This window comes from Pseudomonas sp. B12(2026) (genome assembly GCF_057767015.1).
In genome coordinates this window covers 55,178-110,768 of record NZ_CM173430.1, presented here as the reverse complement: position 1 = coordinate 110,768, position 55,591 = coordinate 55,178, and the positions used below count along the sequence as shown (strand labels likewise).

General features: G+C 66.7%; 55 protein-coding genes (2 of these 55 cut by a window edge). 34 read left to right on the top strand and 21 right to left on the bottom strand.

What is annotated here, in order from left to right:
• Positions 1-445, bottom strand: partial view of a hypothetical protein gene (locus AC3B6A_RS00520; protein WP_488400378.1) — the 5' portion only. The gene continues 194 nt to the left of window position 1, outside the view; 445 of the gene's 639 nt are visible here — the first part of the coding sequence; its start codon is at positions 443-445; the stop codon falls past the left edge of the window.
• A gap of 420 nt (positions 446-865) precedes the next feature.
• On the opposite strand from AC3B6A_RS00520, the gene coxB reads away from it, so the two are divergent.
• From coxB to AC3B6A_RS00500, 4 genes are all read left to right on the top strand, one after another.
• A complete protein-coding gene (gene coxB / locus AC3B6A_RS00515; RefSeq protein WP_488400377.1) occupies positions 866-1,990 on the top strand; it encodes a cytochrome c oxidase subunit II in 1,125 nt (374 codons plus the stop codon).
• A 10-nt stretch (positions 1,991-2,000) separates the two neighbouring features.
• Positions 2,001-3,596: a cytochrome c oxidase subunit I gene (gene ctaD / locus AC3B6A_RS00510; protein ID WP_488400376.1), complete on the top strand. Its 1,596-nt coding sequence runs from the start codon at positions 2,001-2,003 to the stop codon at positions 3,594-3,596.
• 104 nt (positions 3,597-3,700) lie between these two features.
• On the top strand, positions 3,701-4,258 hold the full coding sequence (locus tag AC3B6A_RS00505; protein ID WP_488400375.1) for a cytochrome c oxidase assembly protein: 558 nt from the start codon (positions 3,701-3,703) through the stop codon (positions 4,256-4,258).
• 16 nt (positions 4,259-4,274) lie between these two features.
• On the top strand, positions 4,275-5,162 hold the full coding sequence (locus tag AC3B6A_RS00500) for a cytochrome c oxidase subunit 3 (RefSeq protein WP_488400374.1): 888 nt from the start codon (positions 4,275-4,277) through the stop codon (positions 5,160-5,162).
• A gap of 41 nt (positions 5,163-5,203) precedes the next feature.
• Here the strand turns inward: AC3B6A_RS00500 and AC3B6A_RS00495 are convergent, their stop codons facing one another.
• Entirely contained in the window at positions 5,204-5,413 is a 210-nt protein-coding gene (locus AC3B6A_RS00495; protein ID WP_488400373.1) for a twin transmembrane helix small protein, read from the bottom strand.
• Between the two features lie 99 nt (positions 5,414-5,512).
• On the opposite strand from AC3B6A_RS00495, the gene AC3B6A_RS00490 reads away from it, so the two are divergent.
• The 10 genes from AC3B6A_RS00490 to AC3B6A_RS00445 all read left to right on the top strand — a co-directional run bounded on the left by AC3B6A_RS00490 (position 5,513) and on the right by AC3B6A_RS00445 (position 15,548).
• Positions 5,513-6,277 carry an SURF1 family protein gene (locus AC3B6A_RS00490; RefSeq protein ID WP_488400371.1) on the top strand — a complete coding sequence of 255 codons (765 nt, stop codon included), beginning with the start codon at positions 5,513-5,515 and terminating at the stop codon, positions 6,275-6,277.
• Entirely contained in the window at positions 6,255-6,818 is a 564-nt protein-coding gene (locus tag AC3B6A_RS00485; protein ID WP_488400370.1) for a PA_0111/PP_0108 family redox-active disulfide protein, read from the top strand. Before AC3B6A_RS00490 ends, AC3B6A_RS00485 begins: the two co-directional genes overlap by 23 nt.
• A 55-nt stretch (positions 6,819-6,873) precedes the next feature.
• On the top strand, positions 6,874-7,947 hold the full coding sequence (locus AC3B6A_RS00480) for a COX15/CtaA family protein (RefSeq protein WP_488400369.1): 1,074 nt from the start codon (positions 6,874-6,876) through the stop codon (positions 7,945-7,947).
• An 83-nt stretch (positions 7,948-8,030) separates the two neighbouring features.
• On the top strand, positions 8,031-8,933 hold the full coding sequence (cyoE, locus tag AC3B6A_RS00475; RefSeq protein WP_488400368.1) for a heme o synthase: 903 nt from the start codon (positions 8,031-8,033) through the stop codon (positions 8,931-8,933).
• A gap of 156 nt (positions 8,934-9,089) precedes the next feature.
• Positions 9,090-9,725, top strand: coding sequence for an SCO family protein (locus tag AC3B6A_RS00470; protein WP_488400367.1), 636 nt, complete (start codon positions 9,090-9,092; stop codon positions 9,723-9,725).
• 632 nt (positions 9,726-10,357) lie between these two features.
• Positions 10,358-11,476 (top strand): Re/Si-specific NAD(P)(+) transhydrogenase subunit alpha, encoded by a 1,119-nt coding sequence (locus AC3B6A_RS00465; RefSeq protein ID WP_488400366.1) that lies wholly within the window; start codon positions 10,358-10,360, stop codon positions 11,474-11,476.
• Between the two features lie 70 nt (positions 11,477-11,546).
• The gene (locus tag AC3B6A_RS00460; protein ID WP_488400365.1) at positions 11,547-11,861 is read left to right on the top strand and encodes an NAD(P) transhydrogenase subunit alpha part 2; all 315 of its coding nucleotides are present in this window, start codon (positions 11,547-11,549) and stop codon (positions 11,859-11,861) included.
• A 1-nt stretch (position 11,862) separates the two neighbouring features.
• Positions 11,863-13,299 carry an NAD(P)(+) transhydrogenase (Re/Si-specific) subunit beta gene (locus AC3B6A_RS00455; RefSeq protein WP_488400364.1) on the top strand — a complete coding sequence of 479 codons (1,437 nt, stop codon included), beginning with the start codon at positions 11,863-11,865 and terminating at the stop codon, positions 13,297-13,299.
• A gap of 188 nt (positions 13,300-13,487) precedes the next feature.
• Positions 13,488-14,984 (top strand): succinyl-CoA:acetate CoA-transferase ScpC, encoded by a 1,497-nt coding sequence (scpC, locus tag AC3B6A_RS00450; RefSeq protein WP_488400363.1) that lies wholly within the window; start codon positions 13,488-13,490, stop codon positions 14,982-14,984.
• Between the two features lie 357 nt (positions 14,985-15,341).
• On the top strand, positions 15,342-15,548 hold the full coding sequence (locus tag AC3B6A_RS00445; protein ID WP_488400362.1) for a DUF1127 domain-containing protein: 207 nt from the start codon (positions 15,342-15,344) through the stop codon (positions 15,546-15,548).
• A 68-nt stretch (positions 15,549-15,616) separates the two neighbouring features.
• On the opposite strand, the gene AC3B6A_RS00440 is transcribed toward AC3B6A_RS00445, so the two are convergent.
• Genes AC3B6A_RS00440 through AC3B6A_RS00405 form a run of 8 tightly spaced genes read right to left on the bottom strand, consistent with a single transcriptional unit; the run spans position 15,617 to position 24,656 of the window.
• Positions 15,617-16,774 (bottom strand): glycosyltransferase family 4 protein, encoded by a 1,158-nt coding sequence (locus AC3B6A_RS00440; protein ID WP_488400361.1) that lies wholly within the window; start codon positions 16,772-16,774, stop codon positions 15,617-15,619.
• Positions 16,775-17,908, bottom strand: coding sequence for a glycosyltransferase family 4 protein (locus tag AC3B6A_RS00435; RefSeq protein WP_488400360.1), 1,134 nt, complete (start codon positions 17,906-17,908; stop codon positions 16,775-16,777).
• Position 17,909: 1 nt separating this feature from the next.
• Positions 17,910-19,280 carry a glycosyltransferase family 4 protein gene (locus AC3B6A_RS00430; protein ID WP_488403742.1) on the bottom strand — a complete coding sequence of 457 codons (1,371 nt, stop codon included), beginning with the start codon at positions 19,278-19,280 and terminating at the stop codon, positions 17,910-17,912.
• Positions 19,277-20,536 (bottom strand): ABC transporter ATP-binding protein, encoded by a 1,260-nt coding sequence (locus tag AC3B6A_RS00425; protein ID WP_488400359.1) that lies wholly within the window; start codon positions 20,534-20,536, stop codon positions 19,277-19,279. The genes AC3B6A_RS00430 and AC3B6A_RS00425 overlap by 4 nt, the downstream gene beginning before the upstream one ends.
• Positions 20,536-21,333: an ABC transporter permease gene (locus tag AC3B6A_RS00420; protein ID WP_488400358.1), complete on the bottom strand. Its 798-nt coding sequence runs from the start codon at positions 21,331-21,333 to the stop codon at positions 20,536-20,538. Before AC3B6A_RS00420 ends, AC3B6A_RS00425 begins: the two co-directional genes overlap by 1 nt.
• Entirely contained in the window at positions 21,334-22,770 is a 1,437-nt protein-coding gene (locus tag AC3B6A_RS00415) for a mannose-1-phosphate guanylyltransferase/mannose-6-phosphate isomerase (RefSeq protein WP_488400357.1), read from the bottom strand.
• A gap of 3 nt (positions 22,771-22,773) precedes the next feature.
• On the bottom strand, positions 22,774-23,745 hold the full coding sequence (locus AC3B6A_RS00410; protein ID WP_488400355.1) for a GDP-mannose 4,6-dehydratase: 972 nt from the start codon (positions 23,743-23,745) through the stop codon (positions 22,774-22,776).
• Positions 23,742-24,656, bottom strand: coding sequence for a GDP-mannose 4,6-dehydratase (locus AC3B6A_RS00405; RefSeq protein WP_488400354.1), 915 nt, complete (start codon positions 24,654-24,656; stop codon positions 23,742-23,744). Before AC3B6A_RS00405 ends, AC3B6A_RS00410 begins: the two co-directional genes overlap by 4 nt.
• 405 nt (positions 24,657-25,061) lie before the next feature.
• On the opposite strand from AC3B6A_RS00405, the gene AC3B6A_RS00400 reads away from it, so the two are divergent.
• The 9 genes from AC3B6A_RS00400 to AC3B6A_RS00360 all read left to right on the top strand — a co-directional run bounded on the left by AC3B6A_RS00400 (position 25,062) and on the right by AC3B6A_RS00360 (position 34,197).
• Entirely contained in the window at positions 25,062-26,612 is a 1,551-nt protein-coding gene (locus AC3B6A_RS00400; RefSeq protein WP_488400353.1) for a glycosyltransferase, read from the top strand.
• On the top strand, positions 26,612-27,928 hold the full coding sequence (locus AC3B6A_RS00395; protein WP_488400352.1) for a glycosyltransferase: 1,317 nt from the start codon (positions 26,612-26,614) through the stop codon (positions 27,926-27,928). The genes AC3B6A_RS00400 and AC3B6A_RS00395 overlap by 1 nt, the downstream gene beginning before the upstream one ends.
• Positions 27,913-28,782, top strand: a complete 870-nt coding sequence (locus tag AC3B6A_RS00390) for a class I SAM-dependent methyltransferase (RefSeq protein WP_488400351.1) — start codon at positions 27,913-27,915, stop codon at positions 28,780-28,782. The genes AC3B6A_RS00395 and AC3B6A_RS00390 overlap by 16 nt, the downstream gene beginning before the upstream one ends.
• A complete protein-coding gene (locus AC3B6A_RS00385; RefSeq protein WP_488400350.1) occupies positions 28,779-29,930 on the top strand; it encodes an acyltransferase family protein in 1,152 nt (383 codons plus the stop codon). The genes AC3B6A_RS00390 and AC3B6A_RS00385 overlap by 4 nt, the downstream gene beginning before the upstream one ends.
• 93 nt (positions 29,931-30,023) lie before the next feature.
• A complete protein-coding gene (locus tag AC3B6A_RS00380) occupies positions 30,024-30,854 on the top strand; it encodes a class I SAM-dependent methyltransferase (RefSeq protein WP_488400349.1) in 831 nt (276 codons plus the stop codon).
• A gap of 287 nt (positions 30,855-31,141) precedes the next feature.
• Positions 31,142-31,462, top strand: a complete 321-nt coding sequence (locus AC3B6A_RS00375; RefSeq protein WP_488400348.1) for a DUF2388 domain-containing protein — start codon at positions 31,142-31,144, stop codon at positions 31,460-31,462.
• A 114-nt stretch (positions 31,463-31,576) separates the two neighbouring features.
• The gene (locus tag AC3B6A_RS00370) at positions 31,577-31,870 is read left to right on the top strand and encodes a DUF2388 domain-containing protein (protein ID WP_488400347.1); all 294 of its coding nucleotides are present in this window, start codon (positions 31,577-31,579) and stop codon (positions 31,868-31,870) included.
• 36 nt (positions 31,871-31,906) lie between these two features.
• A complete protein-coding gene (locus AC3B6A_RS00365) occupies positions 31,907-32,242 on the top strand; it encodes a DUF2388 domain-containing protein (protein WP_488400346.1) in 336 nt (111 codons plus the stop codon).
• A complete protein-coding gene (locus AC3B6A_RS00360) occupies positions 32,239-34,197 on the top strand; it encodes a DUF7844 domain-containing protein (RefSeq protein ID WP_488400345.1) in 1,959 nt (652 codons plus the stop codon). The genes AC3B6A_RS00365 and AC3B6A_RS00360 overlap by 4 nt, the downstream gene beginning before the upstream one ends.
• Before the next feature lie 209 nt (positions 34,198-34,406).
• On the opposite strand, the gene AC3B6A_RS00355 is transcribed toward AC3B6A_RS00360, so the two are convergent.
• The 5 genes from AC3B6A_RS00355 to AC3B6A_RS00335 all read right to left on the bottom strand — a co-directional run bounded on the left by AC3B6A_RS00355 (position 34,407) and on the right by AC3B6A_RS00335 (position 38,923).
• On the bottom strand, positions 34,407-34,808 hold the full coding sequence (locus tag AC3B6A_RS00355) for a GFA family protein (RefSeq protein WP_488400344.1): 402 nt from the start codon (positions 34,806-34,808) through the stop codon (positions 34,407-34,409).
• A gap of 15 nt (positions 34,809-34,823) precedes the next feature.
• On the bottom strand, positions 34,824-35,555 hold the full coding sequence (locus tag AC3B6A_RS00350; RefSeq protein ID WP_488400343.1) for a phytanoyl-CoA dioxygenase family protein: 732 nt from the start codon (positions 35,553-35,555) through the stop codon (positions 34,824-34,826).
• Positions 35,552-36,478, bottom strand: a complete 927-nt coding sequence (locus AC3B6A_RS00345) for a LysR family transcriptional regulator (RefSeq protein ID WP_488400342.1) — start codon at positions 36,476-36,478, stop codon at positions 35,552-35,554. The genes AC3B6A_RS00350 and AC3B6A_RS00345 overlap by 4 nt, the downstream gene beginning before the upstream one ends.
• A gap of 75 nt (positions 36,479-36,553) precedes the next feature.
• On the bottom strand, positions 36,554-37,510 hold the full coding sequence (speB, locus tag AC3B6A_RS00340; RefSeq protein ID WP_488400341.1) for an agmatinase: 957 nt from the start codon (positions 37,508-37,510) through the stop codon (positions 36,554-36,556).
• Positions 37,511-37,537: 27 nt separating this feature from the next.
• On the bottom strand, positions 37,538-38,923 hold the full coding sequence (locus AC3B6A_RS00335; protein WP_488400340.1) for a sodium:solute symporter family protein: 1,386 nt from the start codon (positions 38,921-38,923) through the stop codon (positions 37,538-37,540).
• Positions 38,924-39,185: 262 nt separating this feature from the next.
• Here AC3B6A_RS00335 and AC3B6A_RS00330 point away from each other — a divergent pair, with 262 nt between their 5' ends.
• The 3 genes from AC3B6A_RS00330 (at position 39,186) to AC3B6A_RS00320 (ending at position 40,521) form a co-directional block, all read left to right on the top strand.
• On the top strand, positions 39,186-39,413 hold the full coding sequence (locus tag AC3B6A_RS00330; protein ID WP_488400339.1) for a CopG family ribbon-helix-helix protein: 228 nt from the start codon (positions 39,186-39,188) through the stop codon (positions 39,411-39,413).
• Entirely contained in the window at positions 39,410-39,691 is a 282-nt protein-coding gene (locus AC3B6A_RS00325) for a type II toxin-antitoxin system RelE/ParE family toxin (RefSeq protein WP_488400338.1), read from the top strand. The genes AC3B6A_RS00330 and AC3B6A_RS00325 overlap by 4 nt, the downstream gene beginning before the upstream one ends.
• A 374-nt stretch (positions 39,692-40,065) precedes the next feature.
• On the top strand, positions 40,066-40,521 hold the full coding sequence (locus AC3B6A_RS00320) for a GNAT family N-acetyltransferase (protein WP_488400337.1): 456 nt from the start codon (positions 40,066-40,068) through the stop codon (positions 40,519-40,521).
• 2 nt (positions 40,522-40,523) lie between these two features.
• Here AC3B6A_RS00320 and AC3B6A_RS00315 read toward each other — a convergent pair whose 3' ends face one another.
• Positions 40,524-41,474, bottom strand: coding sequence for an alpha/beta fold hydrolase (locus tag AC3B6A_RS00315; RefSeq protein ID WP_488400336.1), 951 nt, complete (start codon positions 41,472-41,474; stop codon positions 40,524-40,526).
• Between the two features lie 287 nt (positions 41,475-41,761).
• Here AC3B6A_RS00315 and AC3B6A_RS00310 point away from each other — a divergent pair, with 287 nt between their 5' ends.
• From AC3B6A_RS00310 to AC3B6A_RS00300, 3 genes are read left to right on the top strand one after another with little or no spacing between them, the layout of a single operon-like run.
• Positions 41,762-43,855, top strand: coding sequence for a 3-hydroxyacyl-CoA dehydrogenase NAD-binding domain-containing protein (locus AC3B6A_RS00310; RefSeq protein WP_488400335.1), 2,094 nt, complete (start codon positions 41,762-41,764; stop codon positions 43,853-43,855).
• A 9-nt stretch (positions 43,856-43,864) separates the two neighbouring features.
• A complete protein-coding gene (locus tag AC3B6A_RS00305) occupies positions 43,865-45,055 on the top strand; it encodes an acyl-CoA dehydrogenase family protein (protein ID WP_488400333.1) in 1,191 nt (396 codons plus the stop codon).
• Positions 45,056-45,065: 10 nt separating this feature from the next.
• Entirely contained in the window at positions 45,066-46,196 is a 1,131-nt protein-coding gene (locus AC3B6A_RS00300; RefSeq protein WP_488400332.1) for an acyl-CoA dehydrogenase family protein, read from the top strand.
• Positions 46,197-46,717: 521 nt separating this feature from the next.
• Here the strand turns inward: AC3B6A_RS00300 and AC3B6A_RS00295 are convergent.
• Positions 46,718-47,503, bottom strand: a complete 786-nt coding sequence (locus AC3B6A_RS00295) for an IclR family transcriptional regulator (RefSeq protein WP_488400331.1) — start codon at positions 47,501-47,503, stop codon at positions 46,718-46,720.
• A 197-nt stretch (positions 47,504-47,700) separates the two neighbouring features.
• Here AC3B6A_RS00295 and AC3B6A_RS00290 point away from each other — a divergent pair, with 197 nt between their 5' ends.
• Both AC3B6A_RS00290 and AC3B6A_RS00285 read left to right on the top strand, forming a co-directional pair.
• Positions 47,701-49,332, top strand: coding sequence for an AMP-binding protein (locus AC3B6A_RS00290; RefSeq protein WP_488400330.1), 1,632 nt, complete (start codon positions 47,701-47,703; stop codon positions 49,330-49,332).
• 47 nt (positions 49,333-49,379) lie between these two features.
• The gene (locus AC3B6A_RS00285) at positions 49,380-50,903 is read left to right on the top strand and encodes a 3-hydroxyacyl-CoA dehydrogenase (protein WP_488403740.1); all 1,524 of its coding nucleotides are present in this window, start codon (positions 49,380-49,382) and stop codon (positions 50,901-50,903) included.
• Between the two features lie 256 nt (positions 50,904-51,159).
• Here the strand turns inward: AC3B6A_RS00285 and AC3B6A_RS00280 are convergent, their stop codons facing one another.
• Positions 51,160-52,248, bottom strand: a complete 1,089-nt coding sequence (locus AC3B6A_RS00280) for an aminopeptidase (protein WP_488400328.1) — start codon at positions 52,246-52,248, stop codon at positions 51,160-51,162.
• Positions 52,249-52,316: 68 nt separating this feature from the next.
• Here AC3B6A_RS00280 and AC3B6A_RS00275 point away from each other — a divergent pair, with 68 nt between their 5' ends.
• Entirely contained in the window at positions 52,317-52,733 is a 417-nt protein-coding gene (locus AC3B6A_RS00275; protein ID WP_488400327.1) for a PA0061/PA0062 family lipoprotein, read from the top strand.
• 59 nt (positions 52,734-52,792) lie between these two features.
• On the top strand, positions 52,793-53,221 hold the full coding sequence (locus AC3B6A_RS00270; RefSeq protein ID WP_488400326.1) for a PA0061/PA0062 family lipoprotein: 429 nt from the start codon (positions 52,793-52,795) through the stop codon (positions 53,219-53,221).
• Between the two features lie 486 nt (positions 53,222-53,707).
• Here the strand turns inward: AC3B6A_RS00270 and AC3B6A_RS00265 are convergent, their stop codons facing one another.
• The 3 genes from AC3B6A_RS00265 to AC3B6A_RS00255 all read right to left on the bottom strand — a co-directional run bounded on the left by AC3B6A_RS00265 (position 53,708) and on the right by AC3B6A_RS00255 (position 55,291).
• Entirely contained in the window at positions 53,708-53,902 is a 195-nt protein-coding gene (locus AC3B6A_RS00265; protein WP_488403738.1) for a DUF1161 domain-containing protein, read from the bottom strand.
• A 186-nt stretch (positions 53,903-54,088) separates the two neighbouring features.
• Complete coding sequence (locus AC3B6A_RS00260) at positions 54,089-54,304, bottom strand: dodecin (RefSeq protein WP_488400325.1); 216 nt, start codon at positions 54,302-54,304, stop codon at positions 54,089-54,091.
• A gap of 96 nt (positions 54,305-54,400) precedes the next feature.
• Positions 54,401-55,291 carry a LysR family transcriptional regulator gene (locus tag AC3B6A_RS00255; RefSeq protein ID WP_488400324.1) on the bottom strand — a complete coding sequence of 297 codons (891 nt, stop codon included), beginning with the start codon at positions 55,289-55,291 and terminating at the stop codon, positions 54,401-54,403.
• A gap of 158 nt (positions 55,292-55,449) precedes the next feature.
• On the opposite strand from AC3B6A_RS00255, the gene trpB reads away from it, so the two are divergent.
• Positions 55,450-55,591, top strand: the 5' end (the start) of a protein-coding gene (gene trpB, locus AC3B6A_RS00250) for a tryptophan synthase subunit beta (RefSeq protein WP_488400323.1). It continues 1,067 nt past the right edge of the window; only the first 142 of its 1,209 coding nucleotides appear in the window; the start codon lies at positions 55,450-55,452; its stop codon lies beyond the right edge, outside the window.

Here is a 55,591-nt window from a genome sequence, read left to right as displayed (position 1 = left end):
TCAGCTGGTGCGCCACCAGGTTGGCCACCGTGGTGTCCAGCGGGACCAGCGGCTGGTTGAAGTGGGCGATGTAGCGGTCGTTCACTTCTTCCACCAGGCGGTGGGCGAGGTAGGCCTCGTCCAACAGGGCGTCGAGGCCGTCGTGGCCGTCGAGCAGGGCCGGCGGGGTGAGGAAGAATTCTTCGGCGAGCCCCAGCACCGGCTTGATGCCGTCCTCGATACCGGCGTCGCGGGCCACCGCGTTGGCGGCGTCGAGGAAATCCGGCACCTGCTCTATATAGGCATGCACGAAGCGTGTCAGGGTGCCGCTGGCATCCTCTCCGGCTACGCTGATGCTCGGGTGCAGCCCTTCGAGACGGGACTGGATCAGCCGGGACAGGTGGCCATGGCGGGATTCGAGAAGATGGGCGCTCTGGATCAGCTCACGCAGTGCAGCGGTATTCATGACAACTCCAAGACAGCAGGTTTTGGAAAGTGAAGAAAGACCTTAGCCGGAGTCCGGCTGCAGCTAAGACGCGATTGTCATAATCGTGAAGTGTTTATGCCGTAGCGGCATATCACACCGCCATCATGGTACTCCAAAGCCGCGCCAGTCGTGGCTTTGAGATCACACTTCGGTCTTTTAACGCAGTTTTTTACTCTGCGTTGTTATGTCGCAACCCCTGTCTATACTCCGATTCGACACACGAAAAACCGATGGACCCGGCCTGCCCTGCGTGCTGCCGAGGTAAGACGGTCAAAGTCAGTTGTCTTGGCGGTCGCTCCCTTGGCCGTTGGCGAGTTCAGGCGCGCAACCCCTCTGGAATGGGGGAAGCCGCGAGAGCGCAATGCCGGCGGGATAAAAACAACGATAAGGGGAACCCGAATGCTGCGACATCCACGAGTCTGGATGGGCTTCCTTTTGCTCTTGGCTTTCAGTCAGGCAAACGCCGCCTGGACGGTCAACATGGCCCCCGGTGCGACGGAAGTCAGCCGTAACGTCTTCAACCTGCACATGACCATCTTCTGGATCTGCGTGGTCATCGGCATCATCGTGTTCAGCGCGATGTTCTGGTCGATGATCGTCCACCGCCGGTCCACCGGGCAGGAGCCCGCGCATTTCCACGAGAGCACCACGGTGGAAATCCTCTGGACGGTCATTCCCTTCCTGATCCTGGTCGCGATGGCCGTCCCGGCCACCCGGACGCTGATCCACATGTACGACACCTCCGAGCCGGAGCTGGACGTGCAGGTCACCGGCTACCAGTGGAAGTGGCACTACAAGTACCTGGGCCAGGACGTGGAGTTCTTCAGCAACCTGGCCACCCCGCCGGAGCAGATCCACAACCAGTCCGACAAGGACGAGCACTACCTGCTGGAGGTGGACAACCCGCTGGTGCTGCCGGCCGGCTACAAGGTGCGCTTCCTGGTGACCTCCAGCGACGTGATCCACTCCTGGTGGGTGCCGGCCTTCGCGGTCAAGCGCGACGCCATCCCCGGCTTCGTCAACGAGGCCTGGACCAAGGTCGACAAGCCCGGCGTCTACCGCGGCCAGTGCGCCGAGTTGTGCGGCAAGGACCACGGCTTCATGCCCATCGTGGTCGACGTGAAGTCCAAGCCCGACTTCGACAAGTGGCTGGCCGAGCGCAAGGTGGAAGCCAGCAAGCTCAAGGAGCTGACCACCAAGGAGTGGACCAAGGACGAGCTGATCGCCCGCGGCGACAAGGTCTACCACACCATCTGCGCGGCCTGTCACCAGCCCGAGGGCGAGGGCATGCCGCCGATGTTCCCGGCGCTCAAGGGTTCGAAGATCGTCACCGGTCCCAAGGAGAAACACCTGGAGACCGTGTTCAACGGCGTCAAGGACACGGCCATGGCGGCCTTCGGCAAGCAGCTCTCGGAGGTCGACATCGCTGCGGTGATCACCTACGAGCGCAACAGCTGGGGCAACGACGATGGCGACATGATCACCCCGCAAGAGGTGGTCGCCTACAAGCAGAAGCAACAATAAGGAGGCCGCGATGAGTGCCGTGATCGATCACCCCGACCATTCTCACGCCGGCGACCACCACCACGGTCCCGCCAAGGGGCTGATGCGCTGGGTCCTGACCACCAACCACAAGGACATCGGGACCCTGTACCTGTGGTTCGCCTTCTGTGCCTTCCTGCTCGGCGGCTCCTTCGCCATGGTGATCCGCGCCGAGCTGTTCCAGCCGGGCCTGCAGATCGTCGAGCCGGCGTTCTTCAACCAGATGACCACCATGCATGGCCTGGTGATGGTCTTCGGTGCGGTGATGCCGGCCTTCGTCGGCCTGGCCAACTGGATGGTGCCGCTGATGATCGGCGCGCCGGACATGGCCCTGCCACGGATGAACAACTTCAGCTTCTGGCTGCTGCCGGCGGCCTTCACCCTGCTGGTGAGCACCCTGTTCATGCCCGGCGGCGGCCCGAACTTCGGCTGGACCTTCTACGCGCCGCTGTCGACCACCTTCGCGCCGCACAGCGTGACCTTCTTCATCTTCGCCATCCACCTGATGGGCATGAGTTCGATCATGGGCGCGATCAACGTGATCGCCACCATCCTCAACCTGCGCGCCCCGGGCATGACCCTGATGAAGATGCCGCTGTTCGTCTGGACCTGGCTGATCACCGCCTTCCTGCTGATCGCGGTGATGCCGGTGCTGGCGGGCTGCGTGACCATGATGCTGATGGACATCCACTTCGGCACCAGCTTCTTCAGCGCGGCCGGCGGCGGCGACCCGGTGCTGTTCCAGCACGTGTTCTGGTTCTTCGGCCACCCCGAGGTGTACATCATGATCCTGCCGGCGTTCGGCGCGGTCAGCTCGATCATCCCGGCGTTCAGCCGCAAGCCGCTGTTCGGCTACACCTCGATGGTCTACGCCACCGCCTCGATCGCCTTCCTCTCGTTCATCGTCTGGGCGCACCACATGTTCGTGGTCGGCATCCCGCTGGTGGGTGAGCTGTTCTTCATGTACGCGACCATGCTGATCGCCGTGCCCACCGGGGTGAAGGTGTTCAACTGGGCGTCGACCATGTGGCAGGGCTCGATGACCTTCGAGGCGCCGATGCTGTTCGCCGTGGCCTTCGTCATCCTGTTCACCATCGGCGGCTTCTCCGGCCTGATGCTGGCCATCGCCCCGGCGGACTTCCAGTACCAGGACACCTACTTCGTGGTGGCGCACTTCCACTACGTGCTGGTGCCCGGCGCGATCTTCGGCATCTTCGCCTCGGTGTACTACTGGATTCCCAAGTGGACCGGGCACATGTACGACGAGACGCTGGCCAAGCTGCACTTCTGGATGAGCTTCATCGGCATGAACCTGGCGTTCTTCCCGATGCACTTCGTGGGCCTGGCGGGCATGCCGCGGCGGATCCCGGACTACAACCTGCAGTTCGCCGACTTCAACATGGTCTCGTCCATCGGCGCCTTCATGTTCGGCACCACGCAGCTGCTGTTCCTGTTCATCGTCATCAAGTGCATCCGCGGCGGCAAGCCGGCCCCGGCCAAGCCGTGGGACGGCGCGGAAGGGCTGGAATGGACCATTCCGTCGCCGGCGCCGTACCACACCTTCACCACCCCGCCGGAAGTGAAGTAAGGACTTGCCTGTAGGAGCGAGCTTGCTCGCGAACGCTTTTCCCTGACGTCTCGGTGTCAGGCGGTTCGCGAGCAGGCTCGCTCCTGCGGGTGGAGGATAACCCCATGAGCGACGGCAACATCGAAACGCGCAAGCTGGTGACCCGGCTGGTCATCGCCGTAGTCGCCATGTTCGCCTTCGGCTTCGCCCTGGTGCCGCTGTACGACGTGATGTGCAAGGCCCTGGGCATCAACGGCAAGACCTCCGGCAGCGCCTACCAGGGCGACGGCCAGGTGGTGGATGAGTCGCGCGCCGTGAAGATCCAGTTCGTCGCCAACAACAACATCGACATGGTCTGGGAATTCCATCCCGAGCAGGACCAGCTGGTGGTGCATCCGGGCGCGGTGAACCAGATGCTGTTCGTCGCCCGCAACCCCACCGACAGGCCGATGACCGCCCAGGCGATCCCGAGCATCGCGCCGTCGGTGGCGGCCACCTACTTCCACAAGACCGAATGCTTCTGCTTCACCCAGCAGGTGCTGCAGCCGGGCGAGCGCATCGAAATGCCGGTGCGCTTCATCGTCGACCGCGACCTGCCCAAGGATGTGCGTCACCTGACGCTGGCTTACACGCTGTTCGACATCACTGCCCGCAAGCCCCCCGTGGCCAGCAACGAGCGTTGAAAGGAGAACAAGAACAATGACCACCCACGATCCCTATTACGTCCCCGCGCAGAGCAAGTGGCCGATCATCGCCACCATCGGCATGCTGGTGACGATGTTCGGCGTCGGCACCTGGATGAACGACGCGAGTGCCGGCAAGGACTCGTCCCACGGCCCGTGGATCTTCTTCGCCGGCGCGCTGATCCTGGCCTACATGCTGTTCGGCTGGTTCGGCAACGTCATCAAGGAGAGCCGCGGCGGCCTCTACAGCGCGCAGATGGACCGCTCGTTCCGCTGGGGCATGAGCTGGTTCATCTTCTCCGAGGTGATGTTCTTCGCCGCCTTCTTCGGCGCGCTGTTCTACGTGCGCCACTTCGTCAATCCCTGGCTCGGCGGCGAGGGCCACCACGCCATCTCGCACATGCTCTGGCCGGAGTTCGAGAGCGGCTGGCCGCAGCTGAGCAACCCGGACAACAAGCTGTTCCCGCCGCCGAAGGAAATCATCGATCCGTGGCGGCTGCCGCTGGTCAACACCCTGCTGCTGGTCAGCTCCAGCTTCACCGTGACCTTCGCCCACCACGCGCTGAAGAAAAACCACCGCGGCCCGCTGAAGGCGTGGCTGGCGCTGACCGTGGCGCTGGGCGTGACCTTCCTGGTCCTGCAGGCCTACGAATACCACGAGGCCTACAGCGAGCTGGGCCTGACCCCGGGCTCGGGCATCTACGGCGCGACCTTCTTCATGCTCACCGGCTTCCACGGCGCCCACGTGACCATCGGCGCGATCATGCTGAGCATCATGCTGATCCGCATCCTGCGCGGGCATTTCGACGCCGAGAACCACTTCGGCTTCGAGGCGGCCAGCTGGTACTGGCACTTCGTCGACGTGGTGTGGATCGGCCTGTTCACCTTCGTCTACGTGCTGTGAGGCGGGACGGCGCGGGCCGCGGCCCGCGCCCGTTTGACGGATCAGTAATGCCAGGGAGCGGAGCTGCCGAGCTGGCCGCTGTAGAAGCCCCAGGCGATGAGGGCGAGGGTCAGGGCGGCGAGGACGACACGGACGGTGAGGGCGTTGACCACGCGCGTGCCGTGCCCCTCGTCCTTGACCAGGAAGAACAGGCCACTGAACAGACTGACGACGGTCGCCAGCAACAACAGGACGATCGCAGCTTTGAGCATTACCGGCCTCCTGTCCGCGGGGGGACTGGGTTACGAGAGGGTTCCAACGCAGGCCGGGCAAACGCAGGCAGCCATGGGGCCCTCTCTAAGGGGGATGTCTTGCAGTATAGCCAGCACGCTACCCAGCACCGCCCAGGCCGTGCAGCGCGCGCCTTCCGGCCGGGCCTTGCGCCGACGCTGGTGGTGCTCGCGCTGCTGCCGGTGCTGATCGGCCTGGGCGGCTGGCAACTCTCCCGCGCCGCCGAGAAGCGCAGCCTGCTCGCCGCCGCCGAAACCCAGCGCCAGCAGGACCCGGTCTCCGTCGCCGAACTCCAGCGCCTGCCGCCACGCAGCTACCTGCGCGTGCGCCTGCAGGGCCAGCTCGACGCCGAACACACCGCCCTGCTGGACAACCGCACCCGCAACGGCCAGGCCGGCGTCGAGGTGCTGCAACCCTTCTTCGACCGCGTCGGCCAGCAGTGGCTGCTGGTCAACCGTGGCTGGGTCGCCTGGCCCGACCGCCGCGTGCCGCCGCAGATCGACACACCGAGCCGCGACCTGCTGCTGGACGCCTGGACCTACGTCCCGCCGCCCGCCGCCCCGACCGCTCCGGTCGCCAGCTGGCCGCGCCTGATCACCCAGGTGGACGCCCCGGCCCTGTGGGACCAGCTCGGCCGCGAAGGCCAGCCGCTGGAAATCCGCCTGGAGCCGGGCGACGCCGCTTTCGACACCGACTGGCCGATCGTCGCCATGCCCCCGGAGCGCCACGTCGGCTACGCCGTGCAGTGGTTCGCCCTGGCGCTCGCATTGACCGGCCTTTACCTCTACCTCGGCATCCGTCGCGCACGGGAGACCCTCGACCATGACCGCCATGACCCTGAATGAGCAGCCCTCCCGCCGCCGCGGGCGCCTGCAGCTGATCCTCGTCCTCTGCGTGGCCCTCGGCCCGATGATCCTCGCCACCGCCATGTACAAGCTGCAGTTCTGGGTGCCGGAAGGCCGCAGCTACCACGGCGACCTGATCGCCACCGGGCAGACTCCGGCCGACCTCGGCGTGCAGGCCGACAAGGCGAGCGAGCGCTGGCAGCTGCTGGTCACCGCCCCGGATGCCTGCGCCAGCGACTGCCAGCAACTGGTCTATCTCGCCCGGCAGATCAACATCGGCCTGGGCCGCGAGGCCAGCCGCGCCGAGCATGTGTTCGCCTTCGCCCAGCCGCTGCCGGCGGAATTCGCCAGCCAGCTCGACAAGGACTACCCGCGCCTGCAACGCCTGGGCCTGACGCCGACCCAGCACACCGGCGCCAAACCGCAGCTGTGGATCGTCGACCCGCACGGCAACCTGGTGCTGCGCTACGACGCGGACGCCGACGGCAAGTCGATCCTCAAGGACCTGCAGCTGCTGCTGAAGTTGTCGAACATCGGCTGATGCTTTTTTGATCGGAAATCGCCAGCCCCCATAACAACAAAACCGGGAGCGACGCATGATCCAGGCAAGACGCAAACCCGCTTTCGCCATCGCCGTGCTCGCCACCGCGCTGGCCTTCGTGGTGATCCTGTTGGGCGCCTACACCCGCCTGACCCACGCCGGCCTCGGCTGCCCGGACTGGCCCGGCTGCTACGGCTTCACCCACGTGCCGACCAGCGAGGCGCAACTGGCCCACGCCGAGGCGCGCTTCCCGGACGCCCCGGTGGAAGCGCGGAAGGGCTGGAACGAGATGATCCACCGCTATTTCGCCGGCAGCCTCGGCCTGCTGATCCTCGGCCTGGCCATCCATGCGCTGGTCCGTCGCGGCCGTGAAGGCCAGCCGCTGCGCCTGCCGCTGCTGCTGCTCGGCGTGGTGATCGCCCAGGCGGCGTTCGGCATGTGGACGGTCACCCTCAAGCTCTGGCCGCAGGTGGTCACCGCGCACCTGCTCGGCGGCTTCACCACGCTGTCGCTGCTGTTCCTGCTCAGCCTGCGCCTGTCCGGCGCCTTCGCCCCGCTGCAACTGCCGGCCCGCCTGCGCGCGCTCGCCGCCTTCGCCCTGCTGCTGGTGATCGGGCAGATCGCCCTCGGCGGCTGGGTCAGCAGCAACTACGCGGCGGTGGCCTGCATCGACCTGCCGATGTGCCACGGGCAGTGGTGGCCGGACATGGACTTCGCCAACGGCTTCCACCTGACCCAGCACATCGGCCCGAACTACCTCGGCGGCCAGCTCGACAGCGACGCCCGCACGGCGATCCACATGACCCACCGCATGGGCGCGCTGTGCGTGACCGCGGTGCTCCTGCTGCTGGCCTGGAACCTCCAGCGCCACGGCCTGATCGGCATCACCGCGCTGATGCTGCTGGGCCTGTCGATCCAGATCGGCCTGGGCATCAGCAACGTGCTGCTGCACCTGCCGCTGCCGGTAGCGGTGACCCACAACGGCGGCGGCGCCTTCCTGCTGCTGATGCTGGTGCTGGTGAACTACCGGGTGCGCGCACCGGCCACCCGGCACGTCGAGCTGCCCGCCAGCGGCCCGATCATCCTGGACGCCCTGGAGCGCCCGGTGGCCTACCCGTCGCAGGGTTGAGATTGCAAGGTTGAGCACGACGGTCGGCGCCGGGGCGCGCCGGCCTTGATACACCAAGACAGCACGAACACGGAGAATTGACCATGGCCAGCGTCATCAGCACTTCCGGGCACGCCAGCTGGCGCGACCTGCTCGAACTGACCAAACCCAAGGTGGTGCTGCTCATGCTGATCACCTCGCTGATCGGCATGCTGCTCGCCACCAAGGCCGGCGTGCCCTGGCAGGTGCTGCTGTTCGGCAACCTCGGCATCGGCCTGTGCGCCGGCGCGGCGGCGGCGGTGAACCACGTGGTGGACCGGCGCATCGACTCGATCATGGCGCGCACCCACAAGCGGCCGCTGGCCGAGGGGCGCGTCTCGCCACCCATCGCGCTGGGCTTCGCCATGCTGCTGGCGGTGGCCGGGATGGCGGTGCTGCTGGTGTTCACCAATGCGCTCACCGCCTGGCTGACCCTGGCCTCGCTGCTGGGCTACGCGGCGCTCTACACCGGCTTCCTCAAGCGCGCCACGCCGCAGAACATCGTCATCGGCGGCCTCGCCGGCGCCGCCCCGCCGCTGCTGGGCTGGGTGGCGGTGACCGGGCAGGTATCCGCCGAACCACTGCTGCTGGTGCTGATCATCTTCGCCTGGACCCCGCCACACTTCTGGGCGCTGTGCCTGCACCGCAAGGACGAGTACGCCAAGGCCGACATCCCGATGCTGCCGGTGACCCACGGCGAGCACTACACCAAGCTGCACATCCTCTTCTACACCCTGGTGCTGTTCGCGGTGACGCTGATGCCCTTCGTCATCCACATGGCCGGGCTGGTCTACCTGTTCGCCGCCCTGGCCCTGGGCGCACGCTTCCTCGACTGGGCCTGGGCGCTCTACTGCGGCAGCCGACCCCATGCGGCGATCAGGACCTTCAAGTACTCTATCGCCTACCTGTTCCTGCTGTTCATCGCGCTGCTGGTGGACCATTACCTGCCGCTGCAGCTGAACTACTGAGGGTTCGCGAGCAAGCTCGCTCCTACAGTTGCGCCCAACTGCGGAGCGCTTTTCGTAGGAGCGAGCTTGCTCGCGAACATCGCCGCTCCCCTGCCAGGCATGGGCACGGTACGAACAGCAGCCTCAAGCCCAGACGTCCCGACCCACGAGAGCCCCATGTCCCGAGTCAACAAGACCGTCCTCATCCTCGTCGCCATCGTCGCCCTGATCCTCGGCCTCACCGTCCAGAAGGTGCTCACCCAGCGCCACCAGATCGACCCGACCGTGCTGCTCGACGCCGGCATCGTGCTCCTGCCGCAGACCCGCAGCGTCCCCGACCTCGCCTTCCAGGACCAGGACGGCCAGCCGTTCCAGACCGCCAGCCTGAAGGACAAGTGGTTCCTGCTGTTCTTCGGCTACACCTTCTGCCCGGACGTCTGCCCCACCACCCTGGCGCAACTGCGCGAGCTGCAGACCAAGCTGCCGCCGGAGGTGCTGAAGAACCTGCAGGTGGTGTTCGTCAGCGTCGACCCGCACCGCGATACCGCGCCGCGCATCAAGGAATACCTCGGCTTCTTCAACGCCGGCTTCAAGGGCATCACCGGCTCGGAAGAGAACGTGCAGAAACTCGCCAACGCCCTGAGCATCCCCTACGTCCCGGCGGACACCAGCAAGCCCAACTACACCGTCGACCACAGCGGCAACCTGGTGATCATCGGCCCGGACGGCACCCAGCACGGTTTCATCCGCGCCCCGCTGCACAACGACAAACTCGCGGCCCAGCTGCCCAGCGTGATCAGCGCGAACGACTGATCCCCCGCGACACTGCGTCTCACCCCCAGCGGCCACCCCATAGCGGTGGCCGTTGTTTTTTCCGCGTCATTCCCGCTTCGGCGGGACAACTCCGAACTTTCTGCTAAACCTCATCCTTAGGCCCTGATGCTGTGTAACACGCGGACTTGAAGCTTTCCGATGACTTTCCTGACTTCGTAGTCAATGTAAAAAATCTGCTACAGAAAGCCAGGCATCAGGAATGACTCATACTCCATATTAGAAACATTAATTAACACCTATGCCTGAGCCTGTTGCAGGATTACCGGGCCTTTCGGTGGGTGTGGGGAGCCTCTGATGGGTGGTCATTCACGGCGAGGATGGCATTTCCGTCCGGTCACAATAGGCAATTAGGCTAAAACCCAATGCCTGCGCGGCTTCGGTCGCGACCGGAAAACCACAGGTCGAAACGTGACTTGTAGTTATCGTCTGGTGCCACTTCAGAACTTCTTGCTGCCCTCCAGGTTCGCTTGCACAATGCCGCGGCCACCGGGTCACACACCCGGCGACTAGAACCGGCTTTTAAAACAAGAGATAGGCCGTTGCCAGTTCGATAACCCGGGTCGCCAACGTAGTAACCCGGACAATCCCAGGATCACGCAGGAGATTTGCGAGTGCAGATCGGTGTACCCCTCGAGACCCAAGCCGGTGAGACGCGGGTCGCAGCAACGCCGGAGACGGTCAAGAAACTGATCGGGCAAGGCCATCAGGTCATCGTCCAGAGCGGCGCCGGCGTCAGCGCCAGCCAGCCGGACGCCGCCTTCGAGGCCGTTGGCGCGAAGATCGGCACTGCCGCCGATGCCCTCGGCGCGGAACTGGTCCTCAAGGTCCTCGCGCCCAGCGAAGGCGAACTGGCGCAGATGAAGCCCGGAGCCGTGCTGCTTGGCATGCTCAACCCGTTCAACAACGAGAACATCGCCCGCATGGCCGAACGCGGCATCACCGCCTTCGCCCTGGAGGCCGCGCCGCGTACTTCCCGCGCGCAGAGCCTGGACGTGCTCTCCTCCCAGGCCAACATCGCCGGCTACAAGGCCGTGATGCTCGCTGCCAACCACTACCCGCGCTTCATGCCCATGCTGATGACCGCCGCCGGCACCGTGAAGGCCGCCCGCGTGCTGATCCTCGGCGCCGGCGTCGCCGGCCTGCAGGCCATCGCCACGGCCAAGCGCCTGGGTGCGGTGATCGAGGCGTCGGACGTGCGCCCGGCGGTGAAGGAGCAGATCGAGTCGCTGGGCGCCAAGTTCGTCGACGTGCCCTACGAGACCGACGAAGAGCGCGAGTGCGCCGAGGGCGTGGGCGGCTACGCCCGGCCGATGCCGGCCTCGTGGATGGAGCGCCAGGCCAAGGCCGTACACGAGCGCGCCAAGCAGTCGGACATCGTCATCACCACCGCGCTGATTCCGGGCCGCAAGGCGCCGACGCTGCTGCACGCAGCGACCGTCGCGGAAATGAAGCCGGGCTCGGTGGTCATCGACCTCGCGGCATCGCAAGGCGGCAACTGCCCGCTGACCGAGGCCGACCAGGTGGTGGTCAAGCACGGCGTGACCATCGTCGGCCTGGGCAACCTGGCCGCGCTGGTGCCGGCGGACGCCTCCGCACTCTACGCACGCAACCTGCTGGACTTCCTCAAGCTCACCCTGACCGCCGAAGGCTTCACGGTGAACCTGGAGGACGACATCGTCGCCGCGTGCCTGATGTGCCGCGACGGCCAGATCGTGCGCAAGAACGGCTAACGAGCAATCGCCCTTCTTATATAAGAACGCGCCGGGCCCCAGGTCCGGCCCTCAAGACCGGTGAGAAACTATGGAAGACATGCTGATCTCCCACGGCATCTACAACCTGATCATCTTCGTGCTGGCCATCTACGTCGGCTACCACGTGGTGTGGAACGTGACCCCTGCCCTGCACACCCCGCTGATGGCGGTGACCAACGCCATCTCGGCGATCGTCATCGTCGGCGCCATGCTGGCCGCCGCGCTGACCGTCACCCCGCTGGGCAAGATCATGGGCACCCTGGCCGTGACCCTGGCCGCGGTGAACGTGTTCGGTGGCTTCCTGGTCACCCGCCGCATGCTGGAAATGTTCAAGAAAAAAGCGCCGAAGGCGGAGAAGCACTGACATGAGCATGAACCTCGTCACCCTCCTCTACCTCGTCGCCTCGGTCTGCTTCATCCAGGCCCTCAAGGGCCTGTCGCACCCGACGTCTTCGCGCCGCGGCAACGTATTCGGCATGGTCGGCATGGCCATCGCGGTGGTCACCACCGTGGCCCTGGTGTTCAAGATCAGCAGCGAGATCGCCACCACCGGCATCGTCTACGTGATCATCGGCCTGCTGATCGGCAGCACCGCCGGTTCGATCATGGCCAAGCGCGTCGAGATGACCAAGATGCCGGAACTGGTCGCCTTCATGCACAGCATGATCGGCCTGGCCGCCGTGTTCATCGCCATCGCCGCCGTGGTCGAGCCGCAGTCCCTGGGCATCGTGCAGAACCTGGGCGACACCATCCCCAGCGGCAACCGCCTGGAGCTGTTCCTCGGCGCGGCCATCGGCGCCATCACCTTCTCCGGTTCGGTGATCGCCTTCGGCAAGCTGTCGGGCAAGTACAAGTTCCGCCTGTTCCAGGGCACCCCGGTACAGTTCGGCGGCCAGCACCTGCTCAACCTGGTGCTGGGCCTGACCACCCTGGGCCTGGGCCTGCTGTTCATGTTCACCGGCAACTTCACCGCCTTCGCCGCGATGCTGGTCCTGGCCTTCATCCTCGGCGTGCTGATCATCATCCCGATCGGCGGCGCCGACATGCCGGTGGTGGTGTCGATGCTGAACTCCTACTCCGGCTGGGCCGCGGCGGGCATCGGCTTCTCGCTGAACAACTCGATGCTGATCATCGCCGGCTCCCTGGTGGGCTCCTCCGGTGCGATCCTCTCCTACATCATGTGCAAGGCGATGAACCGCTCGTTCTTCAACGTCATCCTCGGCGGCTTCGGCGCCGAAGCGGACGCTGGCGGCCCGGCAGGTACCAAGGAGCAGCGCCCGGTGAAGTCCGGCTCCGCCGACGACGCCTCGTTCCTGCTGACCAACGCCGACAGCGTGATCATCGTTCCCGGCTACGGCCTGGCGGTGGCCCGCGCCCAGCATGCGCTGATGGAACTGGCCGAGAAGCTGACCCATCGCGGCGTCAACGTGAAGTTCGCCATCCACCCGGTCGCCGGCCGCATGCCGGGCCACATGAACGTGCTGCTGGCCGAGGCCGAAGTGCCTTACGAGCAGGTGTTCGAGATGGAGGACATCAACTCCGAGTTCGGCCAGACCGACGTGGTGCTGGTGCTGGGCGCCAACGACGTGGTCAACCCGGCGGCGAAGAACGATCCGAAGTCGCCGATCGCCGGCATGCCGATCCTCGAGGCCTACAAGGCCAAGACCGTGATCGTCAACAAGCGTTCGATGGCCAGCGGCTACGCCGGCCTGGACAACGAACTGTTCTACCTGGACAAGACCATGATGGTCTTCGGCGACGCCAAGAAAGTCATCGAAGACATGGTCAAGGCTGTCGACTAACGGCAACCGTCGATCCACAAGACACCGGCCTCGCGCCGGTGTCTTGCTTTCGGGCAATGGGAAGTCCGCTGGACTTTGGTAGTAAGAAAGTGACCGGCCGCACGATTTTTCGACCTTGGTATAAGAGCTAAAAATCGCCGAGTCCCTAGACTTGCGGCCTTGCACTCCCTACTGCTCGAGGTTTTTCCATGTACCGTGATCGCGTGCGTATGTCCTCCCTGCTGGACAAGGTGATGACTGCCGACCAGGCCGCGGCCCTTATCAAGGACGGCATGACTGTCGGCATGAGCGGATTCACCCGCGCCGGTGAAGCCAAGGCCGTACCCAAGGCCCTTGCCGAACGCGCCAAGCAGGAACCGCTGCGCATCAGCCTGATGACCGGCGCCAGCCTGGGCAACGACCTCGACAAGCAGCTCACCGAAGCCGGCGTGCTGGCCCGTCGCATGCCGTTCCAGGTCGACAGCACCCTGCGCAAGGCGATCAACGCCGGCGAGGTGATGTTCATCGACCAGCACCTGTCCGAAACCGTCGAGCAGCTGCGCAACCACCAGCTGAAGCTGCCGGACATCGCGGTCATCGAAGCCGTGGCCATCACCGAGGAAGGCCACATCGTGCCGACCACCTCCGTGGGCAACTCGGCGAGCTTCGCCATCTTCGCCAAGCAGGTGATCGTCGAGATCAACGTCGCGCACAACACCAATCTGGAAGGCCTGCACGACATCTACATCCCGACCTACCGCCCGACCCGCACGCCGATCCCGCTGACCAAGGTCGACGACCGCATCGGCACCACCGCGATTCCGATCCCGGCGGAAAAGATCGTCGCCATCGTCGTCAACAACCAGCCGGACTCCCCGTCCACCGTGCTGCCGCCGGACGACGAGACCCAGGGCATCGCCAACCACCTGATCGACTTCTTCAAGCGTGAAGTCGAAGCCGGCCGCATGAGCAACAGCCTCGGCCCGCTGCAGGCCGGCATCGGCAGCATCGCCAACGCGGTGATGTGCGGCCTGATCGAGTCGCCCTTCGAGAACCTGACCATGTACTCCGAAGTGCTGCAGGACTCGACCTTCGACCTGATCGACGCCGGCAAGCTGCGCTTCGCCTCGGGCAGCTCCATCACCCTGTCGACCCGCCGCAACGCTGACGTGTTCGGCAACCTGGAGCGCTACAAGGACAAGCTGGTGCTGCGTCCGCAGGAGATCTCCAACCACCCTGAAGTGGTCCGTCGCCTGGGCATCATCGGCATCAACACCGCACTGGAATTCGACATCTACGGCAACGTCAACTCCACCCACGTCGGCGGCACCAAGATGATGAACGGCATCGGCGGCTCGGGCGACTTCGCCCGCAACGCGCACCTGGCCATCTTCGTCACCAAGTCCATCGCCAAGGGCGGCAACATCTCCAGCGTGGTGCCGATGGTCAGCCACGTCGACCACACCGAGCACGACGTGGACATCCTGGTCACCGAAGTCGGTCTGGCCGACCTGCGTGGCCTGGCGCCGCGCGAGCGCGCCCGGGTGATCATCGACAACTGTGTGCACCCGTCCTACCGCGACGCCCTGAACAGTTACTTCGAAGCCGCCTGCAAGCGCGGCGGCCACACCCCGCACCTGCTGCGCGAGGCGCTGGAGTGGCATATCAATCTGGAAGAACGCGGCCACATGCTGGCGGCGAGCTGATCAGGAGCCTTTTGCGGGCCATTCAGCAATGAATGGCCCGCAAGGGTTTACAGCCGAAAAAAAACCACGTAAAAACACTCCCGAACAGATTTTTATCCCGCCTCAACTGTTCAGCTCTCCCCGCCACCACCCCGATCGGCACCCTCGAAACAACCCAGACGCCCACCAATTGCGCACCAGAATGGAGCGCAACGGTACAGTTCGCCCCGAAAAACACCATTACAGTTCAAAATAACAATCGGCTGACCAGTCGCAATACAGTTCAACTGTACCTATCCGTCCTGATCAAATAGTCAGATCATATGCTCAATCAATTCAGCAACTGACTACTCGCCACAAGCGAGAAGGATGACCACCATGGAACGTACCCTCGGTTCCGCAGCTCTGAGCACCACCCGTAGCACCTCCAGCGCCCATCGTGGCTTCGTCGGCACCGTCCGCCTGTGGCAGCGCCGCATGGAAAGCCGCCGCCAGCTGGCCCGCCTGGACTCCCGTCTGCTGGCCGACGCCGGCATCAGCGAAGCCCAGCGTTACAGCGAACTGAACAAGCCGTTCTGGCGCTGATTCAACAGTACAACTGAGCCACTCTCTCCAGGCTCGTCATAACTGTACTGGTTGCATGCCCTGGCCGCTCAGCCCGAGCGGCCTTCGGGCAACAGCTCTTCTCTCTCCGCTTTTTCGTCCAGCAGGTTGCGGTACAGATCTGCCCAGACCCGCCCCATTGCATCCGCGGTGAACAGTTCGTGATAACGGACTTCCGCCTGCCGCCCCATCTCCGCCGCCGCCCCGGGATTCTCCCAGCACCAGCGCATCGCCTGGCGAAACGCCTGCGGATCGCTCGGAGGCACCACCAGCCCCGTCAGGCCATGGACATTGATGAAGCTGGTTCCGGTGCCGATTTCACTGGAAATCATCGGCTTGCCATACATCGCCCCTTCGAGCAGCGAGATACCGAATGCCTCCGAACGCAGATGTGATGGGAAAACGATCGCACGCGACAGTTGCAGCAGGGCGACCTTGTCTTCTTCGCTGACACGACCGACGAAGCGGACGTGCGACTCGATCCCGAGCGCTGCGGCCTGCGCCTTGAGTTGCTGCTCCAATGGACCGGCCCCGACTATCACCACCGGATAGCCTGTGCCCTGCGCCGCTTCCAGGAGAATGTGCAGCCCCTTGTAGTAGCGCATCACGCCAACGAACAGGAAGAACCGCTCCCCCACGGCACGGCGCCAGCGCTCGACGCACTCCTCGGCAGGCGTGGGGTAGGCCTGCTTGTCCAGGCCGTAGGGGATGACGTGCGCCTTGTGCCGGTAGCGACGCAGCACGTCGCTCGACCCCAGGTAGTTGGGCGACGCCGCGACGATCCGGTCGGCACTGGCGAGGAAGCGGTGCATGAGTGGCTGGTACAGTTTGAACAGGTGCTTCTGGCGAACGATATCGGAGTGATAGGTGACCACCGTCGGCTTGCGTATGCCTGACAGCAGGTGCACCACATCCATGAAGGGCCAGGGGAAGTGGAAGTTGATGATGTCCGCCTCGGCGGCGAGCCTGCGAAATTGCGGCACTACGCTGTAGGAGAAGCCGGTGGACGCCAGCTGCAGATCGAGGCGCGCGCGGAACACCCGGTGGCCGTCGACCACCTGCTCGGCCGGTTCGGGATTGGCGCTCAGGGTCAGCACCTGATTCTCGATGCCATGGCTGTGCCCGGTGCGGCACAGCTGGTTGATCACCTGCTCGATGCCGCCCACGGAGTCGGGCAGGTAGGTCTTGAAGAAGTGCAGTACGCGCATTCAGCCCCCCAGAACCTTGCGGTAGACATCGCTGGTGATTCGGGCACAGCGTTGCCAGCTGAACCCCTTCGCCCGCTCAAGACCGAGCATCCGGCAGCGCTGCCAAAGAGACTCGTCTTCCACCAGCCGCTGTATGGCGACACTCATTTCCCACGGGTCCTGCCCATCGACATACAGCCCCGCCTCGCCAGCCACTTCCGGCAGTGACGAGGTGCGCGTCAGCACCACCGGCACGCCACTGGCCATGGCCTCCAGCACCGGCAGGCCGAAGCCTTCGTACAACGAGGGGAACAGCAGCGCCCGAGCCCCCGCGAGCAGCTCCGCCAGCACGGCATCGCTCTGATAGCCCAGCACCTTCGCACGGCCCTCTGCCAGGGCAGTCTTCAGACTGCCACCCAACTGCTCCGTGCGCCATCCCGGCATTCCGGCTATGACCAATGGCATCCTCAGGCGCAGGCTTTCCGGCAGGAGCGCATGGGCGCGCAGCGCCAGCTCGAGATTTTTCCTGGGCTCCAGTGTGCCGACACAGATCAGGTACTGGCCCGCGGTCAGGCCCAACCCGCTCAACGCCGGTGCCAGCGACGGGTAAGGCCGCGGATGAAAGCGCGCGGCACTTCCCAGGGGGGCGACCGTCACCCGCCCCTCGGGCAAGCCGAAGTACCGGCGAACCTCTACGGCGACATGTTCGGAATCGGTGAGCACCTGTTGCGCCCGTTCCACGCCCCGCCCCACCTGGCGCTCGATTTCCGCCAGGCGATCGGCCGGCTGGGTCTGCGGGTAGTGCACATGCGTCAGATCGTGCAACGTCATGATCATGGGGCCGTCGAATTCCAGCGGCCACAGGCTCGGCTCGTGGTACAGATCGACCTGACGGCGCTGGAGGCCCCTGTCGAAAGCGCTTTGCTCCAGCCAGCGCCGAATCCGATAGGCACCCGGCACCCGCTTGGCCAGTGAAGCCTTGCTCGAATAGCCCGGCAAGGGTGCCGACGGTAGGTCGGTCCCCCAGGTCCGGCCCAGGAACAGGTCCAGGTCCACTCCGGCCTGTTCTCGCAGCGCCCCGGTCAGGGCCGCCACGTACTGGCCTATCCCGGTTCGCGGCGCCTGCAGGATGCGGGCGTTGAGCACGACGCGCACGTCAGCTCAGTTCCACTTCGCGCCGCGGTTGGTGACGCACGTTCAGGGCGTGCAGCACGCGCTCCACCAGCTGCTGGCTGGCCTCGCGCCAGCCGAGCCAACGCCAGTCGGCCACGCTGCGGGCCGCCGGGAAGCACTTGCTCGACTCAAACGCCTGCACCAGGGCCACCAGGGTTTCGGGATGCTCGAGGTCGAAATAGGCGACGAAGTCGCCGCCCACCTCACGGAACACCGGGATGTCGCTGGCCATGACCGGCAACTGGCGCTGCATGGCCTCGACCAGGGGCAGGCCGAAACCTTCGACATGGGACGGGAAGACCAACGCCCTGGCGTGTGCGTAGGCATACTCCAGACCGCGATCATTGAGCTTGTTGAACATGAACAGGCGCTGATTGAGCTGCGGATGGTTCTGGATCCGCTCGACCAGCGCGTCGCACTTCCAGCCGACACGGCCGATGATGCACAGCCTGGCCCGCGAGCCCTGGGCCCAGAGCAGCTCGAAGGCATCCAGCAGGTAGGCGTGGTTCTTGCGCGGCTCGATGGTGCTGACCATCAGGTAGACCGGGTCACCCGCGTCGAACATCCGGACCAGTTCGCCGTCCAGCTCGGAGTGGTCGTGCACCAGGTCCAGTTCGGAGCCCAGGTAGAAGTGCTCGAACCACAGCTGCCGGGCCGCATCCTCGCCACGGCGGCGAACGATCTCGGCGCGCACCTGGTCGCGAATGGTGGTGGAGATGCAGATGAAGCCATCGGCCTTCTCGGCGATCCAGTCGAACCAGCGGTCGAATACCTTCACCAGGCCGGCATCGCAGAATTGCGGGTGGGTGCAGGGGATCAGGTCGTAGATCACCGATACCAATCCCACGCCCTGCGTCTTGAGGCGCTCGGCGACCGGGAAGAAGTCCGCGTGCCAGGACGAGTCGAGCAGCAGCAACTGATCGCCCGGCTGGACCTCCAGCGGCGCGAGGCGCTCGGGCACCACGTGATTGCGCGAGGCGAACATGGCAAGGCGCAGCGGCAGGGTGATCGCCAGGCTGGCCAGCCTGGCCAGCACATAGAGTGCGCGCCGGGCGTTATGCCAGCGGCTCATCGGCCAGCGCCGTTCCAGCCGTGCGTGCCACATCCAGTAGTGGTTGCGCAGCTGCTCCAGGGTGACCTTCATGCGGCTGTGCCACGGCAATTTCTCGGTCGGAAGCGGTGCCAGGTGCAACACCCGGGACATGCGCCCGCGGGAAAACACCACGGGAATGCACTCCACCTCGCTGTGCACGCTTTCCAGATGACGGATGACGTTGCGCACCACGCGCTGGATGCCGGAGTTCACATGGGGATGTTCGAAGACGTAGGTGCATTCGACGAGCAGGCGCATCAGGACAGGCTCCTGGCGTTGGAAGTCCGGGGTTCAGGCAACGTCCGACGGATGTCTATATCCGCATCGAGCCAGGTGCAACCGACGAAATCCTCCTGGCGCAGGTTCATGACCTGGAACACCAGCCCGTAGTCGCGCCACTCGTAATTGCGGTCCAGATGCGAGTCCAGGCGCGACAGGCTGAAGGCCACTGAATAGTTGCCCTTTCCAAGGCGCATGGGAAATGCAAACCGGTAGGTAATGCGCTCACCGGCCTGCAGGCCTTCGAGGGCCTGCTCCTTGCGATGGGTGTTGATGCCATACATGGGTTGGCCGAAGCGGTCCTTGATCATGAAACCCAGCACGAGACGCTCAACCGGTGCGCGCACCTCGACATCCACCTCGATGCACACGGCCTGTCCTACTTCCACCACTTCCTGCAGGTGGCCCTTGTCGTCCAGCAGGCGCACGTCGAGGATCGCCGCCTCGCCGCTGCCGGAGATGGTCCGCACCTTGCCGTCGGCGAGCATTTCCTGGCGCACGGTGCTGCGCTCGCGTTCGGCGAGCAGCGCGTTGTAGTAGTCCATTACCGATTCGGGATTGCCCTGCATGACCAGCTTGCCGCCGTTGAGCAGCAGCGCCCGGTCGCAGATCGACTGAATCGCGCTGCGATCATGGGAGACGATCAGTAGCGTGGTGCCGGAACGACGGAAGCTGCGGATGCGCTCGAAACTCTTGTGCTGGAAGTAGGCGTCACCCACCGACAGCGCTTCATCGACGATCAGCACGTCCGGACGGCGAGCGGTCGCCACGCTGAACGCCAGGCGCATCTGCATGCCGCTGGAATAGGTGCGCACCGGCTGGTCGATGGCGTCGCCGATCTCGGCGAAGCGCTCGATGTCCGGCATCAGGCCGTGGATTTCCTCCACGCCCAGGCCCAGCAACTGCCCCGCCATGATGACGTTCTGCCGCCCGCTGAAGTCCGGATGGAAGCCCATCCCCAGTTCAAGCAGGGCGGCCACCCGCCCCTGGACCTCGATACGTCCGGTGGTGGCCTGGGTGGTGCCGGCGATCATCTTCAGCAAGGTGCTCTTGCCGGCGCCGTTCACTCCGACGATACCGATGGCCTCCCCGGCTTCCACCTCGAAATCGAGGCCCTGGAGAATCCAGTGCACGCTGTGGCGCGGCCTCGCCGGCCAGAGCCACTCCAGCAAGCGCGAGGCGCGCGTGGGGTATTGCTTGTAGGCCTTGCCCAGGCCGTTGACGCTGATCCTGCCCATCAGAGCTCATCCACCATCTCGCCCGAACGGGCTCGGAACAACGCCATGCCGCACACGCACAGCAGCAGACCCAGCGCCGCAATCGGCAACAGACTCGACCATTCGGGCCAGGCGCCCCTGAGGAAGAGTTCCTGGTAGGCGTGCATCAACGCGGTCATGGGATTGAGCTCGACCAGGGCGCGGATGCCCTGCGGCAGGATCGACAGCGGATAGACGATGGGCGTCAGCCAGAACCAGAACTGCAGGGCGATGCCGAAGAACTGCCCGACATCGCGGAAGAACACGTTCAGGATACCCAGCACCATCCCCAGGCCGGCGGCGAACAGCAGCTGGATCGCCAGCAGCACCGGCAATGCGACCAGGGCGATGCCCGGCAACCGGCCGGTGATCGCCAGGAAGCCGAGGAAGATCGCCAGGATGATCGCGAAATTGACCCCGGCATTGAGGATGACGATCAGCGGCAGGCAGATGCGCGGGAAGCTCAGCTTCTTCAGCAGGTTGGCGTTGTCCAGGAACATCGTCAGGCTGCGTCCGACGATCTCGCCGAACAGCCCCCAGGTGAGCAGCCCGGCGCAGAGGAACACGCTGTAGGCCAGGCCATCGTCCACGCCCGGCAGGCGGGCGCGCATCACCTGGGAAAAGATCACGGTGTAGACCAGGATCATCGCCAGCGGATTGAGCACCGTCCACAGCGCGCCCAGCATGGAATTGCGGTATCGCGCCTGGAATTCGCGCTTCACGCTGCCAACGATGAAGCCGCGATAGGACCAGACCGAGCGCGAAACAGCCAACAACATCTAGCGTGCCCTTCCGTAGATATCCTCGAAGCGGACGATATCGTCCTCGCCCAGGTATTCGCCGCTCTGCACCTCGACCATCACCAGATCGATCACGCCCGGATTCTCCAGGCGATGGCGGTGGCCCGCGGGAATGTAAGTGGACTCGTTGCTGTTCACCAGGCGTACCGACTCGCCATTGGTGACCTTGGCCATGCCCTGCACCACGACCCAGTGTTCGCTGCGATGGTGATGCATCTGCAGCGACAGCGCGGCGCCGGCCTTGACCACGATGCGCTTGATCTTGAACCGCGCTTCCTCCTCCAGCACCGTATAGGTGCCCCAGGGGCGGCTGACCGTTCGATGCAGGCGATAGGCCTCGTTCTCGCTGTCCTTGAGCTGCTTGACCACCTTGCGCACATCCTGGGCGCGATCGGCGCGGGCGACCAGGATCGCGTCGGCGGTCTCGACCACGATCAGGCCTTCGACGCCCACGGTGGCGATCAGGCGCCCCTCGCTCTGCACGTAGTTGTCCCGGCTGTCGACGAAGATCGCGTTGCCGGCCGCGCGATTGTTGTCGGCATCCGCGTTCACCAGCGCGCTCATGGCGGTCCAGGAGCCGATGTCGCTCCAGTCGAAGGTCGCCGGCACGACGGCGACGCGGTCGGAGCGCTCCATCAGCGCATAGTCGATGGAGATGTCTTCCAGGGCGCAGAAGTGCTCGTGGGGCAACTCCTGCTGGACCACATTGCCCATCTCCTCCGGCTGACTCGCCATCTGGCAGTCGATGGCCTGTGCCAGCATCTCGGGCGCGTGCTTCTCCAGCTCGCTGATGAAGGTGCCGACGGTGAAGCAGAACATCCCCGAGTTCCACAGGAAGGTGCCGGCCTGGAGGAATTGCCTGGCCGTGTCCAGATCGGGCTTCTCGACGAAGCGCTTCACCGTGCTGCCACCCCTGGCGTCCAGCGCATCACCGGTCTCGATGTAGCCGAAGCCGGTTTCCGGCGTGGTCGGCACCACGCCGAAAGTCACCAGGCGCCCCTGGGCAGCCAGCTCGACCGCATGCTCCACGGCGCGGGCGAACGCCTCGACGTCACGGATCAGGTGGTCCGCCGGCATCACCACCATGGTCACGTCGTCGCCATGCAACGCGCGCAGCGCCAGGGCCGCGACGGCGATGGCGGGCGCGGTATTGCGCCCGGCCGGCTCGAGGATGAAGTGGCCGCGCTGGCGCAGCTTGGCGGCCTGGAAGTGGTCCTTGCTCTGGAAGTAGTAGTCGCGGTTGGTCACCGTGACGATGCTGCCGTCGACGCCCAGCAGGCCGGCTGCGCGTCGATAGGTCTTGTTCAGCAGGGACTGCCCGTCGGGCATGGCCATGAACGGCTTGGGCTGACCTTCCCGGGACACCGGCCACAGCCGTGTGCCAGCACCGCCGGAGAGGATGACAGGAATGAGCATGGCTTACTCCTTGTCGACGCGACGCAGGTCGGCGTCAACCATCATGTGAATCAGCGACTCCAGGCTGGTCTGCGGGCTCCAGCCCAATACGCGCTCCGCCTTGCCCGGATTACCCAGCAGCACATCCACTTCCGCCGGGCGGAAGAAGGCGGGATCGATCACCACATAGTCCTGGTACTTCAGGCCGACGTACTCGAATGCAATGCGGCACATCTCGCGCACGGTGGTGGTCACACCGGTGGCCACCACGTAATCATCCGGCCGGTCCTGCTGCAGCATCCGCCACATGGCCTCCACGTAGTCGCCGGCAAAGCCCCAGTCACGCTTCGCGTCGATGTTGCCCAGGCGCAACTCACCCTGCTTGCCGAGCTTGATGCGGGCCACCGCATCGGTGACCTTGCGTGTCACGAACTCGATGCCGCGCAGCGGGGACTCGTGGTTGAAAAGGATGCCGCTGGAGGCGTGGAGCTTGAAGCTCTCGCGGTAGTTCACGGTGATCCAGTGGCCGTAGAGCTTGGCCACCCCATAGGGGCTGCGCGGGTAGAACGGCGTATTTTCGTCCTGCCGCTCGGCCTGGATCAGGCCGAACATTTCGCTGGTGGAGGCTTGGTAGAAGCGTGTTTCCGGGCTGAACTGGCGAATGGCTTCCAGCAGATGAGTCACCCCCAGGCCATCGACGATGCCGGTGGTGACGGGCTGGTCCCAGGAGCTGCCGACAAAGCTCTGCGCGCCCAGGTTATACAGCTCATCCGGCCGCGCCTTGATGACCGCGCGCTGCACCGAACTGGCATCGGCGAGGTCGCCATCCAGATAGACGATCTCGGACTCGATTCCCAACTCCCGCAGACGCCAGCGCGTGTCGGTACTGCGGCGGGCGACCAATCCATGGACCTTGTAGCCCTTCTCCAGCAACAGCTTTGCGAGGTAGGCACCATCTTGACCGGTCAGGCCGGTGATCAGAGCACTTTTTGTCATTCTTGTATTTCCCGTGACTGCCAGTCAGACAAGATCGACTGCAGTGTCTGCCTTATTGTTATAGAGGGTTTCCACTGCGTCGCACGCTGCAGCTTCGAGTAGGACGCCCTTACCCTGCGCTGCTCCGCACGGCGCATCCGCGCTGGGTCCTCGACCAGCTCGACATCAGTCCGGGCGAGTTCGGCGAGCATCAGGATCAAATCCCGTATTTTTCTTTCTTCCCCCGAGCAGACGTTATAGGTCTCTCCCGCTTCACCCCGCTCGAGAATCGCGAAGTAGGCGGCGATCACGTCCCGTACATCGAGAAAATCCCGGGTCACGTCAACGTCGCCGACGGCAAGCCGGGGCGGCTGTCGGCCCGTGGCGATGCGCACGATCTGCTTCGCCGCGCTGGCCATGACGAAGCTGTCCTTCTGGCCGGCGCCGATATGGTTGAAAGGGCGGGCGACCGTGACCTGCCAGCCTTCGCTGATCCCCCACTGGTGGCACAGGTGCTCCGCGGCCAGCTTGCTCACGGCGTAGGGGTTGCGGGGCTCGGGTATCCGCAGCTCGGTCACCGGCAGATCGGATTCGTCCACCTGACCGTAGACATCACCGGAGCTCACGTAAAGGAATCGCCCGCTGAAACCACCGGACTTGAGCGCTTGCAGGAGATTGAGGGTGCCCAGGACATTGATTCCGAGCGTCCTGGCCGGATCGCGGAACGCTTCGGGAACGAAGGTCTGTCCCGCCAGATGAATGACCGCGTCCGGCGGTTGTTCGCACCAACCGCGCAGCGATTCCGGACGGGTGAGATCGTAGGGCGCCGGTGGCAGAACAAGACGCCATGCCGCTTCCGGCTGATCGAGATGCCGCTGCAGGTGCTGCCCGACAAATCCGGTGAGGCCAGTGACCAACAGGGTTTTCTTCAAGGTGACCCCACTCCGCGCGGACAGAGGTTCCACATGGCTCAACCGGCCTGGATAGAGTGGCTCCTGCCGATTGCCATGGGACGATTCTTATGAATTGCGGACAATCTGTGCCAAAAACGTCATGAACACAACCGCCGAGACCGTGACCGGTCAGTTCTCGATTTGCACCGTGACAAACGTCACCCGAATACTTCCCGAGCCGCATGACGGTGTGTTTAGAATGCAGCGGCAGTCACGTTCAGATACTCCGGCCGGTCCGTCCGGCGGAGACCCAACGGTCTCCACATTCCCGATGGCCCGGCGCCACCACCTACAACAAGAATACGCAGGAGCGGCCATCCGCGAGTTCGGCCGCCTGCCACGGGCTCCGCTCACGGGCGGCCCCAGAACGCGTCAGGGAACTGCATGGAATTCATTCTGTACTCGGAGATCAACGAGCGATCCATCAGTAGCAATCTTGGAGTTCCCGAGTACAGCTACTTCTTCGTTCTGAAAGCCTACCGTGCCGCGCTGGAGACCTTTGCCGGTGTGCATTGCGTCCAGGCCGTGGACGACATCGCGCCCCTGCACGCGCGCCTGGCTGGCGAAGGCAAGCAGTGCACCGTCCTGGTGTTCGCCCCGCCGCACAAGGCTCCCGTCGATCTGCCCTGCCGGACACTGTGCGTCGTCGCCTGGGAATACGACACCATCCCGGACACCACCTGGGATGACGAGCCGCGCAACGACTGGCGTTACGTATTCGCCCGGCATGGAGCGGTCATCACCCTCTCCAACCACACGGCGCGAGCCGTGAAGGCCGCCATGGGGGAAGACTTTCCCGTCCTGGTGCTCCCCACACCCCTGTGGGAACAATTCGAACACCAGCGCCTCCACGGGGAACGGTCGCCAATTGCCGGACCGTCCACCCTGGAGATCCACGGCTGCATTCTCGACACCCGATTGCTCGGGCTGTCGGCCGACGGCCTCATCGCCCCTATCTTTGAAGAGCCTGCCGAACCGACCGAGGCACCACCCGTCGAGCCGGCGGAAGTACCCGCGCCCAAGCGGACCCTTGGCCGCCGCTGGTTGGTCAGCAAGCACTACCTGCGGCTCTGGTATCGCGAAGCCGCCAGCGACCTGATACCGCGACGGGTCGCCATGGCCGTCGCCCAATGGCGCGCCAGCAGGCGCCCACAGCCCTTGCCGCCAGTTTCTCCCGAGCCGCAGCCGCCTGCGGTCGAGGAACACCCGCAGGCGGCGCTCCCCGCGACCGACCAGTTGGCGGCCACACGGATCGACGGCGTGGTGTACGTCTCGGTATTCAATCCCAATGACGGTCGCAAGAACTGGGAGCAGCTCATCACCGCATTCTGCTGGGCCTTCCGTGACGTCGAGGATGCCACCCTGGTGCTGAAGATCACCCAGCGCGACCTGTCGACCTATTACCTGCGGATGCTGACCCTGCTGTCGCAGCTCTCGCCGTTCAAATGCCGGGTGCTGGTGCTGCACGGGTTCCTCGAGGAGGAGCAGTACAACCAGCTGTATTCCGCCACCAGCTACTACGTCAATTTCTCCCGCTGCGAAGGCCTGTGCCTGCCGTTGATGGAGTTCCTCGCCTGTGGCAAGCCGGTGATCGCACCCGCCCACACGGCGATGGCCGATTACATCGACGAACAGGTGGCGCTGGTCATCCCGGCCGGCCATGAGCATGCGGTATGGCCGCAGGACACGCGCCTGGTCTATAGCACCTTGCGCCATCGGCCGGACTGGGGCGCCCTCATGCGGGCCTACCAGGAAAGCTACCGTATCGCCAGGCACCAGCCCGAGCGTTATGAGGCGATGTCGCAGGCCGCGCTGGGGCGCATGCGCACCTATGCGAGCACGACCACTTTCCAGACCCAGTTGACCGCCTTCTTCGATCGTCCCTCAACGCACACGGCGAACGCCCGGCTGACGGCATTCGCGGGGAATTCCTGATGCTGATCCTGATCCACTCGGAAACCACTCAGCGAACTATCCGCGACAACCTGGGCAAGCCCGAGTACAGCTACTACTTCGTCCTCAAGGAATACCGCCCGATCCTCGAGCGGATAGGCCAGGTCCTGGAGATCGCCGACCCGGACACCCTGGTCGACGCGTTGTACGACGATTGCCGGGCCCGGGGCGAGGACTGCGTATTCCTTTCCTTTTCCCCGCCGCACCGTACCCCCGTTCATTATCGTTGCCCCACCATCCCGGTATTCGCCTGGGAATTCAGCACCCTGCCCCATGAATCCTGGCAGGGCGAGCCACGGCACAATTGGCACAAGGTGCTGGAGACGGTCGCGGCAGCCATCACCCACTCCAGCTTCACCGTGGACGCCGTGCGGGAGGCCATGGGGCCGGACTATCCCGTCGCCAGCATTCCCGCGCCGGTGTGGGATCGTTTCGCCGAGCGTGCGGCGGCCATCCCGCGCCAGCCCATCGCGCAGTCGATCGAACTGGAAATCGACGGCCTGCTGCTGGACAGCCGGAACATCGATCTCCAGCCCTATGCTCCCGCCGAGCATCGCCGCGGCGACCGGATCGATCTGGAGCACGCCCGCGGACGCCATCTGCTGACGCTGGACGGCGTGATCTACACCTCGGTGTTCAATCCCTTCGACGGACGCAAGAACTGGATCGACATGCTCGGCGCGTTCTGCTGGTGCTTCCGCGACACGCCCGATGCCACCCTGGTGCTCAAGCTCACGCATCACCTGATCGACGATGCGCTCAACGACATGCTGCATCACCTGTTCAAGCTGCAGCCGTACCGTTGCCGCATCGTGCTGATCCACGGCTACCTCGACGATGCCGCCTACGAGCGCCTGGTGGAAGCGACCAGCTATGTGGTCAACACCTCCTACGGCGAAGGCCAGTGCCTTCCACTGATGGAATTCATGTCCTGCGGCAAGCCAGCCATCGCCCCTGGCAATACGGCGATGCTGGATTACCTCAGCGAAGAGAATGCCTTCATCGTCGATTGCACCCCTGAGCTGACGGCCTGGCCCCATGATCCGCGCGCCGCCTACCGGACGCTGCGCTACATACCGGTCTGGGACTCGATCCTGCAGGCCTACCGGGAAAGCCATGAGGTCGCCCATCGGGCACCGGACCGTTACCGGCAGATGAGCGATTCGGCCGTCGCCAGCCTGAAGGCGTTCTGCAGCCAGGACATCGCCACGAAGCGGCTACGCGACTTCCTGGCCGCCGTCCTGACAAGCCGGCCCACCGCCAAATCCCAGGATGCCGCTCCATGTTCGGCCTCCTGAAGGGCGCCTTTCAGCGCAAGGCGGCGCCCCCTCCCGCCCCCGCCCAACCGCAGCTCGCTCCCTCGCTCTGGTGCGGGCTGCGCGATGCGACGCTGGATGGATGGTTCCAGGCCGATAGCGGGGAGTTGCTCAGGGGCTTCGCGATCAATGCCGAGGACCAGGTTCTCGACCTCGGCTGCGGTGACGGCATGGCCACGCTCTTCGCCGCGAATCGAGGCGCGAGCGTGATCTTCACCGATAGCGAGCCGGACAAGGTCGAGGCGCTGCGGGCCAAGGTCGCGCAGACCCCGGCGCGCCACTGGCAGGGGCTGGTCAGCGACAGCGTGCCCCTGCCACTGGACGATGGCTGTGCCAGCAAGATCATCTGCCTGGAAGTGCTGGAGCATGTCGATGACCCGCGGCAGGTCATGGCCGAGCTGGTACGGGCCGGCAGGCCCGGCGCCCAATACCTGATCAGCGTGCCGGCCCCGGTGGGGGAACAGCTCCAGCGCGGCATAGCCCCGGCCAGTTATTTCCAGGCCCCCAACCACGTACGCACCTTCTCCCACGACGCCATCGCCGAGCTGCTCACCGATGCGGGCCTGGTCATCGAGCACCGCCAAGCCAGCGGCTTCTTCTGGGTCATGAACATGATCTTCTACTGGGCCGGCGAGAAGGCTGCGGGGCGCAACAGCCAGGGCGCCGTGCGGGATCACGTCGCCATGCAGCAGAATCCCCTGATGGATGACTGGGCCGGCCTGTGGGGGCGCCTGCTCGACAGCCCCGAAGGACGGGCCATCAAGGAACAACTGGACCTTTTCATGCCCAAGAGCCAGGTCCTGATCGCGCGCAAGCCCTGGCAGGGGCGTCCGTGAAGGGGCGCATCCAGGACATCGAGATCCTCCGCGCCGTTGCCGTGCTCAGCGTATTGCTCCATCACACCCGCGACAATCTGTTCACCTGGAAGATGCCGTTCACGGAAGCCTTTTTCGCGCGCTTCGACCTATGGTGGGGCGTCGACCTGTTCTTCGTGATTTCCGGCTTCGTGATCGCCCGGGAACTGTTGCCCCGCCTGAACGCCAGCGCCAGCCCCGGCGCCTATGGGCGGGTCGCCCTGGCATTCTGGACCCGCCGCGCCTTCCGCCTGCTGCCGTCGGCCTGGCTGTGGCTGCTGCTGATTCTGCTCGCGTGCCGCTTCCTCAACGATTCCGGCGCGTTCGGCAGTTGGCAAGCCAATCTCTCGGCAACCTTGGCCGGGGTACTGCAGCTCGCGAACTTCCGCTTTGCCGACAGCTTCTTCCGCTACGAGTACGGCGCCAGCTTCGTCTATTGGAGCCTGTCGCTCGAAGAGCAGTTCTATCTGCTGCTGCCCCTGCTGGTGCTGCTCACACGGCGCTGGCTGCCGCTGGCGTTGCTGGCCGTCATTCTGGCCCAGTTCTTCACCTGGCGAACGCCTCTGCTGATGGCCATCCGCACCGATGCCATCGCCTGGGGCGTGCTGCTCGCCATCTTCAGCAGCACGCCGGCGTATCGCTCCATCGAGCCCAAGATCCTTCGGCACCGGCTGGCGGCACTGCTGATATTCGGCGTCGCGTTGCTGGCGATGATGACGGTCTCCAGCGAGCGCCATCTCTGGTCTTTCTGGCGTCTTGGCGTCATAGCCCTGCTCAGCGCCGCCCTGGTCTGGAGCGCATCGTACGACCGCAACTACCTGCCGGTTGCCGGCTGGTTGCGCAAGGTGCTGCTGTGGATCGGCAGTCGCTCCTACGCCATCTACCTGGCTCATGTCCCGGCCTTCTTCCTCACCCGCGAGATCTGGTTCCACCTGCACGGCAGTGCCGACTGGGGCAGCGCATTCCTTCTGCCCTTTGCCTTCACAGCGGCGCTGCTGATACTGGCCGGGGCGGAGCTGAACTTCCGCTACGTCGAAACGCCGCTGCGCCGCGCCGGCAGCCGCCTGGCGCAACGCATCTCGAACCGCCCCGATCCCTCTCCCACGGCGGCCTCCCATGAAGTCGCCTGATCGCGCTGCGTGCCAGCGCCGTTCAATCACTCATTTGTCCCGTCCGCGCCCGCGAATGTGCCCGGCGCCGGATGCCTGAACAGGAGCCGATCCATGCTGAACATGCTGAAGAAGGTCTTCGCGCCCGCCGAAGCGCCGCTCACCCCGCAGCCGGCCAACGAGGCGCCGGCCCAGGCGAAGAATCCCTTCGATGTCGGCCTCAGGGACGCAACCCTGAGCGGCTGGTTCAACCAGACGACCCATGAGCTGTACAGGGGGTTTCCGATCGGCGCCGAAGACGTCGTGCTGGACGTCGGATGTGGCAACGGCGGCCACACCCACTTCTGCGCCGTTCGCGGGGCGGACATCATCATTGCCGACATCGACGAGCAGAAGGTCGAATCCACCCGCCAGCGCCTGGAAGGCACACCCGCCCGCTCGGTGCGCTGCCTGGTGACCGACTGCGCACCGCTGCCGCTGGAAACCGGCACCGCCACGCGGGTGGTTTGCACCGAGGTGATCGAACATGTGGACGACCCCGAGGCGTTCATCGCCGAACTGGTACGAGTCGGACGCTCCGGCAGCCTCTACCTGCTGACCGTCCCCCATCCCTCATCGGAGGACCTTCAGCGCGACGTCGCCGACCCTTCGTATTTCCAGAAGCCCAACCACATCCGCGTGATCGCCGAGGATCAGTTCAAGGCCTGGGTGAGCGAGGCCGGCCTGGAGATCATCAGCCACACCAGGTACGGCTTCTACTGGTCGCTGTGGATGCTGATGTTCTGGGACGCCAAGGTGGGGTTCGACAAGCCCGACCACCCGATGCTGCAGCACTGGACCGAGTCCTGGGACGCCCTGCTGGACAGCCCTCGCGGCGCCCGGATCAAGGAAGCGCTCGACCAGGTCATCGCCAAGAGCCAGGTCATCATCGCGCGCAAACCCTGAAGACTTTCGAGCCTCACCGGGCACCACCCGGACGTCGAAAGATGCAGATGCAGTAAGACTGCCAAGCCCGTTCGCCCATTGCCGGGAACAGCCCGGCGATTGCGACAGACCGGCCACAATAACCAGCAGTTCGGCAGAGTCCGGTATCCTTCGGCGCAACAGCGTGAATAACATCTCGAAACCCTTCTGCCCCTGCCCTCTGGTGACACCAACCAGTCTTGGCTAGTCTGTGCTCCAGTAGAGTGGCCGCCCCGGCCACCTGTTTTTGTCTTATCCGGAGCCACTCCATGAAGAACAGCCTTCGTCTGATCGCCACTGCCGCCCTGCTCGGCTGCGCCACCGGCGCCTTCGCCACCAGCTTCGTCTACACCACCGACCTGTCGGTGCGCGCCACCGGCGCCACTTCCGACGCGACCTCCAACATCAGCAACTCCTTCAAGGACGACAAGATCGTCCTCGAAGCCAAGGACGATGCCGCCACCTTCGTCGCCAGCCAGGGCGGGATCCGCGGCGCGCACCTGGAAGCCGCGCTGCGCCACATCCGCGCCAAGCTGCCGACCCTGGCCGCCAACGACCAGCAGCTGGCGCAGGCCATCCTGACCATCTGAGTGATCCACCGCTGAATCCTGCCGCGCCGGGCTCCCCGCCCGGCGCGCTGCGCTGGCTCTCGCCCGCGCATTCCGTTAGCCTTGGCGGCCGTGCTTTTCCGATCGTTCGAGCCCATGCGTACCCTGCTATTCCTGCTGCCGCTGCTGATCTGTTCCCTGCCCGCCCGGGCATTCGACCAGACGACCCAGTTCCCGGTGGGGACCAGCTACGCCACCAGCAAGGTCACCAGCGCCCCCTTCGACAACAAGCTGCTGCGCGGCGCCCGCGACGACGCGGCGCAGTTCGTTGCCACCGACGGAGCCTTGCGCGGTGCCCGGCTGGAGGCTGCGCTGCACTGGCTGCGCCAGCAGCATCCGGAGCTCGCGGCGAACGATCGGGAACTGGCCGAAGCGATTCTTGCCCAATAAGTCGTGAGCAGCTCCCGCTGCCTTTCGGAGACATCCATGCGCCTCAGCTCGATTTCCAAGAGCCCCCTGATCCTCGCTCTGCTGCTCACCGCCTGCGCGTCCACCGCCCAGGCCCAATCGGTGGTCCGTGTGTTCAACATCACCACCAACGCCTTCGCCCGCAGCATCGACTTCACCTCGGACACCACCACCTCCGTGCGCGACATGAAGATCGTGCAGGAAGCCCGTGACGACGCCGCCAGCTACGTCGGCAGCGACGGCGCGATCCGTGGCGCCCAGCTGGAAGCCGCGTTCAAGGCGCTGCGCGAGCAGGTGCCGCAGGCGCGTGAAGCCTCCGACCAGGCCCTGGCCGAAGCCATCCTCGCCCTGTGAGAATCCGGGCTGGCCGCTGGCTGGCGGCCCTCGCACTGATAGTCGCCGCCAGCAGCCACGCCTCGCTCCGCCTGGAACTCGACACTGACGGATTGACCGACGCCCAGCGCCAGGCCAGCCAGCAACTGCTCGATGAGGCCCTGCGGACGCTGCCGGCCAGCTTCGTCGAGCGCCTCGACCGCCGCGTCGAAGTGCAGTGGCGCGACGACCTGCCCAGCAACGGCATGGGCCGCGCCCTGCGTCCCGACGCCATCGCCCTCAGCAACCGCTACCTCGCCGCGCTCACCGACGGCAGCGCCGCCACCGAGCAGACCGGCCGCACCCACGGCACCCTGCGCCGCGAACTGCTGGCCGCCCTGCTCCACGAACTCACCCACCTCTACGACCGCGCCCGCCTCTGGGACGCCGGCGAAGCCCGCGTGATCCACCGCTGCACGCTGCGCGACAAGAGCCTGGGACGCGTCGGCGCGCCCGCGGAGTGCCGCGGCCAGACCGGCCGCCGCTTCAGCCTGTCGGACGACCCGCGCCTGCTCGACCTCGCCGGCTGGCCGCAGTACGCGGGCAAGCATGGCGAGCGCGAGCAGCACAACCGCTTCGTCCTGCGCAGCCCGGACCAATACGAGCTGAGCAACCCGCGCGAGTACGCCGCGGTCAACATGGAGTACTTCCTCCTCGACCGCAGCTATGCCTGCCGCCGGCCCGCGCTGTACCGCTACTACGCGGCGCGCTTCGGCGAGCGCCCGCACGACGAATGCGCCGGCAGCTACGCCTACCTCAACGCCGGCCGCGACTTCGGCCGCCAGCCGCTGGGCCAGCTCGATCCGGAGCGGGTCTACGAGGTCGACTACCTGATTGCCGAGGCCAACGAGGACATCGCCAGCCGCTGGGGGCACACCATGCTGCGCCTGGTGGTCTGCGCGCCGGGCCGCCCGCGCGGGCCGGACTGCCGCCTGGACCTCGACCAGCACCTGGTGCTGTCCTTCCGCGCCTTCGTCGGCGACCTGCAGCTCTCCAGCTGGGACGGCCTGACCGGCGTCTACCCGTCGCGCCTGTTCGTGCTGCCGCTGTCGCAGGTGATCGAGGAATACACCAAGGTCGAACTGCGCAGCCTCGCCTCGATCCCGCTGCGCCTGAGTCGCGAGGAGATCGACAGCCTGGTGGAACGCTCCGTGCAGAGCCACTGGAGCTACGACGGCAACTACTACTTCCTGTCCAACAACTGCGCGGTGGAAACCCTCAAGCTGCTGCGCAGCGGCATCCAGCGGCAAAGCCTGCAGAGCATGGACAGCATCACCCCCTACGGCGTGCTCGGCCTGCTGGAGAACCAGAAGATCGCCGACCCCAGCGTGCTGGACGACCCCAGGGAAGCCCTGCGCCTGGGCTATCGCTTCGACTCCTTCCGCGACCGCTACCAGGCCATGTTCGAGGTGCTCAAGCAGCGCCTGGATATCCGCCAGGACAAGGTCGAGGACTGGCTCGCGCTGCCCGCCGAGGAGCGCCGCCCGTGGTTCGACAAGGCCGACCTGCGCGCCAGCGCCGCCCTGCTGCTGCTCGAACAGGCCTCGCTGCGCCGCCAGCTGCTGCTCGCCCAGGACGAGCTCAAGCAGCTCTACCTGGGCAAGCGCGACGACCTGCGCGCCAACCCGGAGCTGGCCAGCGCCGGCAGGACGCTGCAGCAGATCCTCGACGACAGCGGCTTCCTCAGCCGCCCGGCGGAGCTGCTCGACGGCGGCTACGGGCTGCCCCAGGCGAGGGAAACCGTCACCCTCGAACAGCAGACCCGGCAGCGGCAGATGCGCCTGCGCCAGCTCAGCGACAACCTCGACCGCGAGGTGCGCGCGCTGCTGACGCCCGAGCGCCGCGCCGAACTGGCCGCGCTGGAAGCCAACACCAAGCAGATCGGCGCGCACCTGCGGGAGTTGCACAAGGCGGCGGGTGGGCTGGAGTTGCCCTGACAGGTTCGTCCGCGATGTTTTTTTGCCGGCCTGGCGGCCGGATCGCGGATGAATCCGCTCCTACAGGTGCCCCACCCACCGCACAGGAGCGGTTCTTGTCCGCTAAGCGCATGTGAGGCTGTTCGCGAGCAAGCTCGCTCCTACGAAGAGCCTGGTGGCGCGCTACCTGTAGGAGCGAGCTTGCTCGCGAACAAAACCCGCCCGCAAAGCTAGAGCCTCTCCTCCCACTCCTCCGCCAGCTGCTCGTCCAGGTGAATCCACGGCAGCCGGCTCTTCACCCAGATGTGCCGGTTCGGCGGCACCTGGGCGACGTCATCCAGCGTCGCGATGGTCAGGTCCAGGGTGTCCGGCGCCAGGTCGGTGAACAGCGCCAGATGCGCCCCGCAGCCAGCGCAGAAGTAACGCACGCAGGACGCCGAGGAGCGGTACTCGGCGGGCGTGCCGGCAGTCCAGCGGAAGCTGTCCAGCGGCACCGTGGCCCAGGTGGTGACGATGCCGCCGGTGCTGCGCCGGCAGGTCGAGCAATGGCAATGGGCGACGTCCGTCAGCTCGGCGTCGCATTCGTAGCGCAGCTGTCCGCAGTGGCAGCCGCCCTGGTGCGTTGTGCTCATGGGATGGTCCTCCCCTCAGTCGTATTCGGCGGCTTGGTGGTCACCCAGCAGGCGGCGCTGGCGCGGCGTGCAGGCGGCCACCACGTGTGGGTCGAAAGTCCAGTCCAGATAGGGCGAAAACTTCTGCGCGACCATGCGCCGGCCGTAGTGCACCTGCAGCAGGTAGCGCGTGCGCGCGCTCAGGTTGCGGCTGCCGGCGTGCCACAGGTCGCTGCGAAACAGCAGGCAATCGCCGGCGCGGCACAGCACCGGTTCAGCCGCCCTGCCCCGCCATTCGCGCTCGTCCGGCAAGGGCGCGCGGCCGGCGCGGTGGCTGCCGGGGATGACCCAGGTCGGGCACAGGGCCTCGTCGATGTCGTCGAGGTAGATCTGCGCGGTGCAGATGAACATCGGCAGCGCGAAGCCCGACTCCAGCAGCCCGGCCGGCAGCGCCACGGGCAGGTAGTCCTGGTGCATCTCGGCGCCGATGAAGCCGGGATGGCAGCGCCAGGCGGTCTGGCCGATCACGTGGCAATCCGCGCCCAGCGCCGCTTCGGCCAGTTCGATCAGGCCCGGCGGGTCGAGGTACGGCAGCCAGCGCGGCGAGCGGTTGAACACGCACTTGTAGTGGTCCACCAGCCCTTCGTAGTCCCAGTGGATCGGCCGCAGGCCGTCGATCAGCCCGCGCACCTCCGCCACCTGCGCGGCGTCCAACAGGCCGCGCAGCAGGACGAAACCGTCCTCGTGCAGCGCCCGCAGCGCGTTCACGGCGCCGCGTCCCCATCGCCCAGCTGCGCCTGGGCCCGGACCAGGGCGTCGAGGAACGCCGCGACCGCCTCCCCCGGCTCCACGCCCTGGCGCGTCACGCAGTGGAACTCGGAGAGATAGGCCAGCTGCGCCGGACGGATCGCCCGCAGGCGGCCCTCGGCCACCCACTCGGCGGCGTAGTGGCTCGGCAGGTAGCCGATGAAGGTGCCGCTGAACACCAGGTTGGCGATGGCCTCCATGCTGTAGGCGTTGGTCGCGCGGGCGAACATCAGCCCGTGAGGCCTGCGGCTCTCGGCCATGTAGCCACGGCCGACGTAGTCGGCGGCGCAGATTTCCTCCAGCGCAGGCTCGTCATCCTGGCGCCCGAAGAAGGGATGTTCGCGGGCGCAGTAGAGGTTCTGCTCCTCGCGGAACAGCGGCTGGTAGCGCAGCCCGGACAGCCGGTGGTGGAAGGCGCCGATGGCGAGCTGCAAACGTTCCTCCAGCACGGCGTTTTCCAGCTCGTCCGGGCGCTGCGTGTGCAGGTTCAGACGCACGCCGGGATTGCCCTGGCGGAACAGCCGGATGGCCAGCGGCAGCGCCCAGCAGCGCTGGCCGAGCACGCCGTCGACGCAGCCCAGGTGCAGGGTCTCGCGGTCGCGTCCGCCGAGGCCGGTAACCTGCTCGCGGAAGCGTTCGATATCGGCGAACAGCCCCAGCGCCGCCTCGTACAGCTCCTGACCTTCCTCGGTGAGCTGGAAGCCGCTGCTGCCGCGCCGGCACAGCGAATAGCCCAGGCGCAGTTCGAGGTCGCGCACCAGCACGCTCAGGCGCGACAGGCTGGTGTTCAGGCGCACCTGGGCGGCGGTGAAGCCGCCGGCCTCGACGATGGTGCAGAAGGTGCGCAACAGGCGCAGGTCGATATCGGAAAGATTGCCCAGCATGGGGATTCTCGCGGCGGCGGGCGCAGGCCTTTCGTTATAGCCCCGCGGGCGCCGCCGCGTGAACCCCCGGGGTGGTCAGCGGCGCGCGGCCAGCGAATCGGCCAGGATGCAGAGCAGCTCGAACATCATGGTGGCGCCCACCAGCGCGGTCGCCCCGCCCTGGTCGAACGGCGGCGAGACTTCCACCACGTCGGCGCCGACCAGGTTCAGCCCCTGCAGGCCACGGATCATGTGCTGCGCCTGCAGCGTGGTCATGCCGCCGATTTCCGGCGTGCCGGTGCCGGGGGCGAAGGCCGGGTCGAGCACGTCGACGTCGAAGGTGACGTAGGTCGGCGCCTGCCCCACCACCCGGCGCACCTCGGCGAGCGTCGCCTCGACGCCGAGGTCGGCGAACTCTTCCATGTGGATCACGCGGATGCCGCATTCGCGGGCGAAGGCATCGTCATCGGCCGAGTAGATCGAGCCGCGGATGCCGATCTGCACGGTGCGTTTCGGATCCAGCAGGCCCTCCTCGATGGCGCGGCGGAACGGCGTGCCGTGGGTGTAGGGGTTGTCGCCGAAGTAGCGGTCGTTGGTGTCGGAGTGGGCGTCGAAGTGGACCATGCCGATGGGCCGCTCGGCGGCCAGGGCGCGGAAGATCGGCAGGGTCACCAGGTGGTCGCCGCCGACCGACAGCGGCACCGCGCCGGAGGCATGGATGCGCCGGTAGAAGCCCTCGATGCGCTTGAGCGAGTCGAGCAGGTCGATGGGGTTCACCGGGGTATCGCCGATGTCGCCGACGCGCAGCAGGTCGTAGGGCGCGATGCGGCTGACGTGGTGCACCTTGCGCATCAGGCTCGACTGGTTGCGCACCTCGCGCGGGCCGTGGCGGGCGCCGGCGCGGTTGGTGGTGCCGCCGTCCCAGGGCACGCCGACCAGGGCGATGTCGACCTGCGCCGGGTCCTCGAAGATCGGCAGGCGCATGAAGCTGGGGATGCCGGCGAAGCGGGGAATCTCGGCGGCGTCCATCGGTTGCGGGAAATCGTGGGGCATGGGGCGTCTCCTGATGGGGGAAGGGGTTCAGTCGGCCTGCGCCTGCAGGCTGGCGGCGGGTTCGCCGGCCAGGCTGACCACCACGAAGGTGACCAGGCTGGCGAGCAGGCCATAGGCGATCGGCGTGTTGGCGAGGATGCCGTCGATGAACATGAACAGGATCACCACCAGGCTGCCGACCAGGATGCTGGCGATCGCCCCGCGGGCCGAGGCGCGGCGCCACAGCAGCGCGCCGAGGATGGGCACCAGCAGGCCGCCGACCAGCAGGTTGTAGGCGATGCTCAGGGCGCCGATGACGTCGTTCACCAGGCACGCCAGGACCAGCATCACCACGCCCATCAGCAGGGTGAACAGGCGGCTCTCGCGCAGGCCGTTGGGCGCGCCGGGGCGCAGGAAGCGCGCGTAGACGTCCTCCTGCAGCACGGTGGCGGCGGCCAGCAGGCAGCCCGAGGCGGTGGACATGATGGCCGACAACGCCGCCGCCACCACCAGCCCGCGCAGGCCCGGGGCGAGCACCTGGCGGGTGATCTCGGCGTAGGCGTTCTCCGGCACCGCGAGGTTCGGGATCAGCACGTGGGCGGCGGCGCCGATCAGCGCGCAGGCCAGGCCGTAGAGCATGCAGTAGACCCCGGCGCCGAGGCCGGCGTAGCGCACCACCTTTTCGCTGCGCGCGGTGAACACCCGCTGCCAGATGTCCTGGCCGATCAGCGCGCCGAAGAAGTACAGCAGGAAGTAGGTGAGGATGGTGTCCAGGCCGATGTGGCCGAGGTCGAAGAAGCCCGCCGGCAGCACTTCCTGCATGCGCGACAGGCCGCCCGCCTCCTTGATCGACAGCGGCAGCAGCACGGCGAAGATGCCGAGGGTCTTGATCACGAACTGGATGATGTCGGTGAGGGTCAGCGACCACATGCCGCCGATCACCGAGTAGACGATGACGATGCCGCCGCCGCAGAGGATCGCGGGGATGCGCGGGATGTCGAAGACCACTTCGGTCACCGAGCCGATGGCGATGGTCGCGGTGACCGCCACCATCAGGTCGTAGGCGACCATCACGATGCCGCCGATCAGCCGCGAGGACGCCTGGTAGCGCTGCTCGAGGATCTGCGTGACGGTGTAGACCTTCAGTTTCGCGATCTGCCGCGAGAACACCAGGCTGAGGACGATGATCCCCAGGCCCAGCATGAACACCAGCCACAGGCCGGACAGCCCGTAGAGGTAGCCGAGCTTCACCGTGCCGATGGTCGAGGCGCCGCCGAGCACCACGGCGGCCATGGTGCCCAGGTACAGGCCGGGCCCCAGGCGCCGGCCGGCGACAAGGAAGTCGTTCTGGTTGCGCGCCTTGCGCATTCCGTACCAGCCCAGGGCGAGCATGCCCAGGGCGTAGACCAGCATGATCAGGTAATCGAACAGCATCGCGGGGGCTCCTGTTGTTGTTGTGTGGGATTCAGGCCGTCGCCCCGCAAGCCTGATCCGCCCTGCCGCGGCCGCAAATCCTCGAAGCCGGAAGCCAAGTTTCGCTGCGGCGAAAGTGGCGGCGCAGCCCGCGCCGGCCAGGCCCCGGGCGCCCTTCCCCAGCGCCTGCCGGAAAAATCTTCGCCATCGCCAAGTGCTTGATTCGTATACCTATGTTATCGTTGTAAACACTGTATACAGCGTAAACGGAACTGTACGAAAAGTGACCACCGTCATCTCATTCCGCGCCGATGACACCCTCGTCGAGGCCCTCGACCAGCTGGCCCGCGCCACTCACCGGGACAGGCCGTACCACCTGCGCCAGGCCCTGGCGCAGTACCTGGAACGCCAGAGCTGGCACGTGGCGGCCATCGATGAAGGGGTGGCGGACGCCAACGCCGGCCTCCTGCTGGAGCACGCCGCCATCGAAGCCAAGTGGGGCCTGGCATGAGCCTGCAGTGGACGCACAAGGCGGCCGCCGACCTAGACGCCATCTACGACCACTACGTCGTGCTGATCGGCCCGGAGAAGGCACTGCGCGCCATCCAGGACATCGTCGAGCAGGTCCGCCCGCTGGCGAACCTCGACCTGAGCAGCAGCGGCATGCCCAGCGAGGTGCCGGGCGTCAGGGAATTGCCGGTCGAGCGCTGGCCGTACCAGGCCGCCTACCGGGTAAAGGGGCGTTCTGTACAGATTTTGCGCATCGACCGTGTGGATAACCTGGGGTAAAAGTGGCCACACGGTTACAAGATGTTTCAAAGTATTGACTTTCTGGTTTGATTAAAAAGCAATCAAATTGGCATGAATCAAGGAATTGGTCACTCTTAGATCAACTAATAAATAAAAGAACAAAATGAAAACGAATAGAGGAATATCAGTCATAAACCGCGAGCGGCGACTGAGGTTTTCCAGGCAACGAAAAACCCGGCCTTGGCCGGGTTTTTCCGTTTTTTGCGGGATATTTTCGAAAGCGCTTCGGGCGGCACCTGCCGAGTTCAAGGCGCCACGGAGGCGCTGCCCCTTCGACCGCCTGCGCCTGCGCACCCGGGCGCCTGTCCGAACGCCGCGCTAACATGGCGGCCCCATCGACAGGAGCACCCACCATGGCCCGGAACTGGACCTGCAAGCACCACCGCGACCTGAGCAAGGAAGAGCTCTACGCCATCCTGAGCCTGCGTACCGAAGTCTTCGTGGTCGAGCAGAAATGCCCCTATCAGGAAGTCGATGGCCTCGACCTCATCGGCGACACCTGCCACCTGATGGTGGAAGAGGACGGCCGGCTGCTCGGCTACCTGCGCCTGCTGGACCCGCAGCGCCATGACGGCGACGTGGTCATCGGCCGCGTGGTGATCGCCCCGGCAGGGCGCGGCCAGGGCCTGGGCCACGAACTGATGGGGCACGCGCTGAAGGCCATCGCCCAGCGCTGGCCGGGGCTGCCGATCTACCTCTCGGCGCAGGCGCACCTGCAGGGCTACTACGGCCGCTACGGCTTCACGCCGGTGACCGAGGTCTACCTGGAAGACGACATCCCGCACATCGGCATGCGCCGCCCGGCCTGAGTTCAGGCCGGATAGTGGCGCGCGAGGAAGTCGCCCAGCAGCGTGTTGACCCGCTGCGGCTGCTGGTTCTGGATCCAGTGGCCGCAGTTCTCCAGCACGTGCTGCTCCAGGTTCGGCACATGCTCGGGCATGCGCTGCAGGGTATAGGCCTCGAAGCGCCCGACCGGGTCGCGGTCGCCGATCAGGAATAGCGTCGGCTGGCCGACCTTGCGCCCGGCCAGCGGCTCGGTGCGCTGCCAGCTGCGTTCGAAGTTGCGGTACCAGTTCAGCGCGCCGTGGAAACCGCGTCCGGCGAAGGTGCGCAGGTACCACTGGAAGTCCTCGGCGCTGCACCAGCCCGGATGCTCCGGCGGCGGAGGCAGGCCGTCGAACAGGCGGCCGTCCGGAGACTGGTCCGGCGCCAGGTGCACGTTGTCGCCGAGGAAGTGCCGCAGGCTCAGGGCGATGTCCGCGTCCAGCTCGGCCTCGGCGCGGCCGGGCTGCTGGAAGTAGAGGATGTAGAAGAACCGACCGGCGAACACCTCGCGCATGATCTCCACCGCGGGGCGCCTGGCGCGGCCGGCGAAGGGCACCGACAGCGTCGCCAGCACCTCCACCCGCCGCGGCTCCAGCAGCGCCAGGTGCCAGGCCACCGGCGCGCCCCAGTCGTGGCCGACCATCGCCACGCGCCCATGGCCAAGGGCGTCCATCGCGCCCTGGATATCCGCGCAGAGGGTCAGCACGTCATAGGCGTCCACCGCCTGCGGCGCGCTGCTCTGGCCATAGCCGCGCATCTCCGGGGCGAACACCCGGTAGCCGGCGGCGGCGAGGGCGCGCATCTGGTGCTGCCAGGAATGCCAGCATTCAGGGAAGCCGTGCAGCAGCCACACCGGCTTGCCCTGCGCCGGCCCGCAGCTGTACAGGCTGAGCTGGATGCCGTTGACCGCCAGCAACTGGTGTTCGAACTCGTTCATGGCGCGGCCTTCCGTAAGGGGGTGGGATTCACTATGCCAAGCCTGGCGCGCGGGCCGAACCGCATTCACCGGGCGAATGTCGCGCTCTTTCCGGTGTCCCGCCAAAGCACCCCTGTAGGAGCGAGCTTGCTCGCGAACCATGCCTGGCACCCGACGACAGGCCGTTCGCGAGCAAGCTCGCTCCTACGAAAAGCGATTCCTCATCCTACTCGACAAGCAAAAACCCTCATCGTATTCTGCACAGCGAAACAGCATTCCGTTAAAACAACTAAATAGCGGAGCACAGCATGTCAGAAGCGGTACAACTCGAACGCCGGGGCGAGATTGCCCTGGTGACGGTCGACAACCCACCGGTGAACGCCCTCGGACATGCCGTCCGCGACGGGCTGAGCAAGGCCTTCCAGCAGGCCGAGGCCGATCCCCGGGTGCGCGCGGTGGTGCTGGTCTGTGCCGGGCGCACCTTCATGGCCGGCGCCGATATCCGTGAATTCGGCAAGCCGCCGCAGGCGCCGTCCCTGCCCGAAGTGGTCGACCTCATCGAAGGCGCCAGCAAGCCCAGCGTCGCCGTGATCCACGGCACCGCCCTGGGTGGCGGGCTGGAAGTCGCGCTGGCCTGCCATTACCGCATCGCCCGCCGCGACGCCCAGGTCGGCCTGCCGGAAGTGAAGCTCGGCCTGCTGCCCGGCGCCGGCGGCACCCAGCGCCTGCCGCGCCTGGCCGGTGTCGAGAAGGCCCTGGACATGATCGTCGGCGGCGCGCCGATCCACGCCGCCGACGCGCTGGAAAACCAGATCGTCGACGAACTGTTCGACGACGATCTCAGCGTAGCCGGCCTCGCCTTCGCCCAGCGCCTGCTGGCGGACGGCAAGGGCCCGCGCCGCACCGGCGAGCGCAACGAGCGCGTGCAGGCCAGCGGCCTCGCCGAGCTGATCGCCCACAAGCGCGGCGAAGTGCAGAAGCGCCTGCCCGGCCAGTTCTCCCCACAGCGCTGCATCGACGCCGTGGAAGCCGCCACCCGACTGCCGCTGCGCGACGGCCTGGTCCGCGAGCGCGAACTCTTCCTGCAATGCATGGAATCGCCCCAGCGCGCGGCGCTGATCCACGCCTTCTTCGCCGAGCGCGACGCGGCCAAGGTGGAGGGGCTCACGCCCGACACCCGGCCGCGCGAGGTGCGCAGCGCCGCCGTCATCGGCGGCGGCACCATGGGCGTCGGCATCGTCCTGTGCTTCGCCAACGCCGGCATCCCGGTGAAGCTGCTGGAAGTGAACGAAGAAGCCCTGCAACGCGGCCTCGACCGCGCTCGCAGCCTGTACGCCACCAGCGTGGCGCGCGGCAGCCTGAGCGCCGCGGAAATGGAGCAGCGCATGGGCCTGATCGACGGCGTGCTCGACTACGCCGCGCTGGGCGACGTGGACCTGGTGGTCGAAGCGGTGTTCGAAAGCCTGGAGGTGAAGCGCCAGGTGTTCGAGCAACTGGACGCCGCCTGCAAGCCCGGCGCGATCCTCGCCAGCAACACCTCCTCGCTGGACCTCGACGAAATCGCCGCTTTCACCCGGCGCCCGCAGGACGTGGTCGGCCTGCACTTCTTCAGCCCGGCCAACGTCATGCGCCTGCTCGAAGTGGTGCGCGGCAAGGCCACCGCCGACGACGTGCTGGCCACCGCCATGCAACTGGGCAAGCGCCTGAAGAAGGTCGCGGTGGTGGTCGGCGTGTGCGACGGCTTCGTCGGCAACCGGATGATCTTCCCCTACGGCCGCCAGGCCGAATTCCTGCTGGAGGAGGGCGCCACGCCCGCGCAGGTGGACCGCGCGCTGCGCGCCTTCGGCATGGCCATGGGGCCGCTGGCGGTGCGCGACCTGTCCGGCCTGGACATCAGCCACGCGATCCGCTCGCGCCAGCGGCCGAACCTGAAACCCGGGCAGACCCTGCCGCGCGTGCTCGACCACCTGATCGCCGCCGGCATGCTCGGACAGAAGACCGGCACCGGCTTCTACCACTACGGCGAAGGCGGCCGCGCCCCGCAGGACAACCCGGCGCTGCCGGCCATGCTCGAACAGGCCGCCGCCGAACGCGGCATCACCCGCGCGCCGGTGACTGACGAGGAAATCGTCGAGCGCTGCGTGTTCGCGCTGATCAACGAGGCCGCCAACATCCTCGACGAGGGCATCGCCCAGCGCGCCAGCGACGTCGACGTGATCTTCCTCAACGGCTACGGCTTCCCGGCCTGGCGCGGCGGCCCGCTGTTCCATGCCGACAGCGTCGGCCTTACGCACGTGCTCGAACGAATCCGCGAGTTCCACCAGCGCCTCGGCGCCTGGTGGCAACCCGCGCCGCTGCTCGAACGCCTGGTGGCCGAAGGCCGCCGCTTCGCCGATCTCTGAGGACCCGCCATGGATATCCATTTCACCCCCGACGAACTGGCGTTCCGCGATGACGTGCGCGCCTTCCTCGACACCAAGCTGCCCAAGGACATCGCCGCCAAGGTGCGCCTGGGCAAGCACCTCAACAAACAGGACCACCAGCGTTGGCAGCGCGTGCTCAGCGAGCAGGGCTGGTACGCCACGCACTGGCCGGAGGAGTACGGCGGCACCGGCTGGAACGCCGTGCAGAAGCACATCTTCGAAGAGGAGTGCGCCGCCTTCGGCGCGCCGCGCACCATCCCCTTCGGCGTCAACATGGTCGCCCCGGTGATCATCAGGTTCGGCACGCCCAAGCAGCAGGCGCACTACCTGCCGCGCATCCTCGACGGCACCGACTGGTGGTGCCAGGGCTACTCCGAACCGGGCGCCGGCTCCGACCTCGCTAGCCTGAAGACCCGCGCCGTGCGCGACGGCGAGCATTACGTGGTGAACGGCCAGAAGACCTGGACCACCCTCGGCCAGCACGCCGACTGGATCTTCTGCCTGGTGCGCACCGACCCCGAGGCGCAGCAGCAGCGCGGCATCAGCTTCCTGCTGATCGACATGAAATCCCCCGGCATCACCGTGCGCCCGATCATCACCCTGGACGGCGAGCACGAGGTCAACGAAGTGTTCTTCGACAACGTGCGCGTGCCGGTGGAAAACCTGGTGGGCCGCGAGAACGAAGGCTGGACCTGCGCCAAGTACCTGCTCACCTACGAGCGTACGGGCCTGGCCGGCATCGGCGCGTCCAAGGCGGTGCTCGCGCATCTCAAGCGCGTGGCCAGGCGCGAGCTGTGCGACGGCCGGCCGATGCTCGAAGACCCGCTGTTCCGCGCCCAGGTGGCGGAGGTGGAAATGCAGCTGATGGCCATCGAGATGAGCACCCTGCGCATCCTCGCCGCCGCCCGCGAAGGCGGCGTGCCGGGGGCGGAAAGCTCGATCCTGAAGGTCAAGGGCACAGAGATCCGCCAGGCGATCAGCCACCTGCTGCGCAAGGTCCTCGGCCCCTACGCGCTGCCCTTCATCGAGGAGGAGTTCGAGCTGGGCAGCGAGGCGCTGCACGCCGACTACGCGGCGGCGCCGGCCAGCCAGTACTTCAACCTGCGCAAGCTGTCGATCTTCGGCGGCTCCAACGAAATCCAGAAGAACATCGTCTCGAAGATGATTCTCGAACTGTGAGGCCAGGGCCATGGACTTCAAACTGAGCGAAGAGCAGCAGATGCTGCAGGACACCGCGGCCCGCCTGGTCCGCGACGAATACCCGTTCGACAGGCGCGAGGGCTTCAGCCGGTCCGAACTGGGCTACAGCGCCGACTTCTGGCGCCAGCTCGGCGCGCTGGGGCTGACCGCGGTGTCGCTGCCGGAAGCCTACGGCGGCTTCGGCGGCGGCGTGGAGAGCATGCTGGTGCTCACCGAACTGGGCCGCGGCCTGTGCCTGGAGCCCTACCTGCAATCGGTGGTGCACGGCGGCGGCCTGATCGCCCAGCTGGGCAGCGAAGCGCAGAAGGAGCACTGGCTGCCGCGCATCGCCAGCGGCGAAGCGCAACTGGCCGTCGCGCTGGAAGAGCCGCAGAGCCATTACCAGCTGCACGATGTGCAGACCCGCGCGGAGCAGGGCGCCGACGGCTGGAAGCTGAGCGGGCGCAAGGCGGTAGTGATCGGCGGGCAGAGCGCCACGGCGATCCTGGTGTCGGCGCGCGTGTCCGGCAATGCGCGGGACGAGGCGGGCATCGGCCTGTTCCTCATCGATCCGCAGCAGCCCGGCGTCAGCCGCCGCGACTATCCGACGGTGGACGGCCAGCGCGCCTGCGAGCTGTTCCTCGACGGGGCACTCGGCGAAGCCCTCGGCGCGCCGGGCGATGCGCTGCCGGCGCTGCGTTATCAACAGGGCCGCGCCATCGCCGCGCAGTGCGCCGAGGCCCTCGGCAGCCTGCAGGAAGCCTGCGCGCTGACCCTCGATTACCTGAAGACGCGCAAGCAGTTCGGCATCCCGATCGGCAAGTTCCAGGTGCTGCAACACCGCATGGTGGACATGCGCAGCGAGCTGGAGCAGGCCACCAGCATGGCGATCCTCGCCGCCTGCGTCGCCGACCAGCCCGACAGCGCCGAGCGCAGCCGCACCCTGGCGGCGGCCAAGTTCATCGTCACCCGCGCCGCGCGCTTCGTCGCCGAGCAGGCGATCCAGCTGCACGGCGGCATCGGCATGACCTGGGAATACGTGCTGGCGCACCACGCCAAGCGGCTGGTGATGCTCAGCCACCAGCTGGGTGACGATGATCATCACCTGAAGGTGTATGCGGGGTTGATGGAGGTGGCGTGAGACGCACCGCCTTCCCCTTGTAGGAGCGAGCTTGCTCGCGAACGGATTCACCGGCGGCTCCGACGCTGGGCGGTTCGCGAGCAAGCTCGCTACAAAAGAAAACGACTTCCAGAGAAACCTCCGCGCGCACCGGAGCGCCCCTTCAGGAGGCCGAGTGGAATCGGAGTTTCAGGGGTTGAGCGACATGGATGTCGCGAGAGCGCTGTCGGGCCAGGGATGGCCCGTCAGCGCGTGCCCCTGAAACTCCGATGGAGCGAGGGAACCCCGGCGAAGCCGGGGCCGGATGCAGGGGCACAGACCTTTGCCCACTTTGGGTCGTTTGCCAAAGTGGGTCGCCCAAGGGGGCGAAACAAGAAGTCTCAGCGCACGCCGAAGCGGCGCAGAAACACCGATCACAAAGAACGATGGATAACGCCTAGCGTTATCCATCCTACGAAGAGCAAAAGCATCGCGGAGAAGCTCCGCTCCTACGAAAAGCCGTAACTCCGTCTGCGATTCTTCAGCGCAAGGGGCGGGGCAGGTCAGGCCCCGAGACTCTCGATATCCCGCGCCAGCATCTCCAGCTCATGGGCCAGCGACCCGCGCAGGGTCTCCTCGCTGAGCTGGAACGACGGCGCGCCGCAGGTCAGCGCCATCAGCCCGCCGTCCGCCAGGCGCAACGGCACGCCAGCCGCGCGCACATTGCGGTCCCAGTCGCCCAGCGACAGGCAGAACCCATGCTCGCGGTACTCCTCGAAGGACGCCTCCAGCGACGCGCGCATCGCGCCCCAGTCGCCCTCATGGCGCGCCTGCAACGCCGACAGCAGGTGCTCACGCTCCTGCTCCGGGGTCGCCGCCAGGTAGGCGCGGCCGGCGGCGGTGGTCGCCAGCGGCAGGCGCACACCGGCGTCCATGCGCAGGGACGTCGCCTCCGGCGGCCGGCAATTCTCCACGTAGATCATCGACAGCCAGTCGCGGCAGGTCAGGCCGACCGTGGTGTTGGTGCGGCGGGCGAAGGCGTCCATGTACGGCTTGGCCAGCTGGCGCACGCGCAGGTTGGAAACGTACGCGTAACCCAGCGCCAGCACGCCGGAATCCAGCTGGTACTTCTCGTGCTGCTGCGAGTAGCAGAGGTAGCCGAGCTTGGTCAGGGTGTAGGTCATGCGCGACACGGTCGGCTTGGGCAGGCCGGTGATCCGCGCGATTTCCTGGTTGCCGAGCACCACCGAGCCGTGGGTGAAGGCACGCAGCACGTCCAGCCCGCGGGCGAGGGCCTCGACGAACTTGCGGTCCTTGGGGTTGCTGCTGTCTTCGACGTCGTCGCTCATGGGGCCTCGGCGGGGAATCGGGTTGACGGACGCCGCGTGCGGCGCGGGCGAACGATAGCAGATCGGCACCTGCGCCCGCAGCGGTCCGGGTATGCCCGTTGCGTGGGGATAGCCTATCGCATACCATCGATTTCGATATCTTGTTTCGCTGTGCAGAACAACAATTCAAAGCTCAGAGAAAAAGTACGGAGAAGTCGATGCCTGCCAACCCGACCGGTCATGTGGCCCGCGAGATCGCCCGACACGGCTACCAGAACCTCCACGACCTGCTGCGCGACGCCTGCCGCGAGTTCCCCGAACGCCTCGCCTTCTCCTGCGGCGACAGCCGGCTGAGCTTCGCCGAACTGGAGCGCCAGGCCGACGCCTTCGCCCGCTACCTGCGCCACCACGCCGGCCTGCAACCGGGCGAGCGCCTGGCGTTGATGCTGCCCAATTCCCTGCAGTACCCCATCGCCACCTTCGGCGCGCTGAAGGCCGGCGTGGTGCTGGTCAACACCAACCCGCAGTACACCGCCGGCGAGCTGCGCCACCAGCTGGCCGACTCCGGCGCCAGCGCCGTGCTGCTGCTCGACCGCCTGCTGCCGCTGCTGCGCGGCGTGCAGGGGCAGACCGCGGTGCGGCAGGTCCTGCTGACCTCGGTGGACGACATCGAACGCCCGCGGTTCGACAGTGACGAAAGCGATTGCACGCGCTTCCAGCAGGCCCTGCGCCTGGGCGCCGAGGCGCCGCCGGTGGACAGCGTGCCGGGCCTGGAGCGCCTCGCGCTGCTGCAATACACCGGCGGCACCACGGGCGTCTCCAAGGGCGCGATGCTCAGCCACCGCTGCCTGCTCGCCAACGTCATCCAGACCCTGGAGCTGTTCATGCGCCCGGGCCTGCTGGAGCCGGCCAGCGACGTGCGCATCGCGCCGCTGCCGCTCTACCACATCATGGCCTTCGCCACGAACTGCCTGTCCTCGGTGGGCATGGGCCTGCACACCGTGTTCATCCGCGACGGGCGCAACCTGGAGGAAATCCTCGGCGCCATGCGCCGCTACCCCTTCACCCTGATGAGCGGGATCAACACCCTGTTCGTCAGCCTGATGAACCACCCGGATTTCGCCGCCATCGACTTCAGCCACCTGAAGTGGGTGACCTCCGGCGGCGCGCCGCTGAACCGCGAGGTCGGCCGGCGCTGGGAAGAACTGACCGGCGCCCCGGTGCGCGAAGGCTTCGGCCTCACCGAGGCCTCGCCGGTGGTCTCCACCGGCACGCTGCAGAGTCCCTACCGCGAGGGCTACGTCGGCCAGGCGCTGGTGGACACCGAGCTGCGCACCGTGGACGAGGAGGGCAACGACACCGGCCCCGACCGGCCCGGCGAGCTGTGGCTGCGCGGCCCGCAGGTGATGCAGGGCTACTGGCAGCGCCCGGAGGAGAGCGCCCAGGTGCTCACCGACGACGGCTGGCTGAAGACCGGCGACATCGCCGAGCTGGACGCCGACGGCATGCTGAAGATCGTCGACCGCAAGAAGGACATGATCCTCGTCTCGGGCTTCAACGTGTTCCCCAACGAAGTGGAAGACGCGGTGATGCGCCACCCCGGCGTGCGCGAGTGCGTCGTCATCGGCGTGCCGGACGAGCGCAAGGGCGAGGCGGTGAAGCTGTTCGTCAGCCTGCGCGACGCCGCACTGGAGCCGGCGGCGATCATCGCCCACTGCCGCGAGCACCTCACCGGCTACAAGGTGCCGAGCTTCGTCGAGGTGCTCGACGAGCTGCCCAGGAGCAGCGTCGGCAAGCTGCTGCGCCGCCAGTTGCGCGACCTGGAACTGGCCAGGAGAACCACCGCATGAGCGCAGCGTCTATGGTTGAAGCAGGTTCGCACGACGAGACCCGCAGCATGACCGAGTCCTTCACCCGCATCGGCGTGATCGGCGCCGGCGCCATGGGCCGTGGCATCGCCCAGTTGTTCGCCACGGCCGGCCTGCCGGTGCGCCTCTACGACAGCAACGCGCAGACCGTGGAGCAGGCGCTGGCCTTCAACCGCGAGCTGCTGGAACGTTCGGTGGCCAAGGGCAAGCTCAGCCCCGACGCGCTCGCCGCGACCATGCAGCGCCTGCTGCCGGCCCACAGCCTGGACGAGCTGGCCGACTGCGACCTGCTGATCGAAGCCATCGTCGAGGACCTCGGCGCCAAGCAGGCGCTGCTCGCCGAGCTGGAGAAGCGCGTGGCGCCGGACGCGGTGCTGGCGAGCAACACCTCGTCGCTGTCGGTCACCCGCATCGCCGCGCGCTGCCAGCACCCACAGCGGGTCGCCGGCTTCCACTTCTTCAACCCGGTGCCGCTGATGCGCATCGTCGAGGTGGTGCGCGGCCAGCGCAGCGACGACGCGGTGATCCAGCGCCTGTGCCGGCTGGCCGAGCGCGCCGGGCATTTCCCGGCGGTGTCGCCGGACAGCCCCGGCTTCATCGTCAACCACGCCGGCCGCGCCTTCGGCACCGAGGCCCTGCGCATCCTCGGCGAAGGCATCGCCACGCCGGCGCAGATCGACCGCATCCTGCGCGACGGCCCGGGCTTCCGCATGGGCCCGTTCGAGCTGTTCGACCTCACCGGCCTGGATATCTCCCACGCGGTGATGGAGTCGCTCTACCAGCAGTTCTACCAGGACCCGCGCTACACCCCCTCGGCGCTGGCCGCGCAGCGCGTCGCCGGCGGCCTGCTCGGGCGCAAGAGCGGCGAGGGCTTCTACCGCTACCGCGACGGCCAGCCGCTGGCCGAGCCGCAGGCGCAGCCGGAACCGATATTGCTGAACCGCCCGTACTGGCTCGATAGCCAGGACCCGGAGCTGCGCCACCGCATCGCCGCGATCCTCACCCTGGGCGGCGTGGTGCTGGAAACCAGCGAAGCGCCGTCGTCCCGCGCCATCTGCCTGGTCACTCCGCTGGGCGGGGACGCCAGCACCTGCATCGACGCCCTCGGCCTGCCGCCCGAACGCAGCCTGGCGCTGGAGACCTTCACCGACCTGGACCGCCGCCGCGTGCTGATGCGCCAGCCGGCCCTCGACCCGAAACTGGAGGCCCAGGCCCGGCAGGCGCTGGGCAGCGACGGCGTGCCGGTGGAGGTGATCAACGATTCGCCCGGCTTCATCAGCCAGCGGGTGGTCGCCAGCATCGTCAACCTGGGCTGCGAAATCGCCCAGCGCGGCATCGCCAGCCCGGTGACGCTGGACCGCGCGGTGCAACTGGCGCTGGGCTACCCGTTCGGCCCGCTGGCCTTCGGCGAGCACTACGGCGCGGCGCGCATCCTCACCATCCTCCAGGGCCTGCAGGCCTGCTACGGCGAGGCGCGCTACCGGCCAAGCCCCTGGCTGCGCCGCCGCGTGCAGCTCGACCTGCCGCTGCACAGCCCGGACCGGGCGGAGTGAACGCCTGCGGGTGACTTCATCGCCGCAGGATGGCGTGGAGCGAAGCGATACCCATCGATGACCGTGCGAGCAACGCCGATGGGTATCGCAAGCTCCACCCATCCTACGAAAGCGGGGCACCGCCGCCGCGTGCAGCTCGATCTGCCGCTGCACAGCCCGGATCGGGCGGAGTGAGCGCCGGCGGGTGACTTCATCGCCGTAGGATGGCGTGGAGCGATACCCATCGATGACCAGGCCCGCAGCGGGCAAGCGAACGCTAGAAGGCCATGCGCTGTCCGGCCGCCAGGGCTTCCAGCGCCGCCGTGCGCCCGGCCGGCGGCAGCGCGCCGAGCTTCTCCACCCGCGCATAGAACGCCGGCCAGTTGCCGCCGACCTGGGCGAACAGCGCGGCAAAGGCGGGCACCCACTGGTCATAGAGGCCGAAGGGCAGCAGCTTGGCGTTGTTCAGCGGGCCCTTGACCCAGGCGTCGAAGGGCGCCTTGCCGCCCCAGTCGCGGTCGCACAGCTCGCGGTACTCGCGGCGCAGGCGCTCGAACTCGGCCGCCTTGCCGGCGCGCTTTTCGGCGTCGCTGCGCGGGCTGGCGTAGAGCCTGTCCAGGCGTTCGCGGGTGTCGAGCACCAGCTGGGTGAAGCGCGTGCGCTGCTCGGCCAGCTGCGGCGCCTCGTCCGGCAGGTCGCGCGCGGCGCGCCAGCGGCGGCCGCCCTCGGCTTCGACGAAGGAGGCGAAGGATTCGTTGAAGGCGGTGTCGCCCGGCAGGTAGAACTTCTGGTGCGCCAGCTCGTGGAAGATCGTCTCGGCCAGGCGCTGGTCGCCCCAGCGCAGCATGCTGCTGAGGATCGGGTCGTCGAACCAGCCGAGGGTCGAGTAGGCCTCCACGCCGCCGACGTACACGTCCAGCCCCTGCGCCTGCAGGCGCCCCGCCTCGGCCTGGGCGCCCGCCTCGCCGTAGTAGCCGCGGTAGGCCACGCAGCCGGCGACGGGGAAGCAGTGGGTCAGCGGCCGCAGCGACAGCTCCGGGGTGGCGAAGACGTTCCACACCACGCTGGGCCTGTGGATATCCGCGTAGAGGCGGTAGCTGCGGTTGTCCGGCAGGCCCAGTTCGCTGACGGCGAAGGCGCGCGCCTGCTGGGACAGCTCCAGGCGCCGGCGCAGTTCGGGATCGCGGGAGGGGTCGGCGACCACCTCGGCCACCGGTTCGCGGGCGGCCAGCAGGCGCAACTGTCCGTCGGCCAACTGCCCGTAGTAACCCACCGAGGAACAACCGCTCAGCGCCCAGATCGCCAGGCAGGGAACCCAGCGGCACAGGCGGCGGTCGAGTGTCGGGACAAGAAGGCGGAAGGGCATGCGCGGAACATAGCACAGCGCCCGGTCCGCCCGCTGGCACGACGCAACCGACCCAGGAGTTCCCCCCGATGCGCGCCGCTCTCACTGCCATCAGCCTGCTCGCCCTGAGCGGCTGCTCCCTGCTGATGCCACAACCCGACCCGAACCGCGCATGGATCGACCTGGACACCAACGGCAAAAGCGACCTCGCCGCCCTCCAGGTGGACGACCGGGACTGGCCCAGCTCACGCTACTTCGAGGTCGATCCGGGGCAGCACGAACTGCGCGTGCGCTTCCAGTTCGAGGTCGAGCCGGTGGATATCGGTCCGGTGGACGAGGCCCTGTGGCGCGATTGCGAGCTGACGGTGAAGTACAAGGACTTCGCCGCCGGCCAGCGCTACCGGCTGGAGACCGGCAGCATCGGCTTCCGTCCCTGGGCCCGGCTGTACGACGCGCAATCCAACGAAATCGCGCGGGGCCGCGAGCGCGGTTGCGATCGCGCCTGAGCGCCCTGAGCGGCGCAGGGTTATGCTGTGGGCCAGGTCCTTCGCCTCGGTAAACCGCCATGCGCCTGTGTCTCCTCTTCGCGCTCGCCCTGCTGGGCGGCTGCGCCGGCCCGCTGCCCGCCCACGATCCGCAGATGGCCTGGGTCGATCTCTACACCGCGGCCGGCAGGACCGTGATGGCCGAGCGCCTGAACGGCAAGCGGGTCGACGACGGCCGCTTCTTCCAGGTGCCGCCGGGGCGCAACGAGCTGCTGGTGCGCTTCCAGTACGAGGTTTCCGGGAGCGGCGGCGGCATGGGCGGGCTGATCGAACCCATGGAGCTGACCTGCCGGGTCAAGGTGATCTACGACGATTTCGCCGCTGGCCAGCGCTACCGCCTGGAGTTGCGGCCGCAGTTGCGTAGCGCGCTGGCGTTGCTGACTGATGCCAACGGGACGCTGGTGGCGCGGACGGATTTCCAGGGGCCGGTGAGGTGTGGGTTGTTCTGAGGGGCTGAGGGGCTGGAACTCTTGAAGGGTAGAGCGGCTGCGTAAGGCACTGACTGGTGCGTGGCGTTATCTGCCGCTTTCGTGTTGGGTGTTTCTGCGCCGCTTCGGCGTGTGCTGGGAGATTTGGTTTCGCCCTCCCGGGCGAGTCCCTTTTGGGGCCCCAAAAGGAACCAAAAGGGCCCGTCCCGACATCCGGGTCTTCGCTGCGCTCAGACTTCCCTCGCTCCGGTATTGCTCCGAGGGTCGGCGTACAAGGGCCGTCCCTGGCCCTTTACGCCTCTCGCGGCATCCATGCCGCTCGCCCCTCTGCGCAATACCTCCACTCGGCCTCCTGACGGGACTCTGCGCGCGCCGGATGTTTCGGTGTGACAGGCAGAGCCGGAGCTGAAGGATCGCTCTTCGTAGGATGGCGTGGAGCGAAGCGATACCCATCACGGCGGATAACGCCGCGCGTTATCCGCCCTTTGATCGGCGCAAGGGCCTTCGTCAGCTGTCGTTCTTCTGGTAGATGATCCGCCGCTTCCCGCCGTCGCAGGTGCCGACCACCATGTTCGGGTCCTTCACCTCGGACTTGTCCACGATCTCCAGGGTGTAGGAGGTCACCCCGGCGGCCTGGATCTTGGTCTCGATCTCGGCCTTGAGCTCCTCGCACGACTTGGGCACCGCCCAGCTCGCCGGCATTGCCAGCAGCAGCGCCACGCCTGTCGCCACGGCCCATTTCAGTGTCATAGCCATCCTCGTCATATCCCCGCGCGGGGCACCCTGTCCTGACGGTGGACCACCGGGCGGCGACAGAGTGCCCGGCCGGCGGGCAAGGGCTTTCCCCCGAGGCGGCAAGCCATGAAAAAGGCCGGGGCCGGACGGCCCTCAGCTGTCAGCGATGCGGAAGCCGACCTTGATGGTCACCTGGTAGTGGCCGACCGCGCCGTTCTCGATGTGCCCGCGGGTTTCCAGCACCTCGAACCAGTCCAGGTGCTTGATGCTCCTGGCCGCCTCGGCCAGGGCATTGTTGATGGCGTCCTCGATGCTGGTGCGGGAGGAACCCACCAGCTCGATCTTCTTGTAGGTGTGATGGTTCGACATGCCCACTCTCCTCTGTTCGCCGCTCTGCCGGCGCCTTCCTAGGACACTAGTAGAGGGGTGGGCGCAGGGCAAACGCGCCCGCGGCGATCGCTCGGCTCAGCCTTCCAGCTCGCCCCGCAGCCACTCCGCCAGCAGCGTGGCACGGCGGTCCGGCAGGCGCGCGGGCACCCACAGCGCCAGCCGCGCGCGGGTCTCGACGAAGCCCCAGGGTGCGGCCAGGCGGCCGGCGGCGAGGTCGTCGGCGACCACCTGCTGCGGCGCGATGGCCACGCCCAGGCCGGCCACCGCCGCCTCCAGCAGGTAGTAGAGGTGCTCGAAACCCTGCCCGAGCTGCAACGCGCCGGCGTCCAGGCCGCTGTTGGTCGCCCAGGCCGGCCAGGCCTGCGGGCGCGAGGTGGTGTACAGCAGCGCCTCGCCGAGCAGGGCGCTGGCGGGCGCCGCGCAGAGTTCGGCGAAGCGCGCATAGCGCGGGCTGAGCACCGGGCCGACGCGCTCCACCGCCAGCTCGTGCACCTGCATGTCCGCCGGCCACGGCGGCTCGGCGAAGTGCAGGGTGGCGTCGAGGCCGGCGCGGCGCGGGTCGATCTCGCCTTCGCTGGCCGACAGTTGCAGGCGCAGGCCGGGCAGGTCACGGTTCAGCCGGTCCAGGCGGGGAATGAACCAGCGCGCGAGCAGGCTGCCCGGGCAGCCGAGCACGAAGGGCGCGTTGCCGCCGGCCTGGCGGCGCAGCTCGGCGCAGACGTTGCGCAGGCGCTCGAAGGAGTCGCTGGCGACCTCGCTCAGGCGCTGGCCGGCATCGGTGAGTTTTACGCCGCGCCCGTCCTTGACGAACAGGGTGACGCCCAGTTCCTCCTCCAGCAGGCGGAGCTGCCGGCTCACCGCGCCGTGGGTGACGTTCAGCTCGTCCGCCGCCGGGCTCACGCCGCGCAGACGGGCGGCGGCCTCGAAGGCGCGCAGGGCATTGAGCGGCGGAAGGTCTCGGGGCATGGCGGTCGATCCGTGAGTTTTCCTGACAGGTCGTGGCGATCTTATCGCTTTTCCCGCCCGCCCCGCAGCCGTATCCTGAGGCCACTTGCAGGAGCGGATCCCATCCGCGAAAGCGCCCGCAGGGCGCTCCCATGCCACATCCCCAAAGGAGCCTTCCCATGTCCACACTGCGCACCGGTCCCGACGCCAAGGGCCTGTTCGGCAGCTTCGGCGGCCAGTACGTCGCCGAAACCCTGATGCCGCTGATCCACGACCTGGCCCGCGAGTACGAGAAGGCCAAGGACGATCCGCAGTTCCAGA

Excerpts from the sequence above, each read along its gene's own strand:
- coxB (WP_488400377.1), top strand. The coding sequence starts at position 866 with ATGCTGCGACATCCACGAGTCTGGATGGGCTTCCTTTTGCTCTTGGCT.
- ctaD (WP_488400376.1), top strand. The coding sequence starts at position 2,001 with ATGAGTGCCGTGATCGATCACCCCGACCATTCTCACGCCGGCGACCAC.
- AC3B6A_RS00505 (WP_488400375.1), top strand. The coding sequence starts at position 3,701 with ATGAGCGACGGCAACATCGAAACGCGCAAGCTGGTGACCCGGCTGGTC.
- AC3B6A_RS00500 (WP_488400374.1), top strand. The coding sequence starts at position 4,275 with ATGACCACCCACGATCCCTATTACGTCCCCGCGCAGAGCAAGTGGCCG.
- AC3B6A_RS00495 (WP_488400373.1), bottom strand. The coding sequence starts at position 5,413 with ATGCTCAAAGCTGCGATCGTCCTGTTGTTGCTGGCGACCGTCGTCAGT.
- AC3B6A_RS00485 (WP_488400370.1), top strand. The coding sequence starts at position 6,255 with ATGACCGCCATGACCCTGAATGAGCAGCCCTCCCGCCGCCGCGGGCGC.
- AC3B6A_RS00480 (WP_488400369.1), top strand. The coding sequence starts at position 6,874 with ATGATCCAGGCAAGACGCAAACCCGCTTTCGCCATCGCCGTGCTCGCC.
- cyoE (WP_488400368.1), top strand. The coding sequence starts at position 8,031 with ATGGCCAGCGTCATCAGCACTTCCGGGCACGCCAGCTGGCGCGACCTG.
- AC3B6A_RS00470 (WP_488400367.1), top strand. The coding sequence starts at position 9,090 with ATGTCCCGAGTCAACAAGACCGTCCTCATCCTCGTCGCCATCGTCGCC.
- AC3B6A_RS00460 (WP_488400365.1), top strand. The coding sequence starts at position 11,547 with ATGGAAGACATGCTGATCTCCCACGGCATCTACAACCTGATCATCTTC.
- AC3B6A_RS00455 (WP_488400364.1), top strand. The coding sequence starts at position 11,863 with ATGAGCATGAACCTCGTCACCCTCCTCTACCTCGTCGCCTCGGTCTGC.
- scpC (WP_488400363.1), top strand. The coding sequence starts at position 13,488 with ATGTACCGTGATCGCGTGCGTATGTCCTCCCTGCTGGACAAGGTGATG.
- AC3B6A_RS00445 (WP_488400362.1), top strand. The coding sequence starts at position 15,342 with ATGGAACGTACCCTCGGTTCCGCAGCTCTGAGCACCACCCGTAGCACC.
- AC3B6A_RS00440 (WP_488400361.1), bottom strand. The coding sequence starts at position 16,774 with ATGCGCGTACTGCACTTCTTCAAGACCTACCTGCCCGACTCCGTGGGC.
- AC3B6A_RS00425 (WP_488400359.1), bottom strand. The coding sequence starts at position 20,536 with ATGGGCAGGATCAGCGTCAACGGCCTGGGCAAGGCCTACAAGCAATAC.
- AC3B6A_RS00420 (WP_488400358.1), bottom strand. The coding sequence starts at position 21,333 with ATGTTGTTGGCTGTTTCGCGCTCGGTCTGGTCCTATCGCGGCTTCATC.
- AC3B6A_RS00415 (WP_488400357.1), bottom strand. The coding sequence starts at position 22,770 with ATGCTCATTCCTGTCATCCTCTCCGGCGGTGCTGGCACACGGCTGTGG.
- AC3B6A_RS00410 (WP_488400355.1), bottom strand. The coding sequence starts at position 23,745 with ATGACAAAAAGTGCTCTGATCACCGGCCTGACCGGTCAAGATGGTGCC.
- AC3B6A_RS00400 (WP_488400353.1), top strand. The coding sequence starts at position 25,062 with ATGGAATTCATTCTGTACTCGGAGATCAACGAGCGATCCATCAGTAGC.
- AC3B6A_RS00395 (WP_488400352.1), top strand. The coding sequence starts at position 26,612 with ATGCTGATCCTGATCCACTCGGAAACCACTCAGCGAACTATCCGCGAC.
- AC3B6A_RS00390 (WP_488400351.1), top strand. The coding sequence starts at position 27,913 with ATGTTCGGCCTCCTGAAGGGCGCCTTTCAGCGCAAGGCGGCGCCCCCT.
- AC3B6A_RS00380 (WP_488400349.1), top strand. The coding sequence starts at position 30,024 with ATGCTGAACATGCTGAAGAAGGTCTTCGCGCCCGCCGAAGCGCCGCTC.
- AC3B6A_RS00375 (WP_488400348.1), top strand. The coding sequence starts at position 31,142 with ATGAAGAACAGCCTTCGTCTGATCGCCACTGCCGCCCTGCTCGGCTGC.
- AC3B6A_RS00370 (WP_488400347.1), top strand. The coding sequence starts at position 31,577 with ATGCGTACCCTGCTATTCCTGCTGCCGCTGCTGATCTGTTCCCTGCCC.
- AC3B6A_RS00365 (WP_488400346.1), top strand. The coding sequence starts at position 31,907 with ATGCGCCTCAGCTCGATTTCCAAGAGCCCCCTGATCCTCGCTCTGCTG.
- AC3B6A_RS00355 (WP_488400344.1), bottom strand. The coding sequence starts at position 34,808 with ATGAGCACAACGCACCAGGGCGGCTGCCACTGCGGACAGCTGCGCTAC.
- AC3B6A_RS00345 (WP_488400342.1), bottom strand. The coding sequence starts at position 36,478 with ATGCTGGGCAATCTTTCCGATATCGACCTGCGCCTGTTGCGCACCTTC.
- speB (WP_488400341.1), bottom strand. The coding sequence starts at position 37,510 with ATGCCCCACGATTTCCCGCAACCGATGGACGCCGCCGAGATTCCCCGC.
- AC3B6A_RS00335 (WP_488400340.1), bottom strand. The coding sequence starts at position 38,923 with ATGCTGTTCGATTACCTGATCATGCTGGTCTACGCCCTGGGCATGCTC.
- AC3B6A_RS00325 (WP_488400338.1), top strand. The coding sequence starts at position 39,410 with ATGAGCCTGCAGTGGACGCACAAGGCGGCCGCCGACCTAGACGCCATC.
- AC3B6A_RS00320 (WP_488400337.1), top strand. The coding sequence starts at position 40,066 with ATGGCCCGGAACTGGACCTGCAAGCACCACCGCGACCTGAGCAAGGAA.
- AC3B6A_RS00315 (WP_488400336.1), bottom strand. The coding sequence starts at position 41,474 with ATGAACGAGTTCGAACACCAGTTGCTGGCGGTCAACGGCATCCAGCTC.
- AC3B6A_RS00310 (WP_488400335.1), top strand. The coding sequence starts at position 41,762 with ATGTCAGAAGCGGTACAACTCGAACGCCGGGGCGAGATTGCCCTGGTG.
- AC3B6A_RS00305 (WP_488400333.1), top strand. The coding sequence starts at position 43,865 with ATGGATATCCATTTCACCCCCGACGAACTGGCGTTCCGCGATGACGTG.
- AC3B6A_RS00300 (WP_488400332.1), top strand. The coding sequence starts at position 45,066 with ATGGACTTCAAACTGAGCGAAGAGCAGCAGATGCTGCAGGACACCGCG.
- AC3B6A_RS00295 (WP_488400331.1), bottom strand. The coding sequence starts at position 47,503 with ATGAGCGACGACGTCGAAGACAGCAGCAACCCCAAGGACCGCAAGTTC.
- AC3B6A_RS00290 (WP_488400330.1), top strand. The coding sequence starts at position 47,701 with ATGCCTGCCAACCCGACCGGTCATGTGGCCCGCGAGATCGCCCGACAC.
- AC3B6A_RS00285 (WP_488403740.1), top strand. The coding sequence starts at position 49,380 with ATGACCGAGTCCTTCACCCGCATCGGCGTGATCGGCGCCGGCGCCATG.
- AC3B6A_RS00280 (WP_488400328.1), bottom strand. The coding sequence starts at position 52,248 with ATGCCCTTCCGCCTTCTTGTCCCGACACTCGACCGCCGCCTGTGCCGC.
- AC3B6A_RS00275 (WP_488400327.1), top strand. The coding sequence starts at position 52,317 with ATGCGCGCCGCTCTCACTGCCATCAGCCTGCTCGCCCTGAGCGGCTGC.
- AC3B6A_RS00270 (WP_488400326.1), top strand. The coding sequence starts at position 52,793 with ATGCGCCTGTGTCTCCTCTTCGCGCTCGCCCTGCTGGGCGGCTGCGCC.
- AC3B6A_RS00265 (WP_488403738.1), bottom strand. The coding sequence starts at position 53,902 with ATGCCGGCGAGCTGGGCGGTGCCCAAGTCGTGCGAGGAGCTCAAGGCC.
- AC3B6A_RS00260 (WP_488400325.1), bottom strand. The coding sequence starts at position 54,304 with ATGTCGAACCATCACACCTACAAGAAGATCGAGCTGGTGGGTTCCTCC.
- AC3B6A_RS00255 (WP_488400324.1), bottom strand. The coding sequence starts at position 55,291 with ATGCCCCGAGACCTTCCGCCGCTCAATGCCCTGCGCGCCTTCGAGGCC.